Source organism: Microbacterium sp. PA5 (assembly GCF_049860775.1).
In the GTDB taxonomy this organism is placed as follows: domain Bacteria; phylum Actinomycetota; class Actinomycetes; order Actinomycetales; family Microbacteriaceae; genus Microbacterium.
Window position 1 is genome coordinate 283,187 of sequence record NZ_CP187567.1, and the last position, 56,898, is coordinate 340,084.

Below are 56,898 nucleotides of genomic sequence, written 5' to 3' on the forward strand. Positions count from 1 at the left end.
CTCGACGAGTACCGCAAGCACTTCGAGAAGGACGCCGCGCTCGAGCGCCGCTTCCAGCCGATCCAGGTGGCCGAGCCCTCGCTCCCGCACGCGATCAACATCCTGAAGGGGCTGCGCGACCGCTACGAGGCGCACCACAAGGTGCAGATCACCGACGGCGCCATCGTCGCGGCGGCCAACCTCGCCGACCGCTACATCTCCGACCGGTTCCTGCCCGACAAGGCGATCGACCTGATCGACGAGGCCGGCGCACGCCTGCGCCTCTCGATCCTCTCGAGCCCGCCCGAGCTGCGCGAGTTCGACGAGAAGATCGCCAAGGTCCGCGAGGACAAGGAGCGCGCGAGCGAGGACCAGGACTTCGAGAAGGCCGCCGCCCTGCGCGACGAGGAGAAGAGCCTGCTCGCCGAGCGTCTGCGCCTGGAGAAGCAGTGGCGCTCGGGCGACGTCGCCTCCCACGCGGTCGTCGACGAGGGTCTGATCGCCGAGGTGCTCGCGCAGGCCACCGGCATCCCGGTGTTCAAGCTCACCGAGGAGGAGACCAGCCGCCTCATGTTCATGGAGAAGGCGCTGCACCAGCGCGTCATCGGCCAGGAAGAGGCGATCGCGGCCCTGTCGAAGACCATCCGCCGCCAGCGCGCGGGGCTCAAGGACCCCAAGCGCCCGTCGGGCTCGTTCATCTTCGCCGGCCCCACCGGTGTCGGGAAGACGGAGCTCGCGAAGGCTCTCGCGGAGTTCCTCTTCGACGACGAGGGCGCGCTGATCTCGCTCGACATGAGCGAGTTCGGCGAGAAGCACACCGTCTCGCGGCTGTTCGGTGCCCCTCCGGGCTTCGTCGGCTTCGAAGAGGGCGGGCAGCTCACCGAGAAGGTGCGCCGCAAGCCGTTCTCGGTGGTGCTGTTCGACGAGATCGAGAAGGCCCACCCGGACATCTTCAACTCGCTGCTGCAGATCCTCGAAGAGGGTCGCCTGACCGACGGTCAGGGCCGCGTCGTCGACTTCAAGAACACGGTCATCATCATGACGACCAACCTGGGTTCCTCGGCGATCGCCGGCGGCCCGGTCGGGTTCCAGGTCGAGGGCAACGCGCAGACGAGCTACGAGCGGATGAAGGGCAAGGTGGACGAGGAGCTGAAGCGTCACTTCAAGCCGGAGTTCCTCAACCGTCTCGACGACATCATCGTCTTCCCGCAGCTGAGCAAGGACGAGCTCCGTCAGATCGTGGGGCTGTTCACCAAGCGGCTCAGCGAGCGTCTGCTCGACCGCGACATGACGGTGGAGCTGTCGGACGCCGCGAAGGACCGCCTGATCGAGATCGGCTTCGACCCGACGCTCGGCGCCCGGCCCCTGCGCCGTGCCATGCAGCGCGAGGTCGAGGACAAGCTCAGCGAGAAGATCCTGCACGGCGAGCTCAGCAGCGGCGACCACGTCAAGGTCGGCGCGGAGAACGGGCAGTTCACGTTCGAGCACGGGCCGCGGGGCGAGAAGGTCGCGATCGGAGTCGGCGCCGCCGGCGAGATCAGCGCCACGCCCGACATCGCCGCCACCTCCTGACCTGACGCGACACACGAAGAGCGGATGCCACCCGGCATCCGCTCTTCGTCGTCTGTGCCGGCCGTCCGATATGTTGCCTGCTTCGACAAAGTCCTTGCGTCCGCGCGTCGTGTCTGCGTACCATGCTCTCGAAGCGCTTCCGCGAAGCGCTTCGAGCACCGCAGACGAGACGACGGAGTCGACATGGCGAACATCACCGAGGTGGCCGAGGCCGCCGGTGTGTCGATCAGCACCGTCTCCTACGCCTTGAGCGGCAAGCGGCCGGTCGCGCCGGACACGCGTCGCCGGATCGAAGCGGCCGTCCGCGATCTCGGGTACAGCCCCAACGCCGGAGCGCGCATGCTCGCCGGCCGGCGCACCCAGATCTTCGCCCTCACCGAGCCGCTGCGGGCCGATTCCCACGCGCCGACGCACATGTCGTTCGTGCTGGCGACCACCGTGGCCGCGCGCCGTCACGACTACGACATCCTGCTGCTCACCGACGAGCAGGCCTCGGCCGGCATGAGCCGCGTGGCCTCCAGCGGTCTCGTCGACGCGATCCTCGTCCTCGACGTCGGCCCCGACGACGAGCGCGTGCCCCTGGCCCGGTCGATCGACACCCCGACCATCTTCATCGGCGTCCCCGACGACAGGGCGGGGCTCGTGTGCGTCGACCTCGACTTCGAAGCCGCCGCGGTGCTCGCCGTGGATCGCCTCGTCGATGCGGGGCACCGGAGCGTCGGCCTCATCGGTCAGCCGGACGTCGCGTACGAGAAGTCGAACTTCCCGCCGCGGCTGCGGCGTGCGTTCGAGGCGCGCGCCGCCGAGCGCGGTGCGCGTGCCGTCGCGCGCACGTCGGGCGACCGCAGCACGAGCGCCGCGGCCACCCGCCGCGCCGTGGCCGAGATGCTCGACGACGGGGTCACCGCCCTCGCGGTGCACGCCGCCGACGACGTGCACCAGGTGGTCTTCGCCGAGCTCGCCGAGCGCGGCCTCTCGGTGCCGGACGACGTGTCGGTGATCTCGGTCGCCGCCTCGTTCGACACCGCCGCGCTTCCCGTCGAGGTGGATGTGATCCCCCTCATCCCCGAGGCGTCCTGCGATCTCGCGGTGGAGCTCGCGCTGCAGAGCCTCACCGACGAGCCGCCCGAGGCGACGCTGCACCTGATCCCTCCCACCCTCATCGTCCGCGGGTCGATCGCGCCGCCACGGCGCTGACCCGTACCTCCGCCCAACTGAACATCGCGCTTCTTCATCCGCGTCATCGAAGCGCTTCGACAACGGCTTCCGCGCCCGCGCCGACGCGTCGACGCATCCCGACAGACCAATGACGGTCACTGCGAAAGGAGTGCCACCGATGGCACGCATCACCCACAGCACCACCCGGCCGGCCGCGCGGCGAGGAGCCGCGGCGCTGGCCGTCCTGACGGTCGGAGCCCTTGGCCTGGCCGCCTGCTCGGGCACCGCCGAGGAGACGCCCACCGAGGGCGGCACCCTCAAGCTCTGGCATTACGAAGGCGCCGACAGCGCCATGGGCAAGGCCTGGGCCGAGGCGATCGACGTGTTCGAGGAAGAGACGGGAGCCACCGTCGAGTTCGAGGAGAAGTCGTTCGAGCAGATCCAGTCCACCGCCAGCCAGGTCCTCGACACCGACGCGGCGCCCGACCTCATGGAGTTCAACAAGGGGAACGCGACCGCCGGGTTCCTCGCGAGCACCGGGCTGATCACCGACATCAGCGATGCGGTGGAGGAGTACGGGTGGGCCGACAAGCTCGCGCCGTCGCTCCAGACCACAGCGAAGTACAGCGACGACGGCGTCATGGGCGGGGACACCTGGTACGGCATCCCGAACTACGGCGAATTCGTCGGCGTGTACTACAACCTCGACGCGTTCGCCGAGGCGGGACTGGAGGTCCCCACCACCTACGCCGAGTTCGTCGACGTGCTCGACGCGTTCGTCGCGAAGGGCATCACTCCGCTGGCCGAGGCCGGTGCCGAGTACCCGCTCGGCCAGCTCTGGTACCAGCTCGCGCTGAGCCAGGCCGACCGCCAGTTCGTGAACGACTACCAGCTCTACGAGAACCCCGTGGACTGGCAGGGCTCCGAGATCACGTACGCGACCGAGACGCTCTCGGACTACGTCGACAAGGGCTACATCGCCTCGGACGTGTCGTCGGTCAAGGCCGAGGACGCGGGGGTGTCGTTCATCAACGGCTCCGCGCCGATCTTCGTGTCGGGCTCGTGGTGGTACGGCCGGTTCGTCGCGGAGGCGACGGGCTTCGACTGGACGATGACCGCCTTCCCCGAGGCGACGCTGTCGCTCGGCTCGTCGGGCAACCTCTGGGTCGTCCCCGAGAACGCGGCCAACAAGGAGCTCGCGTACGAGTTCATCGACATCACGATGCGGCCCGAGATCCAGGCGATCATCGGCAACAACGGCGGTGTGCCGGTCGCGGCCGACCCCGCCGACATCACCGACGAGAAGAGCCAGGAGCTCATCACCGTGTTCAACGGCATCCTCGACGCCGACGGGCTGTCCTTCTACCCCGACTGGCCCGCGCCCGGCTTCTACGACGTGATCGTCCAGCAGCTGCAGGGTCTCGTCACCGGATCGCAGGACGTCGCCACGACCAACGCGAACCTCGGCGCCCAGTACGACGAGGGCACGGCCGACTTCCGCTGATCACCCGGGGCGGCGGCCGGCACCGCGCGCGGCCGCCGCTCCCCCCACCCCGTCCCGGACCGAGGAGTCCCCATGACCACCGTCACGCGCCCCGCGCGGCGCCCGCGCACCGCGCTCCCCGCGGACGAGCCGTCCATCCCGCAGCGCTCCGGCGGCACCGGCGCCTACTGGCTGTACCTGCTGCCGGGCCTCGCCCTCCTGATCGTCGTCGTGCTCGTCCCGCTCGTCTGGAACGTGTACCTGACCTTCACGAAGTGGCGCGGGGTGCGCGAGCCGGAGTTCATCGGCCTCGAGAACTGGCAGAAGCTGCTCACCGACGACGACTTCTGGACCTCGTTCGGCAACTCCGTGTGGATGGTCCTCGCGATGGTCGTCGTCCCGACGATCGTGGGCCTCGCCGTCGCGGCACTCCTGTTCGACGTCGTCGGGCGGAAGTTCGGCGGCAGGGTCGGCAGCTTCCTGCGCGCCACGTACTACCTGCCGCAGATCCTCCCGGTCGCCGTCGCCGGCATCGTGATCGGCTGGATCGTGCGGCCCGGGGGCGAGGGCGCGCTCAACCAGATCCTCGCCGTCTTCGGCATCGGCCCGGTCGACTGGCTGGGTCAGATGCCCTCGGCGCTCCTGGTGCTCATGGTCGTGCTCGTCTGGGTGCAGATCGGCTACCCGGTCGTCGTCTTCATGGCTGCCCTGCAGCGGGTCGATCCCGAGCTGTACGAGGCGGCCGAGCTCGACGGCGCGAACTGGCGGCAGCGATTCACCGCGATCACGATGAGCATCATCCGTCCCGAGATCTTCGTGGTCACCCTCACGTGCACGATCGCGGCCCTGAAGGTGTTCGGCCCGGTCTACGTCATCACCGGCGGCGGTCCGGCCGGCGCGACGCTCGTGCCCGCCTACTACGCCTACCAGGAGTTCTTCACCAAGCGGAACGTCGGCTACGGCGCGACGATCGCGACAGTCCTCACGATCGTCGTCGTGATCGTCTCGATCGTCTTCATCCGGGTGCAGACCTCGCTCGAGCGCAAGGAAAGGGCGGGTCTGTGATGGCTGCCACCACCGTTCTGGTCACCGAGGCCGCCGCCCGCGGCTCCTCGCCCCGGCCGCAGCGCCGCCCCCGCGGGGGGATGACGCGCAAGCGCGGCGTGGACTGGCTCCTCCTCGCGCTCGTCTCGCTCGGAGCCCTCCTCGTGCTGGCGCCGTTCTACCTGGTGCTCGTCAACTCCTTCAAGTCGCCGATCGACTACGCGACGTCGGGACCGCTCGCCTTCCCCGAGGCGCTGGACTTCACCGGCATCCAGAAGTTCTGGGAGCGGGTGAACTTCCCGCAGAAGGTGTGGAACTCGATCCTGATCTCCGGCGTCGTCGCGGTCGCGGCGGTGCTGCTGTCGATGCTCAACGCGTTCGCGATCGGCATCGGGCGGGTGCGGGGGCGCGCCTGGATCGTGCTGCTGTTCCTGCTGGCGAACCTGCTCCCGCAGGAGGCGCTGCTCTACCCGCTGTACTACATGTTCAAAGAGGTCGGCCTCTACGACAGCGTGTGGGCGGTCATCATCATCTTCACCGTCGTGCAGGCCGCGTTCGGCACGTATCTGCTGTCGGCCGTGTACGGCACGTTCCCGAAGGAGATCCTCGAGGCGGCATCGCTCGACGGCGCCACGCGCTGGCAGATCCTCTGGCGGGTGGTCTTCCCGATCAGCCGACCCACGCTGTCGGTGCTGCTGATCTTCTTCTTCATCTGGACGTGGAACGAGTTCCTCATCCCGCTGACCTTCCTCGCGTCCAACGCCAACCAGACGGTGCCCGTCGCCATCAGCGTCCTCCAGGGCGACCGGCTCATGGACGTGACCACGACGAGCGCGTCCGCACTCCTGGGCATCATTCCGACGCTCATCTTCTTCCTCATCTTCCAGCGCACGCTCACACGCGGCATCACGGCAGGAGCAGTCAAGTAATGAAGTTCACCGACGGGTTCTGGCAGCTGCGCCCGGGCGTCACGGCGCTGTACGCGCAGGAGGCCTTCGACATCGAGGAGACCGACGCCACGGCCGACGGCCCCGGCCTGCGCATCACGGCCCCCACCGCGGTCATCACCGGACGGGGCGCGACGCTCAACCGCCCGGTGCTGACGGTCACCCTGTCGGCGCCCCGGGAAGGGGTGATCCGCGTTCGGGTCGCCCACCACGAGGGCGCGCCCTGGCACGGGGGCTTCGACCTGCCCGGAGCCGGCGACGGCGGTGCCGCGGCGGACGGAGCCGCCGAGGTGGGGGTGGACGACGCCGGGGGCACGGTGCGCTCCGGGGCGCTCACGGCGCGCGTGGCGGCGGGCGCGCCCTGGTCCCTCTCCTTCGAGGTGGACGGACGCCGGGTGACCGGCAGCGGCCACAAGTCGGCGGCGTATCTGCGGCTGAGCGCCGACGCGGCCGTCGACCACGGCATCGTCGGCAACGCGCGCGCCGAGACGGGGGTGCCCGACGAGCGCGTCTTCGTGCACGAGCAGCTCGACCTCGGGGTGGGGGAGACGATCTACGGCCTCGGGGAGCGGTTCGGCCCCCTCGTGAAGAACGGCCAGTCCGTCGACATCTGGAACGCCGACGGCGGCACCTCCAGCGAGCAGGCGTACAAGAACGTGCCGTTCTACGTGTCCTCCGCCGGCTACGGCGTGCTCGTCAACGACCCGGGTCACGTGTCCTTCGAGGTCGGCTCCGAGGCGGTGGAGCGCGTGCAGTTCGCCGTTCCCGGCGAGGTGCTCGAGTACTTCGTCATCGCCGGACCCACCCCCGCCGACGTGCTGACGCGCTACACGGCGCTGAGCGGGCGACCGCCGGTGGTCCCGGCGTGGTCGTACGGGCCGTGGCTGTCGACCTCGTTCACGACCGACTACGACGAGGCCACCGTCACCTCCTTCATCGAGGGCATGGCCGCGCGCGACATGCCGCTGTCGGTGTTCCACTTCGACTGCTTCTGGATGCGCGAGTTCAACTGGTGCGACTTCGAGTGGGATCCGCGCGTCTTCCCCGATCCGGAGGGGATGCTCGCCCGTCTCCACGACCGCGGGCTGCGGGTGTCCGCCTGGATCAACCCCTACATCGGCCAGCGCTCGCCGCTGTTCGCCGAGGCGGCCGCAGCCGGGTACCTCGTGCGCCGCCGCGACGGCTCCGTCTGGCAGTGGGACCTCTGGCAGGCGGGCATGGGACTCGTCGACTTCACGAACCCGGCAGCCACGGCCTGGTACCAGGGGCACCTGCGGCGGCTGCTCGGTCAGGGCGTCGACTGCTTCAAGACCGACTTCGGAGAGCGGATCCCGACCGATGTCGTCTGGCACGACGGCGCCGACCCGGCCCGCATGCACAACCTCTACACGCAGCTGTACAACCGCGCGGTGCACGACGTGCTCGTCGAGCAGCGCGGCGCGGGGGAGGCGGTGCTGTTCGCCCGGTCCGCGACCGCCGGCGGCCAGACGATGCCGGTGCACTGGGGCGGCGACAACACGTCGACCTTCGTCTCGATGGCCGAGAGCCTGCGCGGCGGACTGTCGCTGGCGATGAGCGGGTTCGCGCACTGGAGCCACGACATCGGCGGCTTCGAGGGCACCCCCGACCCCGCGGTGTTCAAGCGCTGGACGGCGTTCGGCCTGCTCTCGAGCCACAGCCGCTTCCACGGGTCCGACTCCTACCGGGTGCCGTGGGCGTTCGACGAGGAGGCGGTGGAGGTGACGCGCCGGTTCTCCCAGCTGAAGATGCAGCTCATGCCGTACCTGTACCAGCTCGGCCTGGATGCGGCCGAGTCCGGCCTGCCGCTCATGCGGCCGCTGTGGATGGAGTTCCCGGACGACCCCGCCGCCCGGTACGTCGATCGCCAGTACATGCTCGGGCCGAGCCTGCTGGTGGCGCCCGTGTTCACCGCCGACGGCGAGGTGGAGTTCTACCTGCCCGACGGGCGCTGGACGAGTCTGCTCACCGGTGAGACGGTCGACGGCGGGCGGTGGCGGCGGGAGCGGCACGGCTTCGACTCGCTGCCGCTGTACGTGCGCGCCGGTGCGGTGCTCCCGTGGGGGGCGCGGGTCGACCGTCCGGACTACGACTACCTCGAGGGCCTGCGGCTGCGGGTGTTCCCGGGCGGGGAGGGGCAGGCGGCCGTGGTCGTCACCTCCCCGGACGGCCGGCGCGAGGAGTTCGTCGTGGATCTGTCGGAGGTGACCGGCTAGAGCGGGGCGACGTCGACCGACACGCGCAGCGTGGAGGTCTTGGCCTTCGTGTAGATGATCCCCTTCACCGGGGAGACGTCGCCGTAGTCCCGTCCCCAGGCGACGGTGACGTAGCGGTCGTCGGCCCAGTGGTTGTTCGTCGGGTCGATCGCGAGCCACTGGTCGGTGCCGGGGAGCCAGACGGCCAGCCACGCGTGCGAGGCATCGGCGCCGAACACCCGCTCCTTGCCGGGCGGGGGCTGGGTGGCCAGATAGCCGGAGACGTAGCGCGCGGCCACGCCGTGGGCCCGCAGGCACGCGAGCGCGACGTGGGCGAAGTCCTGGCAGACGCCGGCGCGCTTGCGCATGGCGTCGGCGACGGTGCTCGTGACGGTCGTGGCGGTCGCGTCGTAGTCGAAGTCGCGGAAGATCCGCTCCATGAGGTCGGTCGCCGCCTCGCCGATCGGGCGGCCGGGCGTGAGCGACTGCGCGCCGTAGGCGGCGGCCTCGGGGTCGTGGCGTACGCGCGGCGACTCGATCGCGTACTCGGTCGCGCGCCACGCCTCGGCGATGTCGGGGTGCACGAGCGGGCGGGCCCGCTCCCACGGCTGCGCCAGCGCCGACGCGTCGTACACCGGCACGTCGACGGCCACCTCGCTGGCCGACTCGATCGTGAGCGCCGCATGCGGATCGGTCACATGGAAGTAGGTGGACGCGTTGCCGAAGTAGTCGACGTCGGCCGCGAGGTCGCCGGGCACGGGATCGACGGTGACGGCCGCCTGCGAGACGCGCTGCCACGGAAGCTCGCGCGGGACCAGGTGGAACTGGCCGACGCTGTCCTTCACCGGCTTGGCGTAGGTGTAGGCGGTGCGGTGCCACACGCGGTAGCGCTTCATGCGCGCGCCTCCATGAGCTCGACCAGCGACAGCTCCGACAGCGGCACCGGCGGCGGCCCGCTCTCGAAGTGCAGGCGCGTGATGGCGTCCGACAGCTGCTCCAGCTGCGACTCGACGTCGTCGAGGTAGGCGGCCAGCGCCGGCCGGCGGCCCGCGGTGACGGCGGACAGCTCGGCCACATCGATCTGACGCAGCTGCGTCTCCAGGTGGTCCAGCAGCCGCTCGGCGCGCGTGGACCCGGTCGAGGCGGGCATCGCGGCCAGGTGGCCGCGGAGCTCGACGAGCGTGAACAGCAGCGACCGGGGGTTGTCCGCGTCGAGCAGCAGCAGGTCGAGCACGTCGGCGGTGCGCGTCGATCCCCGGTAGCGGCGGCGGTAGGTCACCACGCTCTCGGATGCCAGGAGCAGTGCCTCGAGCACCTCGCGGTCTCCGCGCAGGTCGCGGCGCTCGGTGGCGCCGACGCTCAGCAGCTGGCAGATCTGCAGCCCGCGCTCCAGATGCCGGCCCGCCTCGATCATGTGCCACCCGGTGTCGCGGATCATGTTGGCCGTGACGCCGTAGAGCGACAGGATCGCGGCGAGCATGCGGCCGCCCGACTCCGCCGTGCGGTGCGCGTGCACCGAGCCCTGCAGGGCGCGGGTGGCCCGGTCGATGTTGGAGAACACGCGCCAGGTGTCGCCCGAGAGCTGGTCGCGGACGCTCTCCATGGCCTCGCGCAGCCGGGCGATGGAGTGCGCGGCCGAACCGGGGCGGTGGGTGTCGAGCAGCAGCGAGCGGAACTCCGCCTCGGGGTCGGTCCATCGCGTGCCGGCCAGCCGGTGCAGGGCCGCCAGGAGCACGCGTGCGCTGGGCTGACCGCCGGCCGGCGCACCCGGCTGGTCGAACTCCGCCTGCGTCGCCAGCAGCAGCCGCAGGAGGTCCTCCGTGCGCTCGGCGTAGCGGCCGGTCCAGTACATGTCCGACAGTGCGCGGGGAGCGAGGGTCGGGACGGTGCGCGCCGTCTGCAGGGGAGCGATCTCGGTCAGCCCCTGGTCGGCGTCGGTCTCGGCGCCCTTCAGCACCCAGACGTCCTTCGTGATGGGGGCCGACGTCGCGGTCGCCCGGATCGTCGCGAGGCCGCCGACGAGGGGGCGGTAGGCCGAGCCGTAGCGCAGGGTGAAGGCGCGGAAGCTCATCGCGCGGGCGGAGGCCCGGCCGGAGGATCCGGACCCGGCGTTCCACACGGGAGCCTGCGACAGCGGGAGGAGCTCCTGTCCGACGAAGCGGTGGGGCTCCGCGTCGATGAGGGCGAGGATCTCGTCGGCCGTGCGATCCGCGAGCGCCTTGCGCGGCTCGTCGATGCGCCGCACGAGCAGGGTCGGGTCGCCCGCGGCGAGGCGGGTGCGCACGAAGGCGCGGTCGTCGGGGTCGCCGCACCACCAGGTCGTGACCGACGGCAGCCGCAGCTGCTCGCCGAGGAGGTGCTCGCACGCGGCGGGGAGGAACGGCAGCAGACCCGGGTTCTCGAGGACCCCGGCGCCGAGCCCGTTGACCAGGCGCACCCGGCCGCGCCGCACCGCCTCGGCGAGGCCTGCCACCCCCAGGCGCGAGTCGGCGCGCAGCTCGAGCGGGTCGCACCACGCGGCATCCACTCGCCGGATGATCACATCGATGCGTTCGGTCGGCTTCTTGCCGGGCCATCCTGCCGGCTTCATCCACACCCAGCCCTCGTGCACGACGAGGTCGCTGCCCTGCACCAGCGGGAATCCGAGCGCACCGGCGAGGAACGCCTGGTCGAACGCGGTCTCGGACAGCGCTCCCGGAGACAGGATCACGATGCGCGGGTCGTCGACGTCGGCGGGGGCGTGCGACAGGAGCGCGGCCCGCAGCGCGGCGAAGTACGGCTCCATGCGGTGCAGGTCGCCCTCCTGGTGGAGGTCGGGCAGCACCTGGGAGATGACGCGCCGGTTCTCGGCCGCGAAGCCGAGTCCCGACGGAGCCTGGACGCGGTCGGCCAGGACGTGCCACTCCCCGTCTGCAGACCGGCCGAGGTCGGTCGCCGACAGCAGCAGCGGATGGGGGTCGAACGCGCTCTCGCGACCCATCGGACGGATGAACCCGGAGTGGCCCACGACGACGGCGGCGGGGACGATGCGCTCGCGCAGCAGGGTCTGCGGGCCGTACAGGTCGACGAGCAGGGCGTTGAGCAGCTCGGCGCGCTGGGCGAGGCCGACGTCCAGCGGTGCCCAGCCGGCGGCGTCGATGACGTGCGGCATCGGGTCGAGCTGCCACGGCTGGGTGCCCGTGTCGGGCCGGATGTACGAGACGCCGTCGTCGGCGAGGAACCGGGTGATCTCGCCCTCGACGCGCCGGAGCTCGTCGGCGGTCAGCGACAAGGCGTGGGTGGCCAGGCTCTTCCAGCCGGGACGGAGCCCGCCGTCGCTGTCGACGACCTCGTCGTAGCGCGTCGCCGCGACCGAGCCGTCCACCGAGGGCGCGTCGAAGGGCAGTGTCGGCTGCGACACTGCCGTGGCGTAGTCACGCAGCACACTCACGCCGGCCCCTCCTCCAGACACCCAGAGTACGGGTCCCGCGGGGGTGCGAGGCGCCACAGGCGACGACCGGGAGCGTGCAGCTCGCGGACGCCGGCCCGGGCGCCGGGCGCGGCGCAATACAGTGGTGCGGTGACCGAAGCACAGGCTCCCGCGCGCGCCGAGCGCCGCTACACGGTGCGCCCGGCGCGCACCGGCGACGTCCGCGGCATCCTCGACCTCCTCGATCCGTGGGTGCAGCGCCGCATCCTCCTCGGCAAGGAGCTCGTGACGCTGTTCGAGTCGGTGCAGGAGTTCGTCGTCGCCGAGATCGACGGCCGCCTCATCGGGTGCGGCGCGCTCCACGTGATGTGGGAGGACCTCGGCGAGATCCGCACACTCATCGTCGCGGAGGACTGGCTGCACCACGGCGTCGGCGGTGCGATCGTCGCGCGGCTGGAGGAGCAGGCCCGCGCGCTCGGCCTCACGCGGCTGTTCTGCCTCACCTTCGAGGTCGAGTTCTTCTCCCGCCGCGGCTTCACCGAGATCGGCGAGCAGGTCGTCGACCCCGATGTCTACTCGCAGCTGCTGCGCAGTCCCGACGAGGGTGTGGCGGAGTTCCTCGACCTCGCCCACGTCAAGCCCAACACGCTCGGCAACACGCGCATGCTCAAGACGCTCGAGGGCGCCTAGGCGCGTCCGCCGCGGGCGCTCGGCGCAGCCGCTTAGCCTGGGACGGTGAGCACTCGCCCCGTCCGTCGACACTCGCCCGCCGTGTACCGGCGGCGGCGGCTCGCGGTGCTGCTCCTCGTGGTGCTCGTGATCGGCGCGGCTGTCGCCCTCGCCCTCTGGCGGCCGTGGGAGGGCAGCGCGGCGGCGGCGCCGTCGCCGAGCTCGTCGGGGACCGCAGCCTCGCCGGACGCCTCGCCCAGCGCCTCGGCCGGTGCCTCGGCCGGTGCGCCGGCGACGCCGTCCGGGACGCCGTCCGCCGCGGCCTCGCCGAGCCCGTCGGCCAGCACGATGCCGGTCTGCAGCTCGGGCGATGTGACGGTGTCGGCCGTCACCGACCGCGACAGCTACAGCGCCGGCGCGGAGCCCCAGCTGTCCATCCGCATGGAGAACGGCGGCGACACGGCGTGCGCCATCAACGTCGGCACCGCCGCGCAGTCGTTCACGATCTCGAGCGGCACCGACGTGTGGTGGCGCTCGACGGACTGCCAGACCGAGCCGAGCGACCAGATCGTCCAGCTCGACCCCGGTCAGACCGTCTCGAGCGTCGAGCCCCTCGTATGGGACCGCACGCGGTCCTCGGTCAGCACATGCGACGACGACCGGCCGAGGGCACTCGCGGGGTACTACAACCTCGTCGTCTCCGTGGGGGGAATCGACTCCGAGCCGACGCAGTTCCGCCTGCGGTAGAGCGGCTGGGACCGGTCACAGGTACTGAGAACATTCTCATGAATTGTCCCCCTAACGGTGGACACACGCTCAGGAAGTCGTGCTTACACTGGATACAGCTCCCATTCGGCTAACCCCCGTTGTCCCCAGCAGCGGATATCGAGATCAACCCCAGTGATCTCGATCTCGGATCCCGGCCGTGGTGAGCGCAGGGCCCTCTCGAGTTTCCCAGTCCCCAATGGGGGGATCGAGAGGGCCCATCTCTTTGCCTCGAATCGTTGCCTCGAGTATCCGGGGATCTCTGCCCCGGATCTTCGCCCCGATCCCTCCGCTCCGAGCCCACAGCCCCGAGCCGGTGACCGTCTGCTCCGGGCGGCCGAGTGGGGAACGGCGCGAATAGGCTGGTGTCCATGGCCGGCAAGAAGCGTGCGAAGGACAAGCCCCCGCTCGATTTCCGCAATCCGCAGCTGGCGGACGCCCTGCAGACCCAGGACATGGCCGCCCTGGCGTTCGCTCTGCGCCACGGGCCGACCGTCGTGCCGCTGATGCGGCCGGGTCAGCGCGACAATCCGCTCGACACCGGCGAGGTGTGGACCTATCGCGACCCGAACACCGGTCAGGTCGCCCTGCTGCTCTTCAGCGATGCGGCGCACAAGCCGGCCACTCTTCCGCCCGCCGTCGGGCTGCAGTCGCCGGGCTGGCTGCGCGCGTTCCTCGGGGTGCACGGCGACGAGATCACCACCGTCATCTTCGACGTCGCGGGGCCTCATCCGATGCAGGCCTCTCCGGCCGACCTGATCGCGGCGCTCGATCTCTGACCGCTCCGGCGCTCAGAATCCGGGCTCGTCGTCGGTGTCGGGCCGGTGGCGGCGCGCGACGTCCTGGAGCGCGCCGGCGAGATCGCGGGAGGACGTGTCGACGATCGCGGTGTAGCCCAGGCGCTCGGCCTCGGTGCGTCGCTGCGCATGCTGGGTCACGGCGCGGATCTCGCCCGAGAGGCTGAGCTCGCCCACGGCGACCAGTCGCGCGGGGTTGGGTCGCTCGCGGACGGCGGAGGCCACGGCCAGCGCGATGGCGAGGTCGGCCGCGGGCTCGGTGAGCCGCACGCCGCCCACGGTGGAGACGTAGACGTCGTGGGTGGACACCGCGATCCGCGCACGCTTCTCGAGCACCGCGAGGATCATCGCCACCCGTGCGGAGTCGACGCCGCTGACGATGCGGCGCGGGTTGGGTGCCTGGGTCTGGATCGTGAGCGCCTGGACTTCGACCGGGAGCGCCCGGCGCCCCTCGAGGGCGACGGTGACGCAGGAGCCGGGCTGCCGGGAGCCGTGTCCGAGGAAGAGGCTGCTGGGGTCGGGGACCTCGGCGATGCCGTCGCCGGTCATGTCGAAGCATCCGACCTCGTCGGTGGCGCCGAACCGGTTCTTGAGCGCGCGCACGAAGCGAAGCGAGGTCTGCCGGTCGCCTTCGAAGTGGCACACGACGTCGACCAGGTGCTCGAGGATGCGGGGGCCGGCGATCGATCCGTCCTTCGTGACGTGACCGACGATGATGACGGGCAGGTCGCGCTCCTTGGCGATGCGGATGAGCGTGGAGGCGACCTCGCGTACCTGGCTCGGGTGACCGGCGACCCCGTCGCTCAGCGACGACGAGACGGTCTGCACCGAGTCGACGATGAGCAGCTCGGGCCGCACCTCGTCGATGTGACCCAGGATGGTCGCGAGGTCGGTCTCGCTGGCGAGGTACAGCTCATCGTGGAGCGCTCCGGTGCGCTCGGCGCGCAGGCGCACCTGGCCGAGAGACTCCTCGGCGCTTGCGTAGAGGACGCGTCGCCCCGCCCGGGCGCTCTGCGCGGCCACCTCGAGGAGCAGCGTCGACTTGCCGACGCCGGGTTCGCCCGACAGCAGGATGGCCGCGCCGGGGACGATGCCTCCGCCGAGCACGCGGTCGAACTCCCCGACGCCGCTCGTGCGCCGCGGTGTCTCGCTCGTGTCGATCGACGTGATGGGCTGTGCGGCACGGCTGGGGGCGAGGGCGGTGACGCTGTGCACGATGCCGGTCTGCGTCGCCGCCTCGACCACGGTTCCCCACTGCTGGCACTCGCCGCAGCGGCCCACCCACTTGGATGCGGTCCACCCGCACTCGGTGCAGCGGAATGCGGTCGCCGCAGCGGGTCGTCGGGATGCCATGTGCCCAGCGTACGGCGGGCCGCCGACACGGCTGCCGTCGGCGCGACAGTTGTGCGCAGTCGTCGTCGCCTGGGCCGCCGGGAGGGGACGACGACTGCCAACTTCATGGTGCGGACGTGGGGGAGCAGGCGGGATGGGCACGCGGGCGAGCGGTCAGAACGGCACGTCGGATGCGCCGGCGCCGGGGTCGCGTGCGCGGTCGGTGGAGAGGCCGGCATCGGTGGTGAGGCCGGGGTCCGGATCGGGGACGAAGGTGAGGGTCCGGGCCGGTCGGTCGGGATAGTGCCTGCCGGTGGGGCTGGTCCAGTGCAGCACCCCGTCGGGTGTCTGTCTGACCCGCCACGCGGAGTGGTGTTTCAGGGTGTGGTGCCGTCGGCAGAGGTGGGCGAGGTTGGTGAGCTCGGTGGGGCCGTCGTGTTCTCTGGCGGTGGTGTGGTCGATGTCGCACCGCCGGGTCGGGATCCGGCAGCCCGGGAACCGGCAGTGCTCATCCCGCACCCGCAGCGCCCGCTTCAGCTGATCCGACGGCCGGTACCGGTCCACTGCCAGCACGCTCCCCGTGACCGGATGGGTCAGCACCCGGTCCCATCCCGACGCGGTGCCCGCCAGCCGCAGCGCGGTCGCGGTGTCGATCGGGGCGTGGCCGGTGAGCTCTGCCGGTGTGGTGTCCGCGCCGAGGGCCGTGAGTGCCGGCACCGTGATCTGCACGTGCGCGATGATCGCCTCCGTTTCGGGGATCGACGCGTTCGAGACCTCGGGCGTCGCGTGCCCGGTCAGCAGCAGGTCCACAAACACGTCGGCACGGACCTCATCGATCCGACGCGTGTCCTGCAGCACGGGCTCATCGAGCAAAGCTCCTGCTGATTCGACATCACCGCGGGCGTCGATGACGCGTCGGGCGTACTGGTCGAGGCGGTCGCGGATGCCGTAGGCGAGATGCGCGGGCAATGTCGCGATCAGTTCGGCCATCCCGTCGTCCAGATCCCGCACCAACACGCACCGTCCCCGCGCCGCGACCGCGTGCCGCTCGGCGAGGGGGACGGGGTGCAGTCGCGCCGCGAGGACGCGCACCGCCGGCCGCAACCGTCCCGGCGTCTCCCGCCGGGCCACCTGCAGCGCGGCCTCCTCGAACACGGCGCGGGCCTCGTGGTCGTCGATCGGCAGTCCCGCCTCGACGATCACCCGCACATGCGCCCCCGAGACCTCACCCGCCGCCAAAGCCGCCCACGTTCCGGGGAACCGCTCCGTCAGCACCACCGCGTCGGACAGCTGCCGCTGCACCGTCCGATCCGACACTCGCAGCGCGGCCCCGAGCTGCGCCGCCATCGACCGCAGCGGCACATCCCGCACCCCCGACGGTCCCGGCACGTCCTCCTGCGCCCGCACCACTTCCACCGCTCGCGCCAGCACCGCCGCCTCACGTGCCTGCAGCGCCGCCATCCCACGCCGGATCTCGACGAGCTCGTCCACCACCGCATCCACGCCGAACGTCGCCGGGCGGAGCAGAGCGGTGTTCGTCATGCCCCCATCCTTCCCGGAGGCACCGACACCGACACCGACAAAGCCCCGGTCAGGGCCGCTTCCTGTGGATAACGGCGCAGCCACCCCACCTGGGGAGGAAATCCCGAAGCCCCAGCCGCGAAGCCGCGGCCTTCACCGACTGACCGGGCTCAGCGGAGCGAGGCGGCGACCTCGCGCAGCGCACCGGCGGAGTGCTGCAGCAGGTCGAGCTCGTTCGGCGCGAACGTCGTCTCGCGGATCGGCACCGCGCCGACGCTGCTGACCACCGACGGAACGGACAGTGCCACGCCGGACACACCGTGGAAGTCGTCGAGCACCGTCGAGACCGGCATCACGGCGTGCTCGTCCTGCAGGACCGCCTCGACGATGCGGGCGCTGGACAGGCCGATCGCGTAATTGGTGGCGCCCTTGCCCTGGATGACCTTGTACGCGGCGTCGCGCACGTCGACGGCGATCTGGTCGAGCTCCTCGGCGGTGAACTTCGGCTGACCGTTGAGCGGCACCCAGTCGAGGATCGGCACCGTGCCGATCGTCGCGTGCGACCACAGCGGGAACTCGGTGTCGCCGTGTTCGCCCACGATATAGGCGTGCACGCTCGCGATCGAGACACCCGCGCGCTGCGCGATCTTCCAGCGCAGCCGCGAGGTGTCGAGCACCGTGCCGGAGGCGAAGATCCGCTCGTACGGCAGCCCCGTGGACTCCTGCGCGAGCACCGTCAGCACGTCGCACGGGTTCGTGACGATGACGAAGACGGCATCGGGGGCGACATCGAGCAGCTGCGGCATCATCGTCTTGAGGATCCCGGCATTCACCCCGGCCAGCTCGATGCGCGTCTGACCCGGCTTCTGCTTCGCGCCCGCCGTGATGACCACGACGTGGGATCCCTTCGCGACCGAGATGTCGGCGCCGCCGATGATGTCGCTCGACCCGGTGAACTGCGCGCCGTGGGCGAGGTCGAGCACCTCGGCCTCGGTCTTCTCGGCGGCGATGTCGTACAGCGCGACGTGACGCGCGGACCCGCGGATGAGGGCGGCGTAGGCGACGCTGGAGCCCACCGCGCCGGCGCCGACGACGGTCAGTTTCGAGTTCTCGATCACGCTCATGGGCCCAGTTTGGCAGGCGGGGGATGCCGCGGCCAGCGGCGTGGCGGTGCTCCCTGCTTACGGGGTGACCCAGATGTCCGTTCCGTCGCCGACCGACAGCACCACGGCCGGACTCGTGCTGTGCTCGGTCTCGAACACCAGCGTGCCGCCCGACGCCTGGCCGGGCTCCAGCGTGCCCATCGGCGGCGACTGCTCCTCGAGGCGCAGGTCGGGGTCGGCGTCGACGATGTCGGTGGCGGAGCCCGCGTAGCGGATCCCGATCGTGGCCACATCGGCGGCCTCGCCGCCGGAGCGCGCGATCATGACCTTGACGACGGCGAACACCTTGCCCTCGGCGGGGACCGCGTCGGGCGAGGTCGACTGCACGTCTTGCGTGGCATCGGCGTCGAGTTCGGTGACGACGATCGTGAAGCAGTCGGCGGCGATCTCCTCGCCCACCCGGTACGGATCGGCGGCGGTGCCGGCGGGCGCGTCGGACGCCGCGGCCGGGCAGTCGCCCTCGGGTTCCGCGCCCGGGTCGTCGCCCGGCGTCGTCGGGGAGGGGGAATCGGTGGCGGGGGTCGTCGCCGGCGATGGTGAGGATGACTCCGTCGGCTGCGTCGCGGTCTCGGCCGCGCATCCCGTCGTGAGCAATGCCATCCCCAAGAGCATCGCCAGCGCCGACCGCCGAAGCGGCAGGCTCTTCATCCCGTCATCCTCGCATCCCCTCGTCGTCGCAGCCAGGGGTTGCGCCGTCGAGACGCCGATGCTCTGTCAGGACGCCGGCTGGTCGGCGCGCTCGCTGCGGTGCAGCGCATTGCGGATGCCGACGAACGACACGGCGGCCCCGGCTGCCAGCAGGACCGTCGTCACGATCGCCGCGCGGTGGAAGCCGGCGAGGTCCAGCGCGCCACCGGTGACCGCCGCCAGCGCTGCGATCGCCAGCAGCCCCGCGACCCGGGCGACGGCGTTGTTGACGGCCGATGCGATCCCGGACCGGTGGTGATCGGCCGAGCCCAGGATCGCCGAGGTGAGCGGCGCGACCGTGACCGCGAGACCCAGTCCCAGCAGGATCATGCCCGGCAGCACCTGCAGCCAGTAGTCGAAGTCCTCGGACACGGTCAGCAGCAGCGCGGTGCCGACCGCCATGATCAGGGGGCCGATCGTCATGAACAGCCGCGGTCCGACCCGTCCCGCCCACGAGCCGATCCTCGAGCTGAGTGCGATGACGATGAGTGTCGTCGGCAGGCTCGCGAGCCCCGCGAGCGTCGCGCTCAGGCCGGCGCCCTGCTGCAGGTAGACGGCCACGACGAAGCCGTTGAGGGAGAGCCCCGCGTAGACGAAGAACGTCGCCACGTTGCCGGCGGAGAAGTTGCGGCTGCGGAAGAGGTCGAGCGGCAGGATCGGCGCGTCGGTCAGGTGCTGGCGCCACACGAACGCGGCGAGCAGGAGAATGCCGGCCGCTAGTGGGATCCAGATCTGCGGGGCGGCCCAGCCCGAGTGCGGCTGCTCGATGAGCGCGAAGACCGCCGCGCCGAGACCGAACGTGCAGAGCGCCGCGCCGAGCCAGTCCACGTGCGCGCCGGGCTCCCGCTCGTCGGCGACCCCCATGCGACCCACCAGCCAGAGGCAGACGCCGATCGGCAGGACGTTCAGCAGGAAGACCCAGCGCCACGAGAAGAGGTCGACGATGACGCCGCCGATCAGTGGGCCGACGATCATCGCGCTGGTCGTGAGCGAGGTCCAGATGCCGATCGCGCGCGAGCGCAGCGGATCGTCCATCGTCGAGGTGATGAGGGCCAGCGAGCTCGGCACCAGGAACGCACCGGCCGCACCCTGAAGTGCGCGGAACGCGATGAGGAGCGTCGTGTCGGGCGCCACGGCGACGGCGACGGACGCGATCCCGAAGCCGATGAGCCCGATGCGCAGGACGAGAACCCGCCCGTACGCGTCGCTGACGGCACCGGCGACCAGGATCAGCGCGCCGAGGGTGACGAGGTAGGCGTCGACGGCCCACTGCTGCGTCGACAGGCCGCCACCGAGCTCGGCCGCGATCGCGGGCAGTGCGACGTTCACCACGGTGCCGTCGAGGAACGCCACGAACGAGCCGAGCACCGCGACGGTCAAAACGGTGCGCTGCGATGTCGTCATCCGCTCGGCCATGGGTTCACCGTACGCCCGTCCGCCGACGTCGGGGGTGAGGGCGACGATTCGCGGCATCCCCGCGGATGACGTAAACTCTTCGGCGGTGACGTGTCCGAGCGGCCGAAGGTGCAACTCTCGAAAAGTTGTGTAGGGTAACCCCCTACCGTGGGTTCAAATCCCACCGTCACCGCCACTGAAAACCCCTGCTGAGGCAGGGGTTTTCGCTTTCTGAGGCGGCGGCGTGGTGCAGATTTGGTGCAGATCTCGACGGTGGTTGTGTGGTGGGTTAGTCTCAGGCGCGGCATCGATGCTGTGCCAAGGCCCGAGGCGCCTGAGTTGATTGCTCCTGTCGTTGACACCTCGCGTGCGGGGTGCCCCTTGCGGATCCGTATACGGCAGTGCTTGCAAGCAGAGCGTCGGCGTTTCCGCACTCGGTGAGTCGGCGTGCACCAAGCTGCGGATGCCAATAGCCTCGTGGACAGCGCGATGGGCGCGTCGATCGACTGTCTGGGGCACATCAATGACGAAGCACATCTTTCTTTCATTCGTTGAGGAGGACCTGGCGCTGGTGCGTCTGTTTCGAGGTCAGGCCAAGAACAAGAAGAGCGCGTTGGAGTTCGACGACTACTCAGTGAAGGTGCCGTACAACAGCACAAATGCCGCGTACATCCGAGGCCAGATCAGCGCGAAGATTCGTGCCGCCTCGGTAACGATCGTGCTGATCGGCGACGAGACATACAGGAGCGATTGGGTCGCGTGGGAGATCGCAAGGAGCGTGGAGCTAGGCAATAAGGTGATCGGCGTTCGGTTGAAGGCGGGTGTGACCACCCCCGCGGCTTTAATCAGTTCACGCACCCAGGTGATTGGATGGGATATTGACGCAATCGTCCTCGCCATCGGGTAGTGCGCTTCGAAAGCCCGCCGAGACGGACTTTCCTGCCTTGTATCGCAGCGCTGACGAAGAATCGCTTGGGGGACAGCGCGCTTTCGTGCGCTGCATGCGCCTCCGCCTTGGCGGTCTCTTCGTCGCCGCAGCGGGCGGGGCTCTCAGCGGGTTCGAGGGCTTTGAGTGGTTGGGCGGATTGGTCGCGGTCGTTGCGTTGCTTGTGGCGTTGGCAGCGGAGCTGTACACGGTCGCAGCCCGGCCGGATCGAGTCTGGTACGAGGGTCGAGCTGCTGCGGAGTCGGCCAAGACGCTCTCGTGGCGCTACATGGTTCGCGGCGAGGGCTTCGACGACGAGGACTCCGCGATCGACACCCGCTTCACTATGGAACTCGAAGAGCTGCTCACGGACCTCGATCATGTACCGCCCGCGGATGGTAGCGGCGGGCAGATAACGCCGCTGATGCGAAAAGCAAGGGCAGGCACGTTTGATGAGCGACGTGCGTACTACCGTGAGTTCCGGGTCGTTGACCAATTGGGCTGGTACTCGAGGAAAGCGAAATTCAACACTCGACGACTTCGCCAATGGACCATTGCAACGATCGTGTTCGAGGTGCTGGGGATCTTTGCGGCCTGCCTGCTGTGGGCGCAGATGATCAACTTTGATGCACTCGGCGTAGTTTCGGCGCTCGCTGCAGCGATCACCGCGTGGGCACAGTCAAGGCAATATCAGACGCTGTCATCGGCGTATTCGGTTACCAGCCAAGAGGTGGCTTCGGTTTTGTCGCAGCTCGACTCCCTCCAGAACGAAAGCGCATGGGCACGTTTCGTTGGCGAGGCAGAGGAAGCGTTCTCTCGAGAGCACACCCTATGGCGAGCCTCTAGAGGAATTCGAGTTGGCGGCCGGTAGGCGCCGTGGCGCATGCATGAGTAGCGGTCCCGCTCGCTGTTTGGATTGAGCGCCCGCATCACATCGTACGAAGCGGTCCTCGCGAATATGAGCTTGCTGTACCTCTTTGGCGTCAGCTAAACCCTAAGGCAGGTCGTGGCGCACCTCCCGGGCGTCGTTCGCGCGGCACGGTGCTTGTCGGCCAGTACGCTGGCGGTGTCCGTTGGGGGAAACATGGCTTCGGCAACCGGGGAAACGCGCGTGCGCGTCGGCATATTCATCGTCGGGGACGAGTCAGACGAGCTCGAGCGGTTGATCGACGGGCTTCGGGGGGTGGGCATCGACCCGGTGCCCGGTGAGCCCGCGCCGACGCCGCTCATCGTTGCGATCACCGCCGCCGATGGTGCCCGACCGGACGAGGCATCTCTCGCCGAGCGCGAAGTCTTTCCCGTCACCCTTGTCGACCTCGTGCCCGACGTGTTGCCCGAACTTTCCCACGTGCGGCCGCGTGTCGTCGGGACCGAGGCAGCTATCCGACGGCTGGCGGCGGCGGTGCGCTACGGCGGCAGGAACCTCGTGCAATGGAGCAGGCTGGCGAGTGCTGCGGAGCGCTGGTCGGCTACGCGATCACCTGATCAGTTACTGCGCGAGGCGGAACAGTCGGCCGCGGTCACGATGCTCACCTCGCCCATGGCGAAGGAGGATTCGGAGGCCGCGAAGCAAGTTCGCGCCTTCGTCAATGCGAGCCGCGAGCGCAACCGCCGGCGCCGTCGAAGATGGCGCCTCGTCGGTGTGGCCACGGCAGTCGTGCTCGCCGCGGCCACGAGCATCAGCGTCGCGCAGGGGGTGGCGGCGCTCGCAGAGGGGCAGCGCTCGCTTGCTTCGGCCGACCTCGCCACCGCGTCGCGCCTCGTGACCGTGGCCGCTGCGTCGACCGGCCGCGACCCCGACCTTCCGCTCGTGCTCGCCGACTTGGCCGTCGACCTCACACCCGACCCCGGCATCCACGCCGCCGTCGCCGCGATCTCGGCGACCCAGGTGCCGCACCGTTCGTTCGCGCTCGCGGGGCCGGGCCAGCAGTTCGCCGCCTCCGGCACGGGGCTGTTCGCCTATACGACCTGGCAGGACGATGCCGTGCGAGTCGTGGACGCATCCGCGGAACCCGTCGCGACGTTCGATCTGGGGGTAGGCGCGATCGACGCCGTTTCGGACATATTCCTAACTGACACTGGCATGCTCGCGGTCACGTCCGACACCGGCATCCGACTCTTCGACACATCAGCCGGGAAGGAGATCCCGACCTCCGACGACGCATCGTCCAACGGCCTGCAGTTCTTCGGCTGGGAGAATGACGAGCGAATGCTGGCGGCGCAAGGCTCGAGCGTGCTGACCATCGACCCGCGCACTGGGAAACGCGAGGTCATCGCAGATTCCCGGGGCGACGCGGTCATCGGAGCCGTGGACGTGAGCGCCGACGGCAGGTGGGTCGCGACCTGGGACGGCTCGACCGTGCGGGTGCACGATGCCAACAGCGGGGCACTCCGCCACAGCGCGCCGCTCGACGGGGCCGGTCATCTCGCCGTCGCCGAGGGCGGGGACGCAGTCTTCGCATCGCGGGGCCAGCAGGTCGCGCGCATCGATTTCTCCGGCGGCCAGCCGACGGTCGACTACTCCGAGTCGATCAGCCCGGTCACTGCCCTGGCCGACGTCGGTCACGGGTACATCGCCGCCTCAGATCAGCGCGGAGAGGTCCGGCTCTATTCGTTCGACGCGGGGACGACCCCGGTGACGCGCTTCACCGCTCACCTCGGCGAGCACACGCGCCTAGCGACAGCCGGTGCCGACGTACTCGGTTCGATAGGCATCGACGGCTACCTGCGGGTGTGGGACATGGCAGGGCTCGCCCACATCGGCATGCCGACCACAGTCGGCGTCCTTCCCTCGTCCACCGCACTTGGTGACGCGCTGAGTCAGCGCATCACCGCGGCCGTATTTCCCAGGGCAACGTTCCGCAATCAGATCCGAGTGATCGACTCGGGCGACCTAGCGGTCGTCCTAGACAGTGGGCTGCAGGTCCTCGTCGTCGATGGCGATGACCCGTCTACCGTGCTGGCGGGCCAGCGCGCGGGCTTGATCGGGAGGCAGATCCTGGCGGCCGACGGACGCTCCGTCATCCGCACGTCGGTCAACCAGGGCGATGACCTCGCAACGCTCCAGGTCTGGCCCCTCGAACCGGATGAGCTTGCACCCGACCAGCCCCGGGTGAGCGCCCAGATCCCGCTGATGAACTCGCGTCTGGGCCTTGAGCCGTTCCTCGTGACCGCCGACGAGGGGGCAGGGCTGGCGATCGCCACGGCCACCCGACTGGTGAGCTTCACCGAGGCCGGCGCGGTGTCGACGGAGATCGAATATACCGCGGCCTCCGTCCCGCTCGCGCTCGTCGGCCACGAGCCCGGCCGCGCCGTCGTGGTCACCGACGACGGCGTGCTGCACTCCACCGACGGCTCAACGAGCGATCTCTCAGCGCTGCTGCCTGACGACGCCGGCACCGACATTGTGGCGGGTGAGTTCTCCGGTTCTCGCTTGCTCGTGCTGACTGAGCGCGGCGCCCTCTGTGCGTGGGACGGCGAGCGGATGGTGCCCCTCGCACCGGCCGGGACGCTTTCGGGTGCGGGCACCCTCCGCGTGGATGCCGACACCGGCCGCATAGCTCATGTCGGGGCCGACGCGACGACAGTGTTGGAGGCTGGAGGTCGGGTGCTCACCCGCATCGCTACCGTCCTCAACATCCCGGTGGCGGATGTCGATTTCGACGGCGAAACGCTCGTCGCCGTCACCCGCATTGGCACGATCGCGCGGTGGCGCCTGGACGACGACCCACCGCCGGCGGAGGACTCCGCGCCGCGCGCGCTCACTGCGAACGAGCGGCAGAGCTTCGGATTGGATGGCGACCGTGGCTGACGTCGCCATCTCGTACGCTCACAGCGACGCCGAGCTTGCCCGTACCCTCGCAGCGGCGCTCGGGCGCCGCGGGGCATCGGTGTGGATCGACGCGCCTGACGAGACCGACGAGGCGGTGGGCGAGGCCGGCATTCCCGTGGGGCAGAGCCACTGGAGCGTTATTGAAGCCGAGTTCGCGGTCGCCTCCGTCATCGCGGTGCTCGACACCCCGGAGTGGCACGCGAGCGAGTACTGCCAGCGTGAGTACGGCCTATGCACTGAACTCGGCAAAGCCGTGCGGTACGTCGCCGCGGACGGGATCGAGCGCGCGGCGGACGACATCCTCGCGACCCTCGCGGCCCACGGCGACGCGCTGTCGGCGCACGCACGGCTGGCGTCGCGCGTGCTCGGCGCGAAAGAGCAGCCGTCGGCGGTGCAGAAGGTCATATCTCACCTCACCGCCGGGGACGCCGACGTGGTGCTCGCCGCGCCCGACTCACCGGCGGCCGTCACCCCGGTCGTGCGCGGCGTCATCGAACGCGAACTCGCGTTCACGCGGGACGCGCGGCGCACGCTGCGGCGCTCCTCGCGCGGCGCGCTCGCCTTCCTCGGGGTCGCGGCGGTCATCGCCGTCGTGCTGTGGGGCCTGGCCGCCCGCTTCTCGGCCGAGGCGAACGCGTCCGAGGCCTCGGCTCGGGCGCAAGCCCTCGCAAACGACGCGCGGCTCGCCACCGACACCGTCGTGGCCGTGGCGATCGCTGCGGAGGCTGTGGAACTCGACCCAACGTCGGCGAACGAGGCGGCGCTCATGGCCGCCCTCACGCGAGACGCCCGTCTGCGGTCGATCGACCTGCCGACGGACACCTACCTCGGGGCAGCCTGGGCCGGTGAAGAGCCGATCGTGCTCGTCTACACGATGGACGCAATCACCACGGTCCACACGACGACCGGCGAGGTCGGCGCGCGGGTCGCGGTCGAGCTGCCGATCCGCCCCGGCACCTTGCAGTCGGGGCCCGACGGTACGAGCGCCGTCTACATCACCCACGACGGCGACCTCGCGTGGATCGACCTCGCCACCGGCCGCAACCCGATCGCGATGCAGGGTCCGGTCTCGGCTCTCGCCCTTACCGAGGCCGGCGAGGTGGTGTGGGCGTCATCGGGCGACCTCGCGATCCGCATCGCTGCGTACCCGGAAGGTGGGACCGTGCCCCCCGTGCACTCGGTCTCGGTGCTCCCGAGCATCGTTCGCGCCGTCGACGTCGACGGCGACGCCGTGGCGGCGCTCGGCGACGACGGGGTCGTCCGACTCTTGCGCGTCGGTGGCGGCACTCTCACCATCGAGAGCGAGGCGCGCGTCTCCGATCGCTCCGGCTCGTCTTCCGGCGGTTACCGCAACACGGTCACGATCTGCGGCGACCAGGTGGCCGGTGCCTACTCGCCGAACACGATCCGTGGGACGGCGTTCGAGTGGACCCCCGGCGCGGCCGGAGGGCCGCAGACCCAACCGGCGTCACGCATCTCGGGGCCCGTGTGCACACCCGTGGGGGCGCTCACCGCGGGGATCACGGCCGGCGCGCTCAGCACCTTCGACGGCGCACGCTCGATCTCCGACGCCCCGGACCTCTACTGGCGGATTGCCGCGCGCGATCCGCGGCACGCGCGCGTAGCGTACGTTTCGCCCACGCCCTCGCGTCTCATCGTGGGACACGCAGCGGCTTTGCCGATGGAGACCAAGATCGGCCCCGCCGCCACGGTCATTCCGCTCGACGAGCGCACTCTATACATTGACGACACCAACACCATGAGGGACGTTGACACGAAGGAGCCCCTCGGAGCGCTCGGCGACGTATACCCCGCCCTGCAGACAACATCGATTCTCGGGTGCGACGCTCTAGTCGGTGCGCTCGACGGCATCTTCCATGTCGGCTGCGAGGGCGGTGTCACCCGCGTCGTCGATGCCGAGGAACTGTCATCGGAAGCCGGGAAATTTCTCGGCCTTCGCGCCGGCGGCGACGGCGAGCACTTCGTGCTCACCCAGAATGCGTCGGTGACGTTGCTTGACCGCGACGGCTCCGTCGACAGCGTGACGGAAGTGCTGGGGCTGCGCGGAGACGCGCTCGCCGAGGCCGATATCTCCGCCGACGGATCGACGGTGTGGATCATCACGGTAATGGGCGACGTATATCGCGTCGATAGGTCGTCCGGCCAGCTCGCCCCCAACCAAGAACCGATGGTGACGGTCACCGCGGGGAACTCGAACATGGTCGCAGCGCTGGCAGACGGGGACGTCGTAGTCTCGTCGTCCGATGGGCGCGTTCTTCGCATCTCGCGCGACGGTGAGATCCGTGCGGCCGGACGACTCGGGTTCGCGCCCGACGCGATCTTCGTCTCGGACGACGAAGTCGTGCTGTCGTCGGTGGTCGAGGGGTCCGCGGTGTTGCACGCCACCGATCTCGCGGTCATCGATTCCGTCGAGCAGGGCTTTCTGCTCGGGACAGATGCGGCCGGCAACCGACTCGGCGTCACGCGCTTTAACGCCGGCGACGACGAGGGCACCGTGCAGCTAGGGCCAGCCAGTCTGCTGGTCCTGCCCGTACAGACGGAGGCGCAGTAATCGGGGCCGAAAGGGCGGGCCGCCCCTCCGCGACGGTTGCCACGCGGCAACAGGGCGCGGGATGCAGTGGGCTCTCGGACGCGCCCGGTGATTTGCGCGCCCTGGCTCGGATAGAAGTCTGGGTGGGGCGGCCTCAAACCCCGTCGCCGACGAACCAGTCACTATGCCATCCCTATAAGGGAAGTGCCCGTTAGCGGGACGTCAGCGCGCGTTGTCGATCCATGTGCGAGCGAACAGGCGCAGATATGGGTGATTAAGCGGCATCGTCAGCCGGAGGCCACTCAGGAGACTCGGTCAATTCGATGTCTACATCGAAGATGGCGAGCGTCTCGGCATCGTCGATGAGGCGTTCCGTCGTCCCGCGGTCGCCGGCCGTCTGTGGAGCTCGGTGCAAGTGCTCGTCAATCCGCGCACGGATCTGAGGGTCGTCACCGTCTCGCAGGCTAGAAACGATGGCATTTCTGTAAACGCCTTGTTTAGCAAGTTCGCGACGCTCGAACAGGTCGTCCCGTAGCTGTGCGTTCCGCATGGCCTGTTCTTCCGCCTTCAACCGTGCACTGACGCTTTCGTAGTACTCGCGCTCTGCCTGGCGCTTAGCGACTTCGACCTGCGCATCCAGCAAGTCCACTTCTTTTTCAGTTTTCCGCTCTAGAGCTTCGACCTCGCGGACGCGCACATCGGCCTCGACTTCGTTCAACTTGGTTCTCGAGACCACTTCGCCAATGGCGGCAGCCTGCTTGACCGCATTCGCGACTGCAGCGACAGTGCCAGCGGCGACTCCAACCGTGACGACCACGGTGAATGGACTGCCGTATCGCGCGCCCACGATGGTCATGTCGTTCGCTGCCACCAGCTTACGAGTCGGCATGAGCCACCCTGCCGCGTCACACAGACCGCTGATGGCGCTCACAAGTTCCGCGTACTCGGCGATTGATAAGTCGTCCGGAAGCTTCCTTGAGACCTTCAGGTACTGCGGCAGTGGAGCAACGCTCATTGTCGACACGCCCCGACGCTACAGCACACGCCACACTCGGCAAGCTCCCGCTCGCACGTTCTGGAGATGGATCCCTATGCGGGCACGGCACGTAGGCGGGTCGGTCGCGAGCCCCGGGATTGATCTGTGGGATCGCCTCTTGGGTAGGGTCACGAAGCAATGTCCGATAGGTGAGGGCAATGCTTGCAACGCAGGGTCCGTCCCGAACCCACGGATTGTGCGTCGAGACGAGAGGTGGTCTAGCGGCGTCGCGTGCCCTGAGTCTGATCTCGGCCACGTGCAGGCAGGCCGTGCCACAAAGTGAACTGGTTCTGTGACCCGCCTTTGATTGCGTCGGGGTGATCGCGTCGGAGCCCGTGCTCGAGCCCGTCACGCATGCGCTGCCTCTGGGCCGCCTCCCACGCTTCGATCTGTTCGATCTCGTGGGACAGGATTTCGAGGATCGTGCAGTTGCGCGATCCGCAACGGCACTTTGCCTCAGCGGTGCCGTAGTGATGATCAGCGATGGCTGAGAGGGCATTCATCGAGTAGTCGCGTTGGCGATACGCACTACGAGCGCGCTGCTCGCTTGTCGTGACGGCATCGGATTGGAGACGCTTTCGCAGCTCGGGGCCGAATGCATCGAAATGATCAGAGGTGTCTGCTTGCAGGAGGCGGATCGCATCAGCAAGCGATACACGCAACTCCTTCGCCTCGGCCTCCGCGGCCTCCGCGCGAGTTCGGGACTCGTAGTTCTTCTCCTTCATGATTCGCATCGAGTTGCGATGGTGAAGGGACCACGCGGTGATGTGATCCGCGTCGCGCCTATGCGGGTCGCGGTAATGCGCTTGGCACTCCTCACACACGTGCGGGCGCTTGTCAGTGTGGGAGACAGGGGTTTCGAACTTGAACAGATGACAGCACAGGCATTCATCCATTGTTGCCGCCCTTCTTTGCGCTGCCGACAGTACTCCGAGCCTCTGACACCCCCATCTGTGACACCCGTCTTCCAGCGACCGTCCAGGTGCAGAATCGCAGATCCGCAACCTGGCCGTGCGCGGTAGCGCCACCCCGGGTGTACGTGTCGTGCCCGGTGGCGGCCGAAAGCGGTTCGATACGGCAGATACATCGTGACCTCGACCATGCCGTGGCGGGCACCCTCTACAACCCCTGACGTGCTTGCCACCGGTCTATGTAGGTCAGCGGCGCTTGTCCGACGAGACGGTCGATGGGTGATCCGCCACTCGACATGACGTTGTAGTCGAGCATTTGATGAACGGCCTGCTGCAGCGGGTCATCGAACATGCCGTCCGCCGCCATCCTCGCGACCTCTCTGCCGGTCCCGGCGAGGATGTCTGCGACTTGCACACGCGCATCAAGCTTGGATTCGACGACCCGGATGCCACGTAGATCCGCTTGGGGCAACTGAATTCCGCCGACCGAAAGCTGCGTTCGGGAGCCATCGACTATGGCGTCGCGCACGGACTGAGTCAGGAGGTAATGCTCGTCGTGCAGTATCTCGAAGGGAACACCGATCCGCATTTGCCACGTTCTGGCCACGGCGTCAAGGGATGGCGCGAGGGGGTCGAGTTCGCGGAACTCGATCGGGTCTGCGTTCACGTATGCCAACGTCATGTGCCGCGCTTCCCAGATCTCCGAGAGGATCGCTGCGACTCGGATGTCGCGGCAGTTCGCCCTCGCGTCAGAGAGGGCCATATAGAACGGCCAGACGGACGGGGCCTGCGATCCTGCGCGCGCGTAGGAACGGATGAGGCCGTTGAACGCGCCGAGTAGTGCGTTCCATCGTCCCGGCCCGACCGCGTGTGGACCGTCCTTGTGGAGGATGTGCGTAAGGAAGGGGCCCAGCCCGTCGGAGTGGACGTCTACGCCGATCCTCGCTGCGAGCGCGGCGTAGGTGAGCACGACGAGCTTCGCGGTGATGAAGAACGACTTGTCAACGAAGTAGATGTTCGCCTGGCCATCCAACGCGGGGAGCGCATCCACCAGCGCCTGTCGATTCCGCATGGTGAGGATCGACGCTGACTTCATTTCAGGAGCCTGCGCCCGTGTCGCGCTGCGCAGTCGCTCTATGAACTGTTCGGCATCCTCGAGCGACACGCTCGTGGATCCGTGAACGAACACGGGATGCTTACTCGCGATGAGGTTCTCGCCCTCGGCGGCGGACTCATCACAGGCGACTACTGCCAGCGGCATCAGCGTCCCTTTCGCTCTTGGTTAGCTTTGGTCCAGTCTCGCGGCCCGGGAGCAGGCGAGGGCACGGTCGGTGGTCATGGCGCGACTCCCCGGTTTGGCGGAGATCAGAGCCGCGCAACGATGACGGATGCAGCGCAAGTGCCTTCGCCCGCTACGGTTGCCCCATGGAGGAGGAAGCCTTTAAACCGGATGGGAGTGTCGTCCAGGCAGTCGGGCCGCGCGGGGGCGTGTGCGCGAGTAATGCTTACGCCGAGATGATCAATGCTCCGCACCGCGATGAAGGACACCGTCGATGAACGCACTCCCACCGCTTCCATTCACAGATGCTGACGTTTGCGCGAGCTTCCCTGATCTCACAATCTCGACGCCACACCTTGGGCAGGGGTCGTTCAAGGTCGCGTACAGCGCAGAGTCGGGCGCTGGCGATCTCGTCCTCAAGATCATCTATAGCTTTCCGATCACGGATGATCCGGACGAGTTCGATTTCGACCAAGTGCCGGACCGGATCGCCCGCGAGCTGTCGAGCATGAGCGCCGTCAACTCGCCGCACATCGTGAGTCTCGTGTCGGACCCTGCGGTGACTCGAATCGGCACGGCAAGTTTCCTCTGCTACGAGGAGCCGTTTTACAGCGGTGGCACTCTCGAAGATCGATTGAGAAGCGGCGCGCTCGACCGCATTGAGACCAAGGATCTTCTCGTGGCGCTCCTCCGCGCATCCAGCGCGCTGTGGGCGGCTGACAAGATCGTCCATCGTGATATCAAGCCGGGCAATGTCGCCTACGCCGACGACGGTACCCCCGTTTTACTGGACCTCGGCCTCGTGCTCTTCACCGAGATGTCCGCCCTCACTGATTCGGGCTTCATGTCACCGATGACACCCCGGTACGCTGCACCTGAACAGTTCGAGCAGCGCCGAAATGCTCAGATCGACTTCCGCACGGATCAATATCTGATCGGGCTCACCGTACTTGAGGCGGCTCGTGGACGGCATCCGTTCTTCCGGCCTGGCATCTCAACCGCGGAGTATATGCAGGCGCTACGAGACTTCAGTGCCTCGAACCTCGCTCAGGACGATCTTGATGACGATGTCCGTGAGGTTCTCGGGAGGCTCCTCTCCTACGCGATGTATGGCCGCTATCGCACCCCGGAGATTCCGCTAGAAAAGCTGGGGGTTTGACAGTGACGTTCTACGTGCAGCACGGGTATGGCAAAGGGCAGAAGATTCCGGCTGTACACGGCGACGGAAATCTTGGCGGCGTAGTCCTCAGCCCTGGGGATGAAGACCCCGCGAATCTCGGTGATACCGCTCGATACTGCCGCCAGGCTGATCTTGAGGTGCTCGTCGACCCGCAAACATACCTCTACTCGACTCAGCCCGCAGGTCGAGGGAGAAACCACCAAGCTCACGAGCTTGCCTTCGACGGGCTCTCTTGGGCGCAGGATGCTCAGTCCGTCGCGGCGCACATCGACCGCATCGGCCGACTAAACGACGCGGTGAATTCGGACGGTCTCTGGATTGCTCCGGGGCCCCTTCAGGATTCGTTCGCGGACCTCTGGACTCCGCTCTCAGTGCAGTTCGCGCGCACCGCGAGTCAGTCTTGGGGTCAGAACCGCACCATTGCGACGCTCGCCGTGGATGAGGCCGGGCTCTCAGATTGGCTGGCAATCGAGCGCTGGCTGGATGTAGCAACCGCGTTACCTGTGCGTGGCTTCTACGTGCTTGTGAGTCGTCCCTCAACCGCGTATCCCAACACACCATGGGCGCCGGCAAAGCTCGCGAACCTGCTGCGGCTCATCCACGCGTTGAGTGAGCTCAATGACTTCGATGTGACGTGGGGATACTCGGACTTCGAGGGTCTCCTGGGTTTGGCGGCTGGCGCAACCGCAATGGCGACTGGCTGGTCCTACACGCTGCGCCAGTTCAGCTCTTCGAAGTGGATGTCGCCTGCGTCGGGAGGACGCGCACCCGCCGTTCGCACAAACCTGGCTCGCCTGTGGTCGCTGCCAAGGGCCGAAACCGAAACCGCACCGCTCTTCGCCTCCAGTCTGCGTGACGCGATCTTTACGGCGGACGAGATCGCCCGATACAGCACAACCCCCTTTGACTCCCTTGGGCGCGTTGATGCTCAGATTGACCACATGAACGCGTTGGCTGCCCGTGCGTCCTGGCTGAGCTCGCAGACTGATCCCTCATCTCGTGTCGGCACCGTCGCGGGCAGTCTCGAGAGCGCCGTCGCACTCTGGGACTCGATCGCGAGCGCGGGCATGCTGCCCGATCCGAGCTATCGGAACCGCGTAGTTGCGCTCCGAGACGGCTTGCGGCTTTTCACAGATCAGGTCGCCCTGTGAGCAGTCCCAGCCTCAAGTCCTCGAATGAGGAGCTCAAGCATCCAAGCTCGATGGCTCACCCCAATCTCGACCCGTGGCGCAGGAACCGTCCACTGGATCCGACCACGGTCCTCCACCATGAGCCCAACGCCGTGACTCGTGAGGTTGCGCTCCTCGACGAGCGCGCCGACGCGCGCAGGGAGCAATACGGCCGATCGCCCAGCGCCAATTCGGTAGCCCGCGGCCTGTCTAATGGCACGCCTCCACTCTGCTAGCTTCGCCTCCACTGCGAGCGAATCTGTTATCAGTCCGCCAGCCTCTTTGAGGGCGCGTCCTGACCACCCGGCACGCTCAAGTTGGCGCGCCAAGGCGCGCGCGTGCTTGTCTGTGAGGCTGGTTCCTGCGCCGGCAAGGCTCTTGGCCGCATTCAGACTTGGCAGCCGCAAGCCACTGCGAATGAACGCGTTGAGTGATGCGACCGAAAGCGTAACCAGGACGGCGTCAGGTCTGCCAAATCCCAACTCGGGCTCACTGAGAAGGAACACGCTGCGCCCGGGGCCCGGCTTGAACATGCGCGAGAACTGACGATCGAGCGCGTCGTGCAGGGCCAGTTCGTGGGTCGGCACTCCGACTGGTGGCCGCGAGGTGGCGCCGATCGCGCCAACATCCCCAACCATCACCACTGAAGTGAGTTTAGTCGTCCCGGAAGTCGACTGCCTCGGTGTCGGTGTTGACGCCGCTGCCGATACGAGTTGCTTTCGCCGCGCGTAAGCCGGTCGTCTGCCGGCGACGCGAGTCGCCCATGCGCCGGAACGCCTCGCGAGCGCGAGATCGAGTTGCTTGACGGTGAGCGCTAATCCGCGAGTCGACCTGATTGGTCGAGAAGAATGTGCAGCACGGTCACGACTCGGCCGGCGAAGTAGTCGTACGCGTCCTCGGGCAGCTCGGCTATGTGAGTCTCGTGGTGGCGGACGCGGAACGTGTTGCCGAGATCGGTGACGGCGATCATGTCAGCGCGCACCACCTCACGTAGTGGGACCGACTCGATGTGGGCCAGTAGCGCTTCGGCACTGACCTTCTTCTGATTCCTACCAGGGATCTCGACTGTTTTGAGTCTCTCCAGCGCGCCCCATAGCGATTGAATGCCGGCGAGTCTTTCAGTTGATCGCCGAGACGCCACCAAGTGGCGTCCATCTTCGATCAGCTTGTCGAGTTCCGCGTCGCCTGTGTCAGGGTTCAGAGTTGACAGCGCTTCGCGCAGTTCCGCTGGTCCGAGGTGGCTGATCGTCAGGTTGCTCTGCATCTCGAAGGCGGCCCCGCCCCGCGCGAGAATCTCGTTCACATCATCGCGATACTTCTTCGCCCCGGCGAGCCTGTCGAAGCTCAGAGCATGGTGGCCGTAGAAGCCGTGATTGGCGCCATCCATGGGAAAGGCCACGAAACGTCCGACCAATTCCAGTAGGTCGAAGACTGTGTCGTCGGAGATATCGCCACGGTTGCGCCAGAGCGGCGTCTGAAGATTCGGAATGAGTGCCTGTGCGCGGCTTTCGAACGCGTCGACGTTCGTTGCGAAGATGTGACTCTTGTCGGGATCGGGGCAGCGCTCGGGGAATTCTGCGGCGAGCCAGTTGCCGTCCAGACGCGACGTCACCAGTGCGAGCAGACCATCTGCGGTCTCACGAGTGAGGTCCTGCAGAGCGCGCGGACTCTCCCCATTCACGCGGTCGGAGTAGAAGGCGTTGGTAGTCATGTGGCCATCATGGCGGAGATGAGTGCCGGCCTTGCTGCGGTTCCAGGCAAGACTGCGGCCAGCCGCAGCACCCCGCCGCAGAGCGCGGTTGGGAGAACTCGATGAGGAGGGACGGCAATGCAAGGTGGACCCATGGTGGCCCGGGTGATGACGGCAGCTGAGTCAGACCTTGAGCCTGCGCAGATACGCCGGCATGTCGAATGACTGAAGCGCCATGTCATAACTCGCACGCGATGGGTGCCGCGGATGGCCTCCGCCCTTCAGGGGCGCGCCGATCGATAGCCAATCGCACCCGAGGTCGTCAGTGACGTCAGCGATGCCGCGGAGCATGCCTGGGAGATAGTCCCGGGTCGTGATAAGGCCACCCCATGCTGCGACCAGAGAGACGCTCCCCAGCTCCTCTGTGATGTTCCGCAGAAGCCTCGAGATGTGCAGCTCGTTCTGAGTGCGCAGACTTGGAATCTCCACCTCGTGCATACCGGTCGGGTCCGTCGATCGCTGTGGATACAGGTTCAGCATGATCCAGCTGTCGTGTTGAGTCCTCGCCGCACGGCGCTTCACCCGTTCGACGGTGGGATCGAGCTTGTACGGGGTCGCTTTGCTGGGATTCACACCGACGCAGATCAGGGGGTTGTCGCCGCCCGTTCCCAATACGAACCGCGCCGAGTCATCGGGGTTGTGCTCGTAGTACCAGCCGTTCGCGAGGCTGAGAGCGTTGTGGTCCTTCGCCGACGTTGTCACGGTGCTGACTCTATGCGGATCCAAGAGGTGCGCTGGACTCAGGACGGCTTGCACGCTGTCCTTCGTGGACCGCAAGCCGGTCCGGGTGCGCAGCCCTGTGCCGTGCCTTCATCGCTACGCTGAATCCATGCCTGGGCCACAGCAGCTTCAATCCTTCGATGCCGATGGCGACGACATTCCGCTGATGCTCGCCCGCAGTTGGGCTGACTCGACTTTCGAGCTGCTGAGGCTGTCCAAGGAGCGACGACGACGGCATGCGAGTCTCGACTCGATGTACGAGCGCATGGATGGCGACGGGATCACGTGGGACGGGGTTCAAGAGTCCCTACGTCAGGTCTGGAGTACTGACTGCCTTCTGATCTTGAGTGCAGCCAATCTCGAGGCCTGGGTGCGCAAGCTCTACATCGCCCGGCGCCGACGAGTTCCGGAGCCGCTCGAGAACTTGAAGCGTCTACGGAACGCGATTGAGCATCTCGACGAGGCCGAGCTCGATGAAGAGTCTTGGACAGCAACCGCGCGTACCGCTGCTGCTCGCACTCGCGGCATCGGAGCTCTGCCGAATCAGTCGCTCGCCATCGGCCTGACCGGCGACGGCAAGTTGTTCGGCGTGATCACACACGACGAACTCGAACGGTTGGTGGCGGGACTTCTCGACGAACTCGCACAGGAGCTTGATGACTATGCAAGGGATTGGTTCGAGTTCGTCAATTCTGGTCGCTGAAGCTATCGCCGTGCGGGTACAGACCTGGTGGAGGAAACCAGGTCCTCATCGGTTACGGACCGCAGGATTCATGACGAATCGAGTCGCGAGCATCATCGAGCGCGCGCCGGCCGACGGCACCGCACGGATGCCGGTCCTCCAGCGAGCCGCGCTTCGACGGAGTGCGTGACTTGGCGCCTACCGGAGTGGGGCAGGTTGCAATCGTCGCCGCGGTCACACGTATCACGCTCGCTGACCGTTTACCCCGTCCGGTCTGGGGCTCGATCGAGGGGCGGCTTACGCGACAGGATGCGCCATCACATCACCGTGCGGACAACCGGGGCTCCCGCCGAATAGTTCTGATAACTGTGACTATCGCGGGTGAGAAACAAGACCCTTGAAGTGAGATGAGCCTGAGCATGAAGCGGCACCTGGCGACGGCTCGACCTGATGGTGACGCTGCTCAGGCATGCCGGTGGGCGTCGGTAGATTCGCAGGCATGAGGATCTTCGCCGCAGTCATCGCCCTTGCCGCCGCACTCGCACTGTCGGGCTGTGCGGCACCTCTGCCCGAGGACCCTGAGGAGGCCTTCATCGTGGAGCTCGGCGAGTTCGCGACCTTCGACGAGGTGTTCGACGAGCAATCCTGGGTGGAGCTGGGCTACATCGCCTGCCGTGAGTTCGATGAGATGAGCGCCGACGGCGTGGCCGCGTTCATGGAGGAGATGAAGCAGGATTCGCCGTCCGAGGACTGGGACAGCATCGAGAAGGGTTACAAGCTCGTCGTGAAGCACCTGTGCCCTGAGAACGCGTCGAAGATGCCTTGAGCGGGCAACGCGGCAGCACACACGAGAAAGCCCCGTCACTCGATCAGTGACAGGGCTACTCGCTCAGGATGCGGGTCGAACGCATGCCGCTCAGAGTCCGCGGACCGTCTTCCAGCGCTCGGCGACCTCGGGGGTCATCCAGTACCAGGTGCCGGGACGCGCCGGTGTGAAGGAGGCACCATCTTCACCGAGGAAGGGCCAGGTGTCGGTGCCGTAGTGCTTGCGGAAGTGGGGCGACAGCTTCGGGAAGATCGCCGTGACGGAGCCGGCGACGATGCCGGTGATCTCGGCGAGCTCGGCGCGGTTGTAGCGCTGCTGACCGCGCGGGTCCGTGGCGAGGACGTCCAGGATCTTCGCGAGGTGCTGGATCGTGAGGAAGTTGCTGGCGGCGAGCTTGCCGAGTTGCTCGTCGGTCCAGGCGTCGTTCTTCACTTCAACACGCTCGCTCACGTCCTTAGTGAGGACCGAGCCGCTGTTCCGGGCGCGGGCTCGGTCGGCGAGCAGCGCATAGACGGCGTCGAGATCCATGACGGGGACGGCGACATTTACGAGTTCAGGCGTGGTGGCCATTTCGATTTCCTTTGTTCGGGAAGTGCTTGTGAAACTTACAGTAACCCCACCGGATCTGGTTCGCAAGCGGTTCCCAAACATTTCTGAAACCTTCCGAGACTGGAGGGCGCTCCGTTTCGAGCTCGCGTCCGTGGGCGTCACGACGACCGTTGCGATAAGCCAGCAGTAGAGCACCCACACACGACAGAGGGGTCCCGCTGATCGCGAGAATCTCCGTCGTGTCGGCGGCGGGCTAGAACACAAAAATGGCGAGCGTCGTGGCCGAGCTGGTTCATTAGATTGATCTCATGAAGACGCCATCTAGCTTTGCGACTGTCGCAGCGGCCGCAGCGGTCCTGCTGCTCACCTCCTGCACCGCTGCCACCAGCCAGACCCCAGAAGAGACCAAGCCATCCGCGCAGGCCACCGACGCAGCGCCCCCCGTGGAGACCAGCGAGGCAGCGGCGCCCGTTGAGGCGCTTCCGTTCAATGCCGGCGGACTTCTCGGCGGCACCGCCACCCCGACCTTCGAGGCGGGCGAGCCGGGTGAGGTTTCCGTCGTGCAGGTCGGCACGATCGACGACACCGGCTTTGGCGGAACCCTGCCGTTCGCGTTCCGGAACAACACGGCAGAGGCGATCGCGCATGTCGACTGGAGCGCCACCGCCCGCGCGGATGGCTCCATCGTCGCCACCGGCAGCAGCCAGGGCACCGCGCCTTCCATCGTCCAGCCCGGTGAGGTCGGTCTGGCCTACATCTACTTCGAGGAGGCGTCCGCGATCGAGGAGGGTACCGAGTTCGAGTTCGAGGCGAGCACTTCTCCCGCCGACCCGACGCCGTACAACACTGCCCCGATGACCGTCACCGAGGCGACCCTCGTCAACGACAGCATCGTCGGCGGCGCCGACAACAAGACCGGTGAGTCGACCACCGGCCCGTACTCTGTGAGCGTCTACTGCTTCGACGGCGACACCCTCGTCGGCCACACCACCGGGTTCACCGAGCAGGACACGATCGCGGTCGACGCCACCGGCACCTTCACCGTCAGCCTCTACGACATGAAGTGCTCGACCTTCGCGGTGGGCGTCAGCGGCTACTTCGACTGATCTACTGCTGGCGCAACCGTGGCGGAGTCTCCGCCGGTGGGGAGCGCGTCGGGCTCGGTGGGTGTCTCTGAGGCAAGGAGCTGGCGGCGCTTGCCCTCCAGCCCCATGAACCGCAGTCGGGTTTCGTCGGGGCGCCCGCCGCCGACACGGTTGAGGAGGTAGTCCGGGTTGAGCCTGTCAACGAACCGCGATTCGACGAGGTCGGCGCGACGACTGCGAACAGCGAAGATCCTCGTGTTGTCGAGGGCGCGGAAGGAGTCGACCGAGAGGACCGACGAGTGCACAGGGCCGAACACCAGACGGTCGAATTGCTTGGTTCCGCTCCAATGGGAACGCACCCGTTTGCGGATGTTCCATGACTGCCCGACGTAGGCCTGCTTGTACTTGTCGAAGACCATCACGTACACGCCCTCTACACCGTCCCATTTGCGAAGGTCGTGGACCGGTTCTAGGCGCGCGGCAGTGACGGCCTCCTCGAGGTCGATGAGGAAGCGCAGCTCGTCAATCTGCGAGAAGAAGGCCATGTTGAGGTCGAAGTTGAGGAGCGCGTTTTCCCGAAGCATTTGGACGACCTCGTCTGTGTAGAAACGCTGGTCGGCGTCGATGAAATGGCGTGCTCGCTGATCCCACTGCTCTGCCGTGAAGTGCTCTGGCCGCGCGTAGATCGACGATCTCGGGTTGGGTGCCGCGTACTGATCACGCGTGAGATGCAGCCCGTACTTTCCGGCGGTGACGACCTCTCCGAAGTGAACCGGCATCTCGCATCCTCCCGCCCAGCACGCAGCGTCACTCGCTCAGCCCATCATGGCGGGGGACATCCACTTCACCCCTGAGGCAGCGGCAGTGCGGCGGTTCGTGGGGAAGCGCTCGTGCCCCGCCGGTCAGGGGCGTCGAGGCTCAGGGTCGTCGCTATGAGTGAAATTGTCCGCCTCGAGGGTGGCGTCGATGTCGACGTCGACGTCGACCTCGAAGACGTAGATCTACTTTTCACCCGGCGGGTAGCGGTCTGCCATGGGCACACGCCCGGTCGAAGAACGCAAGCGGAATCCGCGCCGCGCAACCACAGGCTCGCTCCGCGCACGGAACGCCGAAGGGTTGTCCCTAGGCTGGCGGCATGCACCGATACACAGCACCTGCAGCGCTCATCCTGTCCGTCTTCCTGCTCGCCGGCTGCAGCGCCGGCGCGACGACCGAAGGCACCAATCCCGGATCGCAGAACACGGCCCCGGGCACCACCGAAGAAGAAGTCGCGCCGGCCGAGCCGCTGGATCTGACCGGCGAGTGGAAGCAGACGAACTCGAACTCCGAGGACAGCTACCAGGCCGCCACGATCAGCGGCGATGTGATCGAGGTCAACTGGGTCAACGACGCGGAATCGAGCACGGCGATCTACTGGGTGGGGACGTACGACGCGCCCACCGAGGACGTCGCGGAGTACACGTGGGACTCCGCCAACGACACCAGCAAGACCGAGAACGCGCTCTTGGCATCCAGCGACCCGACGAAGACGTTCACCTTCAAAGACGGCGTGCTCAGCTACGAGCTCACCGCGATGGGCGTCACGATGACGGTCGAGATGAGCAAGCAGTAGAGCGCCCACAGCACGAAGAGGGCCTCCCGCTGATCGCGAGGGGCCCTCTGTCATGCCGGCGGCTGCATCAGTCCTTGACTGCGAGCTCCGCACCGGAGGTGTCTGCGACGATGACCTTCTTGAGATCCGGGAGCGGCGAGGCGGTGCCGTCGTCGAGCGGGCCGGTCACGAAGTTGTAGAAGCCCGACGCGATGCCGAGCGGCATGACCTCTTCGTGGGGCTCGGTGACGACCACGCGCAGCTCCGTCTCGGACAGCGCTTCGATGTCGTAGACGTTGCACGCCCAGCGGACCTGGTCCTCGCACGCAGCGTCGAGCGTCCGGTAGCCGAGCGACTTCGCGACGTGCTTGGCGATGACCTCTCCGACCGGGAGGTCCGAGTCGGGTTCATCTGCGGGTGCGGCGGGCTCCTCAGGTGCGACGGCCGCCGGCGTCTCGGCAGCCGGTGTCTCTGCGGGCGCCGGGTTCACGAGGTTCTGGATGCCGCCGATGATCAGCAGGACGACGACGGCCGCGGCCCATCCCCACCAGGGGATGCGCTTGTACCAGGGCTTGTTGGGCGTGGTCATAGAGGGGTCCTTCTCTTGGGGGGTGAAGGGATGAGCGGTAGGGGTCAGTGTCGGAGTGTCAGCTTTCGCAGCCGACACCGTCTCCGTCACGGTCCAGGTGGCTGCCGTAGCCGGGGTCGCCTCGACGGACGGGCGCGGCGCCCGCGGCCTTAGCGGCAGCGCAGTTCTGGTAGTACACGTACTCCTGCTCGGCCTCCTTCGTCGGCTTCGGCTTCGGCTTCTTGGCCGGCTTGGGCTCGGGAGTCGGCTCGGGCTCTTCCTCGATGGCCATGGCGGCCGCAGCGTACTCGGACTCGAGGACCGGCTCGTCGGGGCATGCGGTGAGGATGCGCGCGATGGCTTCGTACTCGGCCTTCGCGACCCACAGCGAGTAGGCGATCTTCACCGACACCTGACGGGCCACGTACGCGCAGCGGAAGTCCTTGTTCTTGGGGAGCCAGGTGGCCGCGTCGCCGTCGCCCTTCTGCGCGTTGGCGGCACCGTCCACGGCGAGCAGGTTCAGCGGGTCGTTCCCGAACGTCTCACGCTGGTGCGCGGTGAGCTGCTGAGCACCCTTCTGCCAGGCGTCCGACAGCGCCACGACGTGGTCGATCTGGACCAGCGTGGAAGTCTCCTCGCCCCGCTGGAACAGGATCAGCTCGCCGGTGAACGGGTCGTTGAGGATGCCGGCGGTCACCTTGCAGCGTCCGTCCTTGTGCACGTCGACGAGGTCACGCTCCAGGACGTCGTCACGCTGGCCGCAGCCGTTGCGGTCGATGTCCTTCCACCGCTGCCCGAACTGGTCGCGGTCGTAGCCGGTCTTCGGCGCGCGACCCTTCACCTCGAGGGTGGCCAGAGCTGCCAGCGCGGTACCCGCCTCGGCGGTCTCGGGCGTGACGGTCTCGGTCGGCTCAGGCGTGGGCGTCGTAGCGGCGGGTGTCTCTTCGTCGACGGCGGGCTCGTCGTCGGTCGCAGCCGGGTCGTCGGCGCTGGCTTCTGCGGTGGGCGCGAAGGCGACCGGTGCTTCCGCGACGGCCTGTCCTCACGCGGAAGGATGAGGTTCGCCATGCCTGCCGACAGCATCGCGACGACCACCGAGATGATCAGTGCGCGGGTGGCCGTGGCAGGGCTCTTGAAGCGCAGGAACGTCGGGGTCTTCTTGCCGAGCGAGATCCCCGCGGTGATCGCGACGCCCACCGCGAGGGTGCAGACGATCGGCGAGAGGATGAGGGTCGCAGCCAGCAGGACGAACACGAGCGCGATCCACCGCAGCGTCTTGTTGCGTTTGGTCTTGTCGGCGGTCGCTGCGGGGGCCGCAGGCGGCGGGGTCAACGATGACATGGTGATGCTCCTTGGGGGGGATGGAGAGCGCCCGCGCGGCGGCGCGCGAGAGTTCGGTGAATGACGTCGCGTGTTCGCGGCGTCGACAAGTCAGTGCGTCCTCGGGCCGGACGATCGAGACATTCTCGCCCAGACCTACGACAGCGGAGGCGCGGCGGGTCTAGGTGCGCACGGCATGACCGCTACGCGCAGCGAAGGGTGGTGCTGTAGCGCCCTCCCGTGCCGACCAGACTCCCGTTCGTTGACATCGGCGCGGCGCGTTGCCACGCTGAACCCACGTAGTGAGGACCGACCCCGGAGGACGGCATGCGGCGAACATCCAAGGACAAGTACATCGCCGGAGTCTGCGGGGGCCTGGCGCGGCAGCTGGGGCTGCCGCCGCTCGCAGTGCGCGTGGCGGCCGTGCTCATCGCCTCGGTCGCTTTACCCGTGTACATCGTCCTCTGGATCGCGGTCCCCGCGGACGACTGAGACCTTCTCATAGGTGCGCAGCAGAGCGCGCTCGAGCCACAGGTTCGGGCACAGAGACGGCCGCGAAGGATGGGTTACGCGACGACCATCCAGGTGGCCGTGCCGTCGGCGCCTACCGTCACCTCGACCTGCCACTGCGTGCCGGCGTTCCCGGTCGCGCTGCAGGTGAACGTGTCGCCCGCAGCGACGTTCGGCACTGGCGGGCAGGTGACGTCGAACGATTCGCCCGTCTCCTGAGCGGCCCACTCTGCGATCGCGTTCTCGACGAGCGCGTCGTCGATCGTGAACGTGTTGAAGGCGATCACGAGGCGGACGGCGAGGAAGACCAGCATGAGCGAGGAGACGACGAGCGCGAAGATCGACTCGCGCTTCTTCGTCGGGCGCCGGATCGCGATCCGCAGCGCGACGATCGCCAGCACGAAGGCGGCGATCACCATGGCGACGTTCACGAGGCTGACGAGGGTCATGACCATCGGGTCCAGGCCCGACAGCAGCACGGGGATCACCCCGAGCCCCAGCACCTGGATGAGGATCAGGATGAGCGACGCCTTGGCAGGCCCGTTCTTCGAGGTGAGGGGTGCCGGCGAGTACGCCGGAACGTAGGCGGGGCCGTATGCGTGGGCGGGCGGCGTCGCGTAACTGGCTGCCGGCGGCGCGTACGGCGGCTGCGGCTGAGCCGCGGGGCGTGCCGCGACAGGCTCCGGCTCAGGCGCAGGGCTCACGGTCGTCGCCCGTTCAACCTCAGCACGAGCTGCGCGCATCGCGGCGCGGGTCATGGGGGCAGGCGACTCGTCAGCTGCACTGGTGGGAGCAGCTGCGGCGGCGCGGTCAGTGCTCGTCGACGAGGGCGGCGCGGGCAGGTTCGTCCATTGCTCGCCGTCCCAGAATCGCTGGCTGCCGTCGGGGGTCGGGTACCAACCCGGTTGCACCGCCGGTGATCCGTCTGCGGACATGGGACCTCCCCGTCTCTGCCGCCTCAGATGAGAACACGCTCATCATAGGGGTGGTGCGCAGACGGGACGCGAGTTGCGCGGGAGGACTTAGAAGACGCGAATGCGGAAGCGATCCGCGGCTTTGCGGAGGTCGTCGTCGGTGACGAGGATCTGCTCGGGGGACAGGGCGATCAGGTCTCCCGCGAGCGGGTGATCCAGCCAGATGGCTCTGCACCAGGCGGCCCCGTGCTTGCTGCCGAAATGGATGCCCAGCGGCTGATTGCCGTCCTCGAGGGTGAGGGCTTTGACCGCCGCCGCAATGGCCGTCGTGACCGTTCGCTTCTCGCCCCGGAGCACGCCCGTGGTGAGGTGGGCCACGCCGAGTGACGCCAGCTCGGCACCCATCATGCCCTCGATCGCCGAGATCGAGTCAGGGTGCTCGATGTCCACGAGGCTCCCAGCGGCCGGCATGTGGATCCGGATCATCCCGCGGTCGAAGCGCCATCCGGCGGGAATCGCGCCAAGCCCCATGAAGTCCAGCTCCGACCACTCACGAGCGATGTCCTCGACGAACTCCGCCACGGTCACCCCGTGGAACGCGGCGTCCTTGGCGAGGGTGTCCGCTGCGCCGTTCGCGCGCTTGAACGGCGAGAGCACCTCGGCGTATGCGCACTCTGTCGTCTCAGCGATGTAGAAAGTCGCACCGGGGACGTCGTAACGATTCCACTGGTCGCGCGGCTCGCTCTCCTCCCGCGGTGCCGCCGACAGCGCCGGGTACTCGCGCTTGCCCACGTGGAATCCCACGACGGCGCCCGAATCGATGAGCCGCAGGCCAGTCGCACTGCAGGTGCGGGCAGCGCCGGTCACGCGCCGTGATGCCCGTCGACGAACGACTTGACGGCAGCGGCAACAGCCGTGTGCCGGTCCTCGCGGATCGCTGTCAGCGGAGTGTCCTCCTCAAGCTGAGGGTTGCCACCGATGAACCACTGCCGCGCGACATGCTCGCCGTCCGCGGCGGCAAGCAGGGTCCACTGACGATGGGCGAACGTCAGTCGACGGGAGGCGTCCGCGCGCGGCTCCGGCCCGTCTTCCTTGGCCCAGCGAATGGGAAGCTTGCGATCCTTGGAGCCGGCGAGCGTCGCCACGAGAGTCGGCCCGAGAGCGCCGTTGAGCTCACGAACGATGTCATGAATGTCCATGCGCATCGTGCGGCCGTGTGCTGCAGTGGGGGTGAGCGTCTCCATGAATCAAGGGTACCGCTCGGGTACCTGAAAAGCCACCCGAATTACACCGAGTATGGGCCTAACGCGTAGCCCGCACTTCGCAGTCCGACTCGTCCCCGGCGATGAACACCGTCTCGATCGAGGTGTCCCAGTCCCGGTAGCGACCGGACTCCTCGAGCTCGTGCTCGAGCTTCGCGATGAAGGACGTCGTCGCGCTGCCGACGTGAGGCAGGAACGGGCCGTAGTAGGTCGTCGCTGTTTCGCCGTCGTGGGAGTGCGTCGTCGCCTTCACGATCACCGCAGTCGAGGTGCGAACGGTCATGAGGCTCCCTGATCGGAATCGTCGTGGGCGAAGTGGGTGATCTTGTCTGCCGCTTCGAGGATCGCGTCCATGTCGTCGTCGTCGACGTCGGAGCCGTAGATCTGCTTGTCGCGCAGCGGATAGCGGTCGGTCATGGGCACACGATACAAGAGCGCCCCAGGTCCGAACGCCCTGGTCTATGAGCGCAGCGGGTGGCGAGGCTCCACGCCATCACGGATCAGCTCCCGGACGCTCTCTGCGTGGTCGCTCGCGCGGCGCGGGTGGTGCGATGTCGGGAGCATCTGGCCGACGGTGCTTCCGCACCTGGAGCAGGCGTGCGACTCTCGGGCATACCGGCTCGCGTAGCTGCGGGTGTGCCCGCACTGGGCGCAGCGCCACGTCCCGCACGCGGGGCAGGCGGGAGTCACGACAGTGGGCGCGGTGAGGGTGATCATGGTGCAGCTCCTTGAGTGCTCAGGTGGGGGCGGGATGAATGCTCAGCGGCAGTGCCGGCGCAAACTACGGATCGTCCGGGATGCGGCGTAGCGTGGCGACGTCGATCACAGCGGGGAGGTGCTCGGGGATGGTCGCGGAATGGCATCCGTTCCTCAGTGCAGAGGAACCAGAGCCGGGGGTCTGGACGCTCACTGCCCAGTACGACAGCGAGCCGTATGGCCGCGTCGAGATCCGGCGCACGGAGCAGGGGGTGCGCTACAAGGTGGAGCTGTACGGCCAGGTGATCGGGTGGGCGACGACGCTTCGAGTCGCGCTCGACCAGGTGCACGGGAGGTATCTGCGGACGCTCGGACCAGGGGGAGCAGCGAAAGCTGACTGGGGTGAGCCGCGGTGGAGGTGAATAAGGCGGTCGATGTGCGTGTTCACCGCTCGGAATTGGACGGGTCAGGGCTGATGTACCGTTTCTGCGCGAAATCGCCGGTACGCAGGTTTTGCCCGGTCAGCTCAGGAAAAGAGGCGCATGAGGGGGAGGTGCGTACCGTTTTTGATTTCACGAAACGGTACGCCTTCAGCCCGCTCGGTGCAGGGCTTTTGCCTGGTAAATGGTTGTTTCTCTATAGAGAGATTCAAGAATGTACCGTTTGTACCGTTTTCCTGCGCACTCCGCACACGCACGCATGCGCACACGTGCATGTGTAGAGGTTGTCGACGTCCGGCGGTACAAACGGTACGCACACCCCTTTGCCAAGGTCAGGCGGCAAATCCGCTGAACTATCGCCGGTACGCGAAGCGGTACGCACCTCTGGCCGAGCTCCGAAGATGCACCGCAAAATGCCCTTTGACCTGGCGGTTTGCTGCACCCGCGAGGTACTTCGGGCGTACCGAGAAAACCGGTACGCCCGATGCATCTATCGCTCGAGACCGGTGGAGGCGTGGCGTGACACCTCATCGGAGGCCAGCCGATCGAGCCTGGTGTCACGCAACTCAGGGAAGCGGCGATGCCTGTCGATGACAGACTCCGCGTGCTCGACACCAGCACGCCGCCGGCGCCCCTCAGGGGAGGGGTCAGGGCTCAGGACACCCCGGAGGACATCGGCGAGCTCACGCGAAGCCTCAGCGGCGTTGGCCCCATCTGCTGAGCGCTCACCCTGGTGGGCGAAGCGAGCCTCGACGAAGTCGTCGTAGACCGACCCGGGGTGCTGCGGTGCGAGACGCGCGACGTCGAGGTCCCAGCCGGCACTCTTGGCCAGCTGCAGAAAGAACACCGTCTGACCGCGGGTGTAAATGGCCCGCCGGCGCGCTCGAGCGCGGTTGCGTGTTCTGGCCTACCGTGATCTCTGTGACGCCTAGGGACTCTGCTTCCGACCGCGAGGAGCGAGAGCGGCTTGCTGTCGACACGATGGCGAGCTGGGCGTTGGACGGACTCAACCCGCCGCCGGGATTCGCCGACGAGATCCGCGAGTGGGTTGACGGTCGCGTGACGATCGACGAGTGGATCGAACGGACCCGTCGCATCGCGGCTGCTGACTAGGACTCCCGCGTCGCGCCTCGCTGGGAAGCATCGACTCCGATGGAGTGACGTACTTTCCGGGTCGCGGGCTCCCCGTCCCCATCGAAGTGACCGATCCTGGTCATGCTCTAATCGGCGAAGTCGGCCGATAAATGAGCTCTTTGCGAAAAATTACTCTGACCTGGATTTTTTAGCTCGTTGGATCGTGCGTAGCCTGAGTGTCGTCGAAGGGAAAACTATGACGACAGAGACACTCATGGGGCGCGCGGAAGGGCAACAGGCGCTCGATCCCAACGCGCTCGCGCGACTCGGGAGAGCCATCGAGCGACTAGGCGGTGATACCGCGTACGTCATGGAATCGATCACTGAGTTCATCGAAGCGCTCGACCCGGTCGAACGGGACGCTACGCCCCCGCACTTGAAGGACTGGCTGATCGAGTCGGGCTCTATGACCGAGGAGCGGTTTGAAGCAGCGGTCGCGGAAGTCGAGCGGGGCGCGCTGAAGGTTATGGAGCTGCGGTCGTTTCTGAAGTTCGTCTCTGACACTCTCACCCTCGACGAGGCGGCCGGCGTGCTCGACATCACCGAGGATGAAGCGCGCCAAGCGGTGGCGGATCGCACCCTCCACGCGTTCGAGATCAATGGTCGACTCCGCTTCCCACAATGGCAGTTCGACATCAGGGAGCCTGACCACCGGTTACGCGGACTCACCGACATCGTCCGCAGCATCCCGAAGGACCGGGACTGGCTAAGCGTCCAAGGAATCATGACCTTGCCGCATGAAGACCTGAACACGGAGGGTCGTCAGACCGCTGTCGAATGGCTCCGTAACGGAGGGGACGTTGCCCGCATTCGCAGGCTCGTTAGACGGGAGTACCGCGGATGACTCCAATTCCCGAAGACCCCGAGCCGCATGACCAACCAATCCCGATCCCATCCAGCCGCCACACCGAACCGTCAATTTTGCGTGTCACCAAGACGGGACTTCATGCAGTGCCAGTGAAGCCGCCACGTCTTGAGCGGGAGATCGAAGGCTGGCTGGAATCTCATCCCGACATACTTCGCGAGAAGCTCTTGATCATCGGGCGTCAATTGCGAACCGGATCTGGCGTCATCGACCTCTTGGCGATGGACGAGGCGGGCAACCTTCACGTCATCGAGGTGAAGCGCGAGTGTGCGGTGGAGGGCGCGGTAGCCCAGGTGGTGACATACGCGAGTTGGGTTGCGAACCTCACGTTGGACGACATCATTGCGTTCTACATGGCGTACTCGGGTCGCCAGCTCGCCGTCGCATTCTGGAAGCGCTTCGGACACAAGCTGCCCGCACGGATCAACGAACGTCAAATCCTCACCATAGTCGCCGGCTCGTTTGCCCCGAAAGCTGCGACGGCTGTCGAGTACTTTCGGCAGCACCGGCTGACCTTCCGGCTGATACAGCTCACCGAGTACGACACTCAGGGCGCCGCGTACATATCCACGAGCGAGTGGATAACCCGCTCGCCGTCTACGCCCAACGACGGCCTCGCGGACGGCGCTTTGGTATCCGATGCCATTGGTAGCGCCACTTCCACGATGCTCACAGAGCTTCATCTGCGCACGGCGGAGCTGCGTAGTGCGATCGATGCGCTACGCCGCCCCGCCCCGCTCCCGCTCCAGGAAATGGACAAGCCAGATTGGGTCCACGCGGACACGTACTGCTTCGCCGTTCTCTACCTCCCGCGGTTCATCTGGTCGTTCGTGCCATCCTCGCTGCTGTGGGCCCTCTACAGGCGGTGGATTCGGGAGGAAGCCGCGTTGGGTGTCCAGCGGTACCAGAGGGAGGATGCGCATAAGGCGCTTGCTGAAGCCGTGGCGGCGGTGGGGGGCTGGGAGAAGCGTCAACTAAGTATGAAGGCGGCCGATCCCTTGATGGCCGCGGACGAACCACTCGCGAAGCTCGTGGAATGGGAGAGCCCGCTCCGCAAAGTCAACGCGGTCGGATATCGAAGGATGGCCGCGAAGTGACGTAGGAACTCCATCCACGGACACGCCCTCGGCGCAGCAGCAGCTGCGACCGGGGGTTTCTTCTTTTTGGGTACCGGGCGCGCGGTCATCGACTACGACTCGACGCTGCCGAAGGCTTGGATGCAAGACAGGCGCAGCGGATGCGCGTCGTTCGGACCTGTGATCGTGATGGCGTCCTTGGGTGGCCGCCGTCGGCAGGCGAGGTTCTCCCCGATGAGTACGTGGGTGCGCTGAATGGAGATAGGCTTCGAGGTCTCGGTGCCGCCTGCAGCCGACGGAGCCATGACTGGGTCAAAGCCGTCCCCGGTGCTCCGCCCCGGCGGCATGGTCGCGCTGGCGCTCGAGTTCGATCTAGCGACCTCACTCGAGATCCCGGATCCGATGGTACGAGAGCGGCTGCCTACGACTTCCGAACTGCACGTCAAGGGGGCGAACGCTTCAGGCAGTTCCGAAGTCAATGAGGTGACAGGCCGAGCGGTGACTGGGGTGGAGTGGGACGAGCAGCGAAGGGACAGCGCCACCGGGACGGAGGCGGGACGAGGCTCTGCAGCTTGGCGCATGACAGGAGAGTGCTTCGCGCGCGCTTGGTTCTGAAGCGTCACCGAGACTGCGCTTCGATGCGACACGGAGGTCGATCTCCGCAGCTGTCACGGTGGTGTCCTGGTCGCTCCACAGTCGCGACCGATCGGGTGAAAGAAGTACCCCTCAGCGCCGCTTGCAGCGGCTGTCGCGGGACCGTCTGGTCACGGCGTCTCTGTGAGCCACCGCGCCCATCCGATGAGGTGTGAGCGCGTATCCCAGAGGTCGAAGCGATGCTCCGACCTGCGCTGCAGCTGAGGCGAAAGCGACCGTGTGCCCACGGCCGCGTCGGGGCTGTCGACAGAGGCCGCAAGCGCCCTCTGCATCGCTTCGCTCAAGGCTGTCGACTAGACGCCGGGGGCGTCTAAGTTCTGTCGACAGCCGAGACGGCAACAGCCCCGACTTTCCAACGATTTCTGTTGTCACTGTCGACAGCCCACTCCTCCGCAGGCTCCGAAATGGTCTGTCGACAGATGGTCTGTCGACAACAGAAACCGCTGATGCGGCAGCAGAATATGACCTCGATCCGGCGCTGAAGCTTCGGATGCGAGGGAGAGAGAGAAAGAGCATAAGGGGAGGTGACGCCGGGCTACGTTTCTCCACTCGCTGCGCTCGGTCGAAACTTGCCCGGCGGTCGGCATAGCCGACACCTCTTCGGAAGCCCTTGAGACTGTCGCTGCGCTCGGTCTCCGGTCTTCCTCACCCTCACCGCTGAGGCGGTTCGGGCCCTGACTTCGGAGCTGTCGCTCCTTGCCCTCTGACGCCCCACTGGGGCGTCCTCGGGTGCTCCCACCGTTGCCTCATCTGCGCGTTGCTCCGATGCGTCAGGCGGCGGCTGACCACGTCCTTCGCGGACGTGGAGGAAGGGCGCGGCGGTGCCGCAGGTCCGCCCACGCGTCGTGAGAAACTTCCGAGGGCGGGCGGAACCTGCAAGAAGTGTCGGTGCTTGTGCGTAGCGTGGTGGAACCAACTGAAGAACGTGAGTGTTGTCGCGAAGACGGCTAGCTCGGCGTGGAGACGCTCCCACGCCACGCCCCTTGTCGGGCGTAACGGGCACAACGATGGGCAGTAGACCCGCCGGAAGCACTCCTCAATCGAGGAGACCTCCATGTCCGTCGCTACCGCCACACGTCCGTCCCAGATGTCAGCATCGTTGGAGTCTGGCACCCCACTGCTTGACTCACTCGTTTCCCCCAGAGTCCTCGCCGAACGACTTGGTACAACAGAGCGGAACCTCAGCGAGTGGCGCATCACCGGCCGCGGACCGAAGTTCATCCGAGTGGGCAAGAGCGTCCTCTACCGGCCGGCAGCGATCGACGAGTGGCTGCTGGCGCAGGAGCACCGCTCCACGGCTGAAGAGGTGCGCTGATGGGCACCGTGACCGCATACACGACCAAGACCAAGGGGCGGCAGTACGAGGTCTGGTACCGGAAGCCCGACGGCAGTCGCGGCCACGAACGGGGTTTCAAGCGCAAGCGCGATGCCGAGGCGCGCCTGGCAGATGTCGAGGTAGCGAAGCTCAAGGGCGGTTACATCGACCGCGCGGATGCCAGCGCGACGATCGCAGAGCTCGGCGAGGATTGGCTCGCCCGACACGAGCTGAAGACAACCGCCAGCTCGCATCACTCCGTCGACAGCGCCTGGCGGGTTCATGTCAAGCCCCGGTGGGGGCACTACGCGGTCGGCGCGATCACGAAGCGCGAGGTGGAGGCATGGCTGCTCGAATTGGGGAAGCGGCGATCGCACACGACCGTGGCGAGAGCTCGCGATCTTCTAGCCGGCATCTTCGACGATGCGATCGAAGACAACCGTGTCTTGAAGAACCCGGCGCGCGGGCACACCATCAAGAAGAAACCCCTCCCCGACGAAGTGTTTCTGAGTCACGCCCAGGTTGACGCTCTGGCCCGTGCGTCGCGGTACGCGGACCTGATCTGCTTCCTCGCCTACACGGGCCTGAGGTGGGGCGAGGTAATCGCTCTCCGCGTGCGCAACGTGGACCTGGATCGGCGTCGCATCGTCATCCGCGAGAGCGTGACGGAGGTCAACGGCAAGCATGTCCTCGGCAGTGTGAAGTCGCACGAGCGTCGTGTGGTCGCTTACCCGGACTTCCTCGACTCCGCTGTCGCGCTGGCGTGCGCGCGAAAGAGGCCCGACGACAGGCTGTGGTGCGGTGACGATGGTGGCTACTTGCGTCCCGGCAACAGCCGAGATGGCTGGTTTGCCAGCGCCGTCAAGCGGGCGATGGCGGACGACCAGTCGTTCCGCCGAGTCACGCCGCATGACCTTCGCCACACGGCCGCGTCACTGGCGATCAGCGCCGGCGCGAACGTCAAAGTGATTCAGCGGATGCTGGGGCACAAGTCGGCGAAGGTCACGCTCGATACTTACGCGGCGCTGTTTCCGGACGACCTGGATAATGTGACGGCAGCGCTCGGGAGACAACGCGCCACGCACGTCGAACGCTGAGACGCAGCAGACGCCTACACGCAGTGCCCCGATTGATTCTGTTGATTCCTTATTTGTTGCTTCTGTTGTCTGCGGGAGCTCTAGCGGTCACTGCGGGAGCAGTGCGTTCGTTACAGCGTGCCGTCGGCTCGACGATCGCCGCGCTTTACTTCACTCGTCGAGGCCGCGGCCCGGCGAACCCGGCGACTGCTGAGGTCGTTTGTGCTTGCGATGTCCCGCGCAGACGATTGAGTGGACACGTGGTGCACCGTGGTGCAGGTCGACCTGATTGAACGCGTGAACAAACGTGAAGATGGTGGCGGGAACTGGCGGAAAGTCAAGGATTCTCCTCCACCGTCTTCCCCCGCATTGGCGTGCAAATGGGTTCAAATCCCACCGTCACCGCCACGAGAACCCCTGCTGAGGCAGGGGTTTTCGCTTTGTGGCCGTGTGCGGCGCGCGGGCGTGTGCCGTCGCATGGCCGACTACCCCGCCGCGACGCGCTCCAGCACGGCGATGGCTGCGAGGAGCGCAGCGCGATCGGCTCCGGGGGCGCCTCCCAGCCGTTCTGTGAGCCAGTGGTCGTCCCGCCGTCGAGATTCGTGAATCCGCTCCGCCCCGGCGGGGGTGAGCGCGACGCGCACGCGGCGGCCGTCGTCGTCGTCCCGGCGGCGCTCGATCAGCCCTGCACTCGCGAGGACGTTGAGGGTGCGGTTGAGCGACGGCGGCGCGACGCGCTCCTGAGCCGCCAGCTCGCTGGGGGAGGAGTCGCCCGCCTCGAGGCGCAGGAGGACGGAGAGCGCGCAGTTCGTCAGCCCGATGTCGGCAAGGCGGGCCCGGGCGAGGCCCTGCACGCGCAGTCGCAGCACATCCGTATCGGTGGACGCGGAGATCATGCCTGCCACCGTAACGGCGATGGCGCATGTATACAATCATCAGTCGCCCGAAACGGGATACAGTTGACTATCGTCGACGGGCAGGCGTGAGGCGATCGCGTTCATGGCTGACCGCGCCTGGCCTGCCTCTCGGCGACGGCATGCACCACACATCAATGAGGATGGAGAGGCAGGACCATGCACACAGGAAGATCAGGATCCCGGGCGCCCAGGATCGCGATGGCGGCGATGGCGGTCGCATTCGCGGTCGGACTCGCCGGATGCGGCGGCGAGGCAGCCGGAGATCCGGGCGACGACGAGCCGCGCATCCTCCGCATCGGATCGAGTGCGGCGCTGTCGTCGCTCGACCCCGCACGATCGGCGACGCCGGGCGTCCTCTATCTCACCCCGGTGTACGAGTCGCTAGTGCGGCGCGACGCCGAGGGCCTGCTGGAGCCCGGGCTCGCCACCGAGTGGGTGCTCAACGACGACGCCACGCAGCTCGAGCTCACGCTGCGCGAAGGGGTGGAGTTCCACGACGGCGAGCCGTTCGACGCCGAGGCGGTGAAGGCGAACATCGAGGCGGCGGCCGACAGGGGCGGGCAGATCGCGGCGCAGCTGTCGGTGGTGACGGATGTCGAGATCACCGGCGACCACACGCTGACACTCACGATGAGTCGCCCGGCAGCCGACATCCTCGGCGTCCTCGCCAGTGAGGCCGGGATGATGATCAGTCCGGCTGCCCTGGGCAACGACGACCTCGACACCAACCCCGTGGGCACCGGACCCTTCATCGTCGCCGAGCAGAACCAGACGGGCATCTTCTACGACGCCTGGGACGGCTACTGGAACACCGACCGGATCGGACTCGACCGCATCGAGATCCTCACCGGCATGGACGACGACCAGGTGCGGCTGAACGCGGTGCTCACGGGCGAGATCGACATGACGTCGGTGCGGTACACGCAGATCGAGGAGCAGGAGCAGCGGGCACCCGACACCGTGCGCAGCGTCACGGGGGAGCAGGCGTCGGTGGTCGGCATCATGCTGAACACGGCCGAGGGCGAGTGGGCGAACCCCGCGATGCGGCTCGCTGCGCAGCACGCGATCGACAGGCAGGGCATCAGCGATGCGCTCTACGGCGGTGGCTGCGAGCCGGTGGCTCAGCCCTATCCCACGTCCTACTGGGCGAACGACCCGGCGCTGGAGAGCACCGACGCCGCGGCGTACGACCCCGACCTGGCGCGGGAGCTCCTCGAGGAGGCCGACCTGATCGGCACGCCGGTGACCCTCTACGTCGGCGCGGCGACGCTGTACCAGAACATGGCCGCGGCGGTGCAGCAGCAGCTCAACGATGTGGGCCTGAAGGTCTCGGTGGAGTCGTTCGACACGGCCACGCTGAGCGACCTGCGCGCGAGCGGCAGCTTCGAGGCGTCGGTCGCTCTGGTGAATTCCGGTCGGCCCGATCCCGCGCAGTTCGCCCAGCAGTTCTACGCGCCCGACGGTGTGTTCAACTACGGGGGCTACGAGTTCGACGGCATCGACGAGCCGCTCGCCGCGATCAACACGACCGTGGATCAGGACGAGCGCGCCGGCTACATGCACGAGATCATGGCCGCGGTGCTCGAACAGGGCCCGACCATCATCCCCCTGTGCTCGCCGACCTCTGTCTGGATGTACAGCGCCGACATCACCGGCGTCGAGGTCGCCGTCAACTGGGACTACGACTGGACCTACGTGCAGTTCGTCGAGGACGAGTGACGGCGGGTCACCGTCGCACCCGCTGACGACGAGAGGGGGTGGGCCCGCACAGTGGCCCACCCCCTCTCGTCTTCTCTGCCGTGGAGAAGCGCGACATTGCGCTCCGTCACCAGAGGTCGACGCGCATCGGCGCCGCGGTGAGCTCCACGATCTCCTCGGCGGCGAAACCGGGAGCGGCCTTGCGGAGCACCAGTCCCGTCTCGTCGCGTTCGATGACGGCCAGATCGGTGACGATCAGGTCGACGATCGCTCGACCGGTGACGGGGTAGTCGAGCGAGGAGACGATCTTCGAGCGACCGTTGCGCTCGCAGTGCCGCATGGCGATGATGAGGCGTCCCGGGTCCACGACCAGATCCATCGCGCCTCCGATCGCCCCGCCGCCCATGGCGGGCGTCGTCCAGTTGGCGAACGACCCTTCGGGATCGACCTGGAAGGCGCCGAGAACGACGGCGTCCAGATGGCCGCCGCGCGCGATCTCGAAGGCGCGGACGCTGTCGAAGACCGACGATCCGGGGCCGAGGGTGATCGGTTCGCCGCCCGCGTTGTAGGCGTCGGGATCGGCGCTGTCGACATCGACCCGCTCCGAGTATCCGAGCACTCCGTTCTCCGCGTGCAGCACGATGTCGCGCCCTTCGACGAAGTCGGACACCTGCGTCGGCAGCCCGACGCCCAGGTTCACGTAGCTGCCGGAGGGGATGAGGTCCGCGATCCACGCCCCGACCTCCCGCGGCGTCAGGCCGGGCTTGCCGAGGTAGTTCCGGCGCTCACTCTCGTCTCGACGAGGACGCCACGCGGGAGTGCGCGTCTCGGAGGCGAGGACGACGCGGTCGACGAAGACTCCCGGCAGGTCGATCTCGTCGATGGGGAGCTGTCCGACCTCGACGATCTTGTCCACCTGGACGATGACCGTCTTGGCGGCCTTGGCCATGCTGGGGCCGAGGTTCTCGCTGCTGCCCCGGAAGGCGACGTTGCCGGCACGGTCGGCGGCCGATGCGTAGACGAACGCATAGTCCACCGGCAGGGGCTGCTCGAGCACGTAGTCGCGCCCCCCGAAGCTTCGCTGCTCTTTGCCCTGGGCGATCTCGGTATCCACGCCGACAGGACTGTAGAACGGCCCGAGGCCGGCGCCCGCCGCACGCAGGCGTTCCACGAGGATGCCCTGGGGGATGAGTTCCACATCGATGGGCACCGGGCTCTGATCCTGCGCGGAGCTGTTGGGCACGGCGGCGCGGGCGGAGAACGCCGCTTTGAGCGCGCTCACCCTGCCCGCGCGGACGAGCCGTGCGGGGTGCGCGTCGCTGACGCCGAGCGAGTTGCACACCAGGGTCAGGTCGCTGATGTCGCGCTCGGCGCAGGCCGTGATCAGGTCGACCGGGAAGTTGTGGCTCGCACCGAAGCCGGAGACCCCGAGGATCGCGCCGTCGGGGATGTCCTGCACCGCTGTCGCGGCGTCTGCAACGACCTTGTCCATCAGCCACGGACCTCGTCGACCAGGGCCTGCGCGGAACGACCGAGCATGCCGGTGTCGTTGCCGACCATGACGAAGTCGTAGCCGTGGTCGATGAGTCGCCGGGCGTCGGCCGCGCCGCGGGCGAGCGTGGCGACGGGAAGGCTCTTGGACTTCGCGACCTGGAACGTGCGCTCGACCGCGTCGACGACCTCGGGATCGGTGGGCTTCTTCCCCATCGTCATGGAGAGGTCGCCCGGGCCGATGAACACGCCGTCGATGCCCTCGACGGAGAGGATGCTGTCCGCCTGCTCCACGGCCCCGATCTCCTCGATCATCGGCACCCGCATGACGCGCTCTCGTCCGTCGCGGCGGTAGTCGATGTCCTCGTCGCGGGAGATCCCCCACCCTCCCGCACGCATGCCGCCGCCGGATCCGCGGGAGCCCGTCGGCGGGTGCCACGCATGGCCCACCACCGTGCGGGCTTCGTCCGCGTTCGAGATGTGCGGCCAGAGGATGCCCGTGGCGCCGGCGTCGAGGATCCGCTGCATGTCGCCGTAGCTGTGGTCCGCCACGCGCACGAGGGGAGGCAGCTCCAGAGAACGGGCGATGGCGATGAGCACGTTGAGGTCGGCGACGCTGAGCATCGCGTGCTCGGCGTCGAACACGACGAAATCGAACCCCGCCATCTTCATGATCTCGACCACCTCGATCGACGGGATCTTCAGGAAGGGCCCGATGGGGACGCGACCGTCCGACTGGGCG

The 56,898-nt window shown here is 67.5% G+C and carries 51 protein-coding genes, 1 tRNA gene and 1 pseudogene (2 of these 53 only partly in view); 28 read left to right on the forward strand and 25 right to left on the reverse strand.

What is annotated here, in order from left to right; all coding sequences use genetic code 11:
• The 6 genes from ACPWUT_RS01305 to yicI form a co-directional block, all read left to right on the forward strand.
• A protein-coding gene (locus ACPWUT_RS01305; protein ID WP_284528673.1) for an ATP-dependent Clp protease ATP-binding subunit crosses the window boundary here: on the forward strand, positions 1-1,551 show its 3' portion. The gene continues 975 nt to the left of window position 1, outside the view; only the last 1,551 of its 2,526 coding nucleotides appear in the window; the start codon falls outside the window, past its left edge; its stop codon occupies positions 1,549-1,551.
• A gap of 183 nt (positions 1,552-1,734) precedes the next feature.
• On the forward strand, positions 1,735-2,748 hold the full coding sequence (locus ACPWUT_RS01310; protein ID WP_284528674.1) for a LacI family DNA-binding transcriptional regulator: 1,014 nt from the start codon (positions 1,735-1,737) through the stop codon (positions 2,746-2,748).
• 139 nt (positions 2,749-2,887) lie between these two features.
• The gene (locus tag ACPWUT_RS01315; protein WP_425839813.1) at positions 2,888-4,213 is read left to right on the forward strand and encodes an ABC transporter substrate-binding protein; all 1,326 of its coding nucleotides are present in this window, start codon (positions 2,888-2,890) and stop codon (positions 4,211-4,213) included.
• Positions 4,214-4,285: 72 nt separating this feature from the next.
• Positions 4,286-5,257: a carbohydrate ABC transporter permease gene (locus ACPWUT_RS01320; RefSeq protein WP_425839816.1), complete on the forward strand. Its 972-nt coding sequence runs from the start codon at positions 4,286-4,288 to the stop codon at positions 5,255-5,257.
• The gene (locus ACPWUT_RS01325; protein ID WP_425839819.1) at positions 5,257-6,165 is read left to right on the forward strand and encodes a carbohydrate ABC transporter permease; all 909 of its coding nucleotides are present in this window, start codon (positions 5,257-5,259) and stop codon (positions 6,163-6,165) included. The genes ACPWUT_RS01320 and ACPWUT_RS01325 overlap by 1 nt, the downstream gene beginning before the upstream one ends.
• On the forward strand, positions 6,165-8,417 hold the full coding sequence (yicI, locus tag ACPWUT_RS01330) for an alpha-xylosidase (RefSeq protein WP_425839822.1): 2,253 nt from the start codon (positions 6,165-6,167) through the stop codon (positions 8,415-8,417). The genes ACPWUT_RS01325 and yicI overlap by 1 nt, the downstream gene beginning before the upstream one ends.
• Here the strand turns inward: yicI and ACPWUT_RS01335 are convergent.
• Both ACPWUT_RS01335 and ACPWUT_RS01340 read right to left on the reverse strand, forming a co-directional pair.
• Positions 8,414-9,292 carry a transglutaminase family protein gene (locus ACPWUT_RS01335; protein ID WP_425839825.1) on the reverse strand — a complete coding sequence of 293 codons (879 nt, stop codon included), beginning with the start codon at positions 9,290-9,292 and terminating at the stop codon, positions 8,414-8,416. The two genes, yicI and ACPWUT_RS01335, sit on opposite strands and share 4 nt — an antisense overlap.
• Entirely contained in the window at positions 9,289-11,826 is a 2,538-nt protein-coding gene (locus tag ACPWUT_RS01340) for a circularly permuted type 2 ATP-grasp protein (protein WP_284528679.1), read from the reverse strand. Before ACPWUT_RS01340 ends, ACPWUT_RS01335 begins: the two co-directional genes overlap by 4 nt.
• A 129-nt stretch (positions 11,827-11,955) precedes the next feature.
• Between ACPWUT_RS01340 and ACPWUT_RS01345 the strand changes: the two genes are divergently transcribed.
• The 3 genes from ACPWUT_RS01345 to ACPWUT_RS01355 all read left to right on the forward strand — a co-directional run bounded on the left by ACPWUT_RS01345 (position 11,956) and on the right by ACPWUT_RS01355 (position 14,018).
• Positions 11,956-12,495: an amino-acid N-acetyltransferase gene (locus ACPWUT_RS01345; RefSeq protein ID WP_284528680.1), complete on the forward strand. Its 540-nt coding sequence runs from the start codon at positions 11,956-11,958 to the stop codon at positions 12,493-12,495.
• 45 nt (positions 12,496-12,540) lie between these two features.
• Positions 12,541-13,221 (forward strand): hypothetical protein, encoded by a 681-nt coding sequence (locus tag ACPWUT_RS01350; protein WP_425839829.1) that lies wholly within the window; start codon positions 12,541-12,543, stop codon positions 13,219-13,221.
• A gap of 389 nt (positions 13,222-13,610) precedes the next feature.
• The gene (locus ACPWUT_RS01355; RefSeq protein ID WP_284528682.1) at positions 13,611-14,018 is read left to right on the forward strand and encodes a dehydrogenase; all 408 of its coding nucleotides are present in this window, start codon (positions 13,611-13,613) and stop codon (positions 14,016-14,018) included.
• Positions 14,019-14,030: 12 nt separating this feature from the next.
• Here the strand turns inward: ACPWUT_RS01355 and radA are convergent, their stop codons facing one another.
• From radA to ACPWUT_RS01380, 5 genes are all read right to left on the reverse strand, one after another.
• Positions 14,031-15,389 (reverse strand): DNA repair protein RadA, encoded by a 1,359-nt coding sequence (gene radA, locus ACPWUT_RS01360; protein ID WP_284528683.1) that lies wholly within the window; start codon positions 15,387-15,389, stop codon positions 14,031-14,033.
• A gap of 153 nt (positions 15,390-15,542) precedes the next feature.
• The gene (locus ACPWUT_RS01365) at positions 15,543-16,910 is read right to left on the reverse strand and encodes a DUF222 domain-containing protein (RefSeq protein ID WP_425839833.1); all 1,368 of its coding nucleotides are present in this window, start codon (positions 16,908-16,910) and stop codon (positions 15,543-15,545) included.
• Between the two features lie 149 nt (positions 16,911-17,059).
• Positions 17,060-18,013, reverse strand: coding sequence for an L-lactate dehydrogenase (locus ACPWUT_RS01370; protein ID WP_284528685.1), 954 nt, complete (start codon positions 18,011-18,013; stop codon positions 17,060-17,062).
• Positions 18,014-18,070: 57 nt separating this feature from the next.
• Positions 18,071-18,700, reverse strand: a complete 630-nt coding sequence (locus tag ACPWUT_RS01375; protein WP_425839836.1) for a hypothetical protein — start codon at positions 18,698-18,700, stop codon at positions 18,071-18,073.
• Between the two features lie 66 nt (positions 18,701-18,766).
• On the reverse strand, positions 18,767-20,155 hold the full coding sequence (locus tag ACPWUT_RS01380; RefSeq protein WP_425839839.1) for an MFS transporter: 1,389 nt from the start codon (positions 20,153-20,155) through the stop codon (positions 18,767-18,769).
• A gap of 84 nt (positions 20,156-20,239) precedes the next feature.
• Here ACPWUT_RS01380 and ACPWUT_RS01385 point away from each other — a divergent pair.
• From ACPWUT_RS01385 to ACPWUT_RS01405, 5 genes are all read left to right on the forward strand, one after another.
• Positions 20,240-20,330: transfer RNA gene (locus ACPWUT_RS01385), tRNA-Ser, on the forward strand.
• A 327-nt stretch (positions 20,331-20,657) separates the two neighbouring features.
• Positions 20,658-21,041 carry a TIR domain-containing protein gene (locus tag ACPWUT_RS01390; RefSeq protein WP_425839842.1) on the forward strand — a complete coding sequence of 128 codons (384 nt, stop codon included), beginning with the start codon at positions 20,658-20,660 and terminating at the stop codon, positions 21,039-21,041.
• 37 nt (positions 21,042-21,078) lie between these two features.
• Entirely contained in the window at positions 21,079-21,930 is an 852-nt protein-coding gene (locus ACPWUT_RS01395) for a DUF4231 domain-containing protein (protein WP_425839845.1), read from the forward strand.
• Between the two features lie 213 nt (positions 21,931-22,143).
• A complete protein-coding gene (locus ACPWUT_RS01400) occupies positions 22,144-24,870 on the forward strand; it encodes a WD40 repeat domain-containing protein (protein WP_425839848.1) in 2,727 nt (908 codons plus the stop codon).
• Positions 24,863-27,463, forward strand: a complete 2,601-nt coding sequence (locus ACPWUT_RS01405; protein WP_425839851.1) for a TIR domain-containing protein — start codon at positions 24,863-24,865, stop codon at positions 27,461-27,463. Before ACPWUT_RS01400 ends, ACPWUT_RS01405 begins: the two co-directional genes overlap by 8 nt.
• Before the next feature lie 253 nt (positions 27,464-27,716).
• On the opposite strand, the gene ACPWUT_RS01410 is transcribed toward ACPWUT_RS01405, so the two are convergent.
• The 3 genes from ACPWUT_RS01410 to ACPWUT_RS01420 all read right to left on the reverse strand — a co-directional run bounded on the left by ACPWUT_RS01410 (position 27,717) and on the right by ACPWUT_RS01420 (position 30,650).
• Positions 27,717-28,466, reverse strand: a complete 750-nt coding sequence (locus tag ACPWUT_RS01410) for a hypothetical protein (protein ID WP_425839854.1) — start codon at positions 28,464-28,466, stop codon at positions 27,717-27,719.
• Between the two features lie 230 nt (positions 28,467-28,696).
• Positions 28,697-29,374, reverse strand: a complete 678-nt coding sequence (locus ACPWUT_RS01415; protein WP_425839857.1) for a hypothetical protein — start codon at positions 29,372-29,374, stop codon at positions 28,697-28,699.
• A gap of 223 nt (positions 29,375-29,597) precedes the next feature.
• Positions 29,598-30,650, reverse strand: coding sequence for a hypothetical protein (locus ACPWUT_RS01420; RefSeq protein WP_425839863.1), 1,053 nt, complete (start codon positions 30,648-30,650; stop codon positions 29,598-29,600).
• 292 nt (positions 30,651-30,942) lie between these two features.
• Here ACPWUT_RS01420 and ACPWUT_RS01425 point away from each other — a divergent pair, with 292 nt between their 5' ends.
• Positions 30,943-31,827, forward strand: coding sequence for a protein kinase domain-containing protein (locus ACPWUT_RS01425; RefSeq protein ID WP_425839866.1), 885 nt, complete (start codon positions 30,943-30,945; stop codon positions 31,825-31,827).
• A gap of 2 nt (positions 31,828-31,829) precedes the next feature.
• On the forward strand, positions 31,830-32,999 hold the full coding sequence (locus tag ACPWUT_RS01430) for a hypothetical protein (RefSeq protein WP_425839869.1): 1,170 nt from the start codon (positions 31,830-31,832) through the stop codon (positions 32,997-32,999).
• Positions 33,000-33,831: 832 nt separating this feature from the next.
• Here ACPWUT_RS01430 and ACPWUT_RS01435 read toward each other — a convergent pair.
• Positions 33,832-34,728 carry a hypothetical protein gene (locus ACPWUT_RS01435; protein WP_425839872.1) on the reverse strand — a complete coding sequence of 299 codons (897 nt, stop codon included), beginning with the start codon at positions 34,726-34,728 and terminating at the stop codon, positions 33,832-33,834.
• Positions 34,729-34,890: 162 nt separating this feature from the next.
• Positions 34,891-35,469 carry a DUF1643 domain-containing protein gene (locus ACPWUT_RS01440; protein ID WP_425839875.1) on the reverse strand — a complete coding sequence of 193 codons (579 nt, stop codon included), beginning with the start codon at positions 35,467-35,469 and terminating at the stop codon, positions 34,891-34,893.
• Between the two features lie 64 nt (positions 35,470-35,533).
• Between ACPWUT_RS01440 and ACPWUT_RS01445 the strand changes: the two genes are divergently transcribed.
• Together ACPWUT_RS01445 and ACPWUT_RS01450 are read left to right on the forward strand one after the other, a co-directional pair.
• A complete protein-coding gene (locus ACPWUT_RS01445; RefSeq protein ID WP_425839878.1) occupies positions 35,534-36,190 on the forward strand; it encodes a hypothetical protein in 657 nt (218 codons plus the stop codon).
• Between the two features lie 478 nt (positions 36,191-36,668).
• Complete coding sequence (locus ACPWUT_RS01450; RefSeq protein ID WP_425839881.1) at positions 36,669-36,995, forward strand: hypothetical protein; 327 nt, start codon at positions 36,669-36,671, stop codon at positions 36,993-36,995.
• A gap of 90 nt (positions 36,996-37,085) precedes the next feature.
• Here the strand turns inward: ACPWUT_RS01450 and ACPWUT_RS01455 are convergent, their stop codons facing one another.
• Positions 37,086-37,565: a hypothetical protein gene (locus ACPWUT_RS01455; protein WP_425839884.1), complete on the reverse strand. Its 480-nt coding sequence runs from the start codon at positions 37,563-37,565 to the stop codon at positions 37,086-37,088.
• Positions 37,566-37,852: 287 nt separating this feature from the next.
• Between ACPWUT_RS01455 and ACPWUT_RS01460 the strand changes: the two genes are divergently transcribed.
• On the forward strand, positions 37,853-38,650 hold the full coding sequence (locus ACPWUT_RS01460) for a hypothetical protein (RefSeq protein WP_425839887.1): 798 nt from the start codon (positions 37,853-37,855) through the stop codon (positions 38,648-38,650).
• Here ACPWUT_RS01460 and ACPWUT_RS01465 read toward each other — a convergent pair.
• The gene (locus tag ACPWUT_RS01465; RefSeq protein WP_425839890.1) at positions 38,638-39,408 is read right to left on the reverse strand and encodes a hypothetical protein; all 771 of its coding nucleotides are present in this window, start codon (positions 39,406-39,408) and stop codon (positions 38,638-38,640) included. The genes ACPWUT_RS01460 and ACPWUT_RS01465 overlap by 13 nt on opposite strands.
• A 356-nt stretch (positions 39,409-39,764) precedes the next feature.
• On the opposite strand from ACPWUT_RS01465, the gene ACPWUT_RS01470 reads away from it, so the two are divergent.
• Positions 39,765-40,241: a hypothetical protein gene (locus ACPWUT_RS01470; protein ID WP_425839893.1), complete on the forward strand. Its 477-nt coding sequence runs from the start codon at positions 39,765-39,767 to the stop codon at positions 40,239-40,241.
• Between the two features lie 67 nt (positions 40,242-40,308).
• On the opposite strand, the gene ACPWUT_RS01475 is transcribed toward ACPWUT_RS01470, so the two are convergent.
• On the reverse strand, positions 40,309-40,809 hold the full coding sequence (locus tag ACPWUT_RS01475; RefSeq protein WP_425839896.1) for a hypothetical protein: 501 nt from the start codon (positions 40,807-40,809) through the stop codon (positions 40,309-40,311).
• A gap of 58 nt (positions 40,810-40,867) precedes the next feature.
• The gene (locus ACPWUT_RS01480) at positions 40,868-41,629 is read right to left on the reverse strand and encodes a GmrSD restriction endonuclease domain-containing protein (RefSeq protein WP_425839899.1); all 762 of its coding nucleotides are present in this window, start codon (positions 41,627-41,629) and stop codon (positions 40,868-40,870) included.
• A gap of 225 nt (positions 41,630-41,854) precedes the next feature.
• Between ACPWUT_RS01480 and ACPWUT_RS01485 the strand changes: the two genes are divergently transcribed.
• Together ACPWUT_RS01485 and ACPWUT_RS01490 are read left to right on the forward strand one after the other, a co-directional pair.
• Positions 41,855-42,193, forward strand: a complete 339-nt coding sequence (locus ACPWUT_RS01485) for a hypothetical protein (RefSeq protein ID WP_425839902.1) — start codon at positions 41,855-41,857, stop codon at positions 42,191-42,193.
• A gap of 242 nt (positions 42,194-42,435) precedes the next feature.
• Positions 42,436-42,600: a PspC domain-containing protein gene (locus ACPWUT_RS01490; RefSeq protein WP_425839904.1), complete on the forward strand. Its 165-nt coding sequence runs from the start codon at positions 42,436-42,438 to the stop codon at positions 42,598-42,600.
• Positions 42,601-42,674: 74 nt separating this feature from the next.
• On the opposite strand, the gene ACPWUT_RS01495 is transcribed toward ACPWUT_RS01490, so the two are convergent.
• The 6 genes and pseudogenes from ACPWUT_RS01495 to ACPWUT_RS01520 all read right to left on the reverse strand — a co-directional run bounded on the left by ACPWUT_RS01495 (position 42,675) and on the right by ACPWUT_RS01520 (position 45,211).
• The gene (locus tag ACPWUT_RS01495; RefSeq protein ID WP_425842330.1) at positions 42,675-43,322 is read right to left on the reverse strand and encodes a DUF4333 domain-containing protein; all 648 of its coding nucleotides are present in this window, start codon (positions 43,320-43,322) and stop codon (positions 42,675-42,677) included.
• 129 nt (positions 43,323-43,451) lie between these two features.
• Positions 43,452-43,553 (reverse strand): annotated as a pseudogene (locus ACPWUT_RS01500) (DUF2510 domain-containing protein); the annotation flags it as partial.
• An 87-nt stretch (positions 43,554-43,640) separates the two neighbouring features.
• Positions 43,641-44,399: a hypothetical protein gene (locus tag ACPWUT_RS01505; RefSeq protein WP_425839907.1), complete on the reverse strand. Its 759-nt coding sequence runs from the start codon at positions 44,397-44,399 to the stop codon at positions 43,641-43,643.
• Positions 44,396-44,776 (reverse strand): hypothetical protein, encoded by a 381-nt coding sequence (locus ACPWUT_RS01510; RefSeq protein WP_425839910.1) that lies wholly within the window; start codon positions 44,774-44,776, stop codon positions 44,396-44,398. Before ACPWUT_RS01510 ends, ACPWUT_RS01505 begins: the two co-directional genes overlap by 4 nt.
• Positions 44,777-44,834: 58 nt before the next feature.
• Positions 44,835-45,077, reverse strand: coding sequence for a hypothetical protein (locus ACPWUT_RS01515; protein ID WP_425839912.1), 243 nt, complete (start codon positions 45,075-45,077; stop codon positions 44,835-44,837).
• Positions 45,074-45,211 carry a hypothetical protein gene (locus tag ACPWUT_RS01520; RefSeq protein ID WP_425839915.1) on the reverse strand — a complete coding sequence of 46 codons (138 nt, stop codon included), beginning with the start codon at positions 45,209-45,211 and terminating at the stop codon, positions 45,074-45,076. The genes ACPWUT_RS01515 and ACPWUT_RS01520 overlap by 4 nt, the downstream gene beginning before the upstream one ends.
• Before the next feature lie 428 nt (positions 45,212-45,639).
• On the opposite strand from ACPWUT_RS01520, the gene ACPWUT_RS01525 reads away from it, so the two are divergent.
• The 5 genes from ACPWUT_RS01525 (at position 45,640) to ACPWUT_RS01545 (ending at position 52,071) form a co-directional block, all read left to right on the forward strand.
• A complete protein-coding gene (locus ACPWUT_RS01525; RefSeq protein WP_425839918.1) occupies positions 45,640-45,912 on the forward strand; it encodes a hypothetical protein in 273 nt (90 codons plus the stop codon).
• Positions 45,913-46,851: 939 nt separating this feature from the next.
• Positions 46,852-47,043 (forward strand): antitoxin VbhA family protein, encoded by a 192-nt coding sequence (locus ACPWUT_RS01530; RefSeq protein ID WP_425839921.1) that lies wholly within the window; start codon positions 46,852-46,854, stop codon positions 47,041-47,043.
• Positions 47,044-47,260: 217 nt separating this feature from the next.
• Entirely contained in the window at positions 47,261-47,908 is a 648-nt protein-coding gene (locus ACPWUT_RS01535; RefSeq protein ID WP_425839924.1) for a hypothetical protein, read from the forward strand.
• 113 nt (positions 47,909-48,021) lie between these two features.
• Positions 48,022-49,026 (forward strand): endonuclease NucS domain-containing protein, encoded by a 1,005-nt coding sequence (locus ACPWUT_RS01540; RefSeq protein WP_425839927.1) that lies wholly within the window; start codon positions 48,022-48,024, stop codon positions 49,024-49,026.
• Between the two features lie 1,947 nt (positions 49,027-50,973).
• Positions 50,974-52,071 carry a tyrosine-type recombinase/integrase gene (locus ACPWUT_RS01545; RefSeq protein ID WP_425839930.1) on the forward strand — a complete coding sequence of 366 codons (1,098 nt, stop codon included), beginning with the start codon at positions 50,974-50,976 and terminating at the stop codon, positions 52,069-52,071.
• Positions 52,072-52,535: 464 nt separating this feature from the next.
• On the opposite strand, the gene ACPWUT_RS01550 is transcribed toward ACPWUT_RS01545, so the two are convergent.
• Positions 52,536-52,946 carry a MarR family transcriptional regulator gene (locus ACPWUT_RS01550; RefSeq protein WP_425839933.1) on the reverse strand — a complete coding sequence of 137 codons (411 nt, stop codon included), beginning with the start codon at positions 52,944-52,946 and terminating at the stop codon, positions 52,536-52,538.
• A 228-nt stretch (positions 52,947-53,174) separates the two neighbouring features.
• On the opposite strand from ACPWUT_RS01550, the gene ACPWUT_RS01555 reads away from it, so the two are divergent.
• A complete protein-coding gene (locus tag ACPWUT_RS01555; RefSeq protein WP_425839936.1) occupies positions 53,175-54,686 on the forward strand; it encodes an ABC transporter substrate-binding protein in 1,512 nt (503 codons plus the stop codon).
• A 106-nt stretch (positions 54,687-54,792) separates the two neighbouring features.
• On the opposite strand, the gene ACPWUT_RS01560 is transcribed toward ACPWUT_RS01555, so the two are convergent.
• Complete coding sequence (locus ACPWUT_RS01560; RefSeq protein ID WP_425839939.1) at positions 54,793-56,157, reverse strand: 3-oxoacid CoA-transferase; 1,365 nt, start codon at positions 56,155-56,157, stop codon at positions 54,793-54,795.
• Positions 56,157-56,898 carry the 3' portion of an HpcH/HpaI aldolase family protein gene (locus ACPWUT_RS01565; RefSeq protein ID WP_425839942.1) on the reverse strand. It continues 23 nt past the right edge of the window, so only the last 742 of its 765 coding nucleotides appear in the window; its start codon lies off the right edge, out of view; the stop codon is at positions 56,157-56,159. Before ACPWUT_RS01565 ends, ACPWUT_RS01560 begins: the two co-directional genes overlap by 1 nt.

Bases quoted from the DNA above. Each gene is read 5' to 3' on its own strand.
- ACPWUT_RS01315 (WP_425839813.1), top strand. From the start codon at position 2,888: ATGGCACGCATCACCCACAGCACCACCCGGCCGGCCGCGCGGCGAGGA.
- ACPWUT_RS01420 (WP_425839863.1), bottom strand. From the start codon at position 30,650: ATGCCGCTGGCAGTAGTCGCCTGTGATGAGTCCGCCGCCGAGGGCGAG.
- ACPWUT_RS01465 (WP_425839890.1), bottom strand. From the start codon at position 39,408: ATGCCGGTTCACTTCGGAGAGGTCGTCACCGCCGGAAAGTACGGGCTG.
- ACPWUT_RS01355 (WP_284528682.1), top strand. From the start codon at position 13,611: ATGGCCGGCAAGAAGCGTGCGAAGGACAAGCCCCCGCTCGATTTCCGC.
- ACPWUT_RS01435 (WP_425839872.1), bottom strand. From the start codon at position 34,728: ATGACTACCAACGCCTTCTACTCCGACCGCGTGAATGGGGAGAGTCCG.
- ACPWUT_RS01370 (WP_284528685.1), bottom strand. From the start codon at position 18,013: ATGAGCGTGATCGAGAACTCGAAACTGACCGTCGTCGGCGCCGGCGCG.
- ACPWUT_RS01310 (WP_284528674.1), top strand. From the start codon at position 1,735: ATGGCGAACATCACCGAGGTGGCCGAGGCCGCCGGTGTGTCGATCAGC.
- ACPWUT_RS01545 (WP_425839930.1), top strand. From the start codon at position 50,974: ATGGGCACCGTGACCGCATACACGACCAAGACCAAGGGGCGGCAGTAC.
- ACPWUT_RS01490 (WP_425839904.1), top strand. From the start codon at position 42,436: ATGCGGCGAACATCCAAGGACAAGTACATCGCCGGAGTCTGCGGGGGC.
- ACPWUT_RS01515 (WP_425839912.1), bottom strand. From the start codon at position 45,077: ATGACCGTTCGCACCTCGACTGCGGTGATCGTGAAGGCGACGACGCAC.
- ACPWUT_RS01535 (WP_425839924.1), top strand. From the start codon at position 47,261: ATGACGACAGAGACACTCATGGGGCGCGCGGAAGGGCAACAGGCGCTC.
- yicI (WP_425839822.1), top strand. From the start codon at position 6,165: ATGAAGTTCACCGACGGGTTCTGGCAGCTGCGCCCGGGCGTCACGGCG.
- ACPWUT_RS01550 (WP_425839933.1), bottom strand. From the start codon at position 52,946: ATGATCTCCGCGTCCACCGATACGGATGTGCTGCGACTGCGCGTGCAG.
- ACPWUT_RS01470 (WP_425839893.1), top strand. From the start codon at position 39,765: ATGCACCGATACACAGCACCTGCAGCGCTCATCCTGTCCGTCTTCCTG.
- ACPWUT_RS01560 (WP_425839939.1), bottom strand. From the start codon at position 56,157: ATGGACAAGGTCGTTGCAGACGCCGCGACAGCGGTGCAGGACATCCCC.
- ACPWUT_RS01375 (WP_425839836.1), bottom strand. From the start codon at position 18,700: ATGAAGAGCCTGCCGCTTCGGCGGTCGGCGCTGGCGATGCTCTTGGGG.
- ACPWUT_RS01365 (WP_425839833.1), bottom strand. From the start codon at position 16,910: ATGACGAACACCGCTCTGCTCCGCCCGGCGACGTTCGGCGTGGATGCG.
- ACPWUT_RS01425 (WP_425839866.1), top strand. From the start codon at position 30,943: ATGAACGCACTCCCACCGCTTCCATTCACAGATGCTGACGTTTGCGCG.
- ACPWUT_RS01555 (WP_425839936.1), top strand. From the start codon at position 53,175: ATGGCGGTCGCATTCGCGGTCGGACTCGCCGGATGCGGCGGCGAGGCA.
- ACPWUT_RS01450 (WP_425839881.1), top strand. From the start codon at position 36,669: ATGAGGATCTTCGCCGCAGTCATCGCCCTTGCCGCCGCACTCGCACTG.
- ACPWUT_RS01320 (WP_425839816.1), top strand. From the start codon at position 4,286: ATGACCACCGTCACGCGCCCCGCGCGGCGCCCGCGCACCGCGCTCCCC.
- ACPWUT_RS01455 (WP_425839884.1), bottom strand. From the start codon at position 37,565: ATGGCCACCACGCCTGAACTCGTAAATGTCGCCGTCCCCGTCATGGAT.
- ACPWUT_RS01485 (WP_425839902.1), top strand. From the start codon at position 41,855: ATGCCTGCCGACAGCATCGCGACGACCACCGAGATGATCAGTGCGCGG.
- ACPWUT_RS01335 (WP_425839825.1), bottom strand. From the start codon at position 9,292: ATGAAGCGCTACCGCGTGTGGCACCGCACCGCCTACACCTACGCCAAG.
- ACPWUT_RS01520 (WP_425839915.1), bottom strand. From the start codon at position 45,211: ATGACCGACCGCTATCCGCTGCGCGACAAGCAGATCTACGGCTCCGAC.
- ACPWUT_RS01400 (WP_425839848.1), top strand. From the start codon at position 22,144: ATGGCTTCGGCAACCGGGGAAACGCGCGTGCGCGTCGGCATATTCATC.
- ACPWUT_RS01390 (WP_425839842.1), top strand. From the start codon at position 20,658: ATGACGAAGCACATCTTTCTTTCATTCGTTGAGGAGGACCTGGCGCTG.
- ACPWUT_RS01415 (WP_425839857.1), bottom strand. From the start codon at position 29,374: ATGGATGAATGCCTGTGCTGTCATCTGTTCAAGTTCGAAACCCCTGTC.
- ACPWUT_RS01380 (WP_425839839.1), bottom strand. From the start codon at position 20,155: ATGGCCGAGCGGATGACGACATCGCAGCGCACCGTTTTGACCGTCGCG.
- ACPWUT_RS01325 (WP_425839819.1), top strand. From the start codon at position 5,257: ATGGCTGCCACCACCGTTCTGGTCACCGAGGCCGCCGCCCGCGGCTCC.
- ACPWUT_RS01460 (WP_425839887.1), top strand. From the start codon at position 37,853: ATGAAGACGCCATCTAGCTTTGCGACTGTCGCAGCGGCCGCAGCGGTC.
- ACPWUT_RS01525 (WP_425839918.1), top strand. From the start codon at position 45,640: ATGGTCGCGGAATGGCATCCGTTCCTCAGTGCAGAGGAACCAGAGCCG.
- ACPWUT_RS01475 (WP_425839896.1), bottom strand. From the start codon at position 40,809: ATGACCACGCCCAACAAGCCCTGGTACAAGCGCATCCCCTGGTGGGGA.
- radA (WP_284528683.1), bottom strand. From the start codon at position 15,389: ATGGCATCCCGACGACCCGCTGCGGCGACCGCATTCCGCTGCACCGAG.
- ACPWUT_RS01510 (WP_425839910.1), bottom strand. From the start codon at position 44,776: ATGGAGACGCTCACCCCCACTGCAGCACACGGCCGCACGATGCGCATG.